The 55,561-nt window shown below is 67.6% G+C and carries 57 protein-coding genes and 1 pseudogene (2 of these 58 only partly in view); 24 read left to right on the top strand and 34 right to left on the bottom strand.

The annotated features are described in order from the left end of the window. Positions 1-1,380, bottom strand: partial view of a glycoside hydrolase family 13 protein gene (locus tag FHS28_RS08185; protein ID WP_088450227.1) — the 5' portion only. Its footprint begins 636 nt before the window's first position; 1,380 of the gene's 2,016 nt are visible here — the first part of the coding sequence; the start codon lies at positions 1,378-1,380; its stop codon lies off the left edge, out of view. 9 nt (positions 1,381-1,389) lie between these two features. Continuing rightward, complete coding sequence (locus tag FHS28_RS08180) at positions 1,390-3,243, bottom strand: alpha-amylase family glycosyl hydrolase (protein WP_184294389.1); 1,854 nt, start codon at positions 3,241-3,243, stop codon at positions 1,390-1,392. Between the two features lie 240 nt (positions 3,244-3,483). On the opposite strand from FHS28_RS08180, the gene FHS28_RS08175 reads away from it, so the two are divergent. After that, positions 3,484-6,396, top strand: a complete 2,913-nt coding sequence (locus tag FHS28_RS08175) for an alpha-1,6-glucosidase domain-containing protein (protein WP_088450223.1) — start codon at positions 3,484-3,486, stop codon at positions 6,394-6,396. 464 nt (positions 6,397-6,860) lie between these two features. Further along, positions 6,861-7,988 carry a tetratricopeptide repeat protein gene (locus FHS28_RS08170; protein WP_088450221.1) on the top strand — a complete coding sequence of 376 codons (1,128 nt, stop codon included), beginning with the start codon at positions 6,861-6,863 and terminating at the stop codon, positions 7,986-7,988. Between the two features lie 11 nt (positions 7,989-7,999). On the opposite strand, the gene FHS28_RS08165 is transcribed toward FHS28_RS08170, so the two are convergent. From FHS28_RS08165 to FHS28_RS08155, 3 genes are all read right to left on the bottom strand, one after another. Further along, the gene (locus FHS28_RS08165) at positions 8,000-8,344 is read right to left on the bottom strand and encodes a YkgJ family cysteine cluster protein (protein ID WP_088450219.1); all 345 of its coding nucleotides are present in this window, start codon (positions 8,342-8,344) and stop codon (positions 8,000-8,002) included. A 71-nt stretch (positions 8,345-8,415) separates the two neighbouring features. After that, positions 8,416-9,885, bottom strand: coding sequence for a serine/threonine protein kinase (locus FHS28_RS08160; protein WP_088450217.1), 1,470 nt, complete (start codon positions 9,883-9,885; stop codon positions 8,416-8,418). 47 nt (positions 9,886-9,932) lie between these two features. Beyond that, positions 9,933-10,691 (bottom strand): metallophosphoesterase family protein, encoded by a 759-nt coding sequence (locus tag FHS28_RS08155; protein ID WP_088450215.1) that lies wholly within the window; start codon positions 10,689-10,691, stop codon positions 9,933-9,935. A 200-nt stretch (positions 10,692-10,891) separates the two neighbouring features. Between FHS28_RS08155 and FHS28_RS08150 the strand changes: the two genes are divergently transcribed. Together FHS28_RS08150 and FHS28_RS08145 are read left to right on the top strand one after the other, a co-directional pair. Next, positions 10,892-11,791 (top strand): substrate-binding periplasmic protein, encoded by a 900-nt coding sequence (locus FHS28_RS08150; RefSeq protein WP_184294387.1) that lies wholly within the window; start codon positions 10,892-10,894, stop codon positions 11,789-11,791. Positions 11,792-11,983: 192 nt separating this feature from the next. Continuing rightward, on the top strand, positions 11,984-12,697 hold the full coding sequence (locus FHS28_RS08145; protein ID WP_088450211.1) for a class I SAM-dependent methyltransferase: 714 nt from the start codon (positions 11,984-11,986) through the stop codon (positions 12,695-12,697). A 4-nt stretch (positions 12,698-12,701) separates the two neighbouring features. Here the strand turns inward: FHS28_RS08145 and FHS28_RS08140 are convergent, their stop codons facing one another. From FHS28_RS08140 to FHS28_RS08030, 23 genes are all read right to left on the bottom strand, one after another. Beyond that, positions 12,702-13,436, bottom strand: a complete 735-nt coding sequence (locus FHS28_RS08140; RefSeq protein WP_088450209.1) for a 4'-phosphopantetheinyl transferase family protein — start codon at positions 13,434-13,436, stop codon at positions 12,702-12,704. Between the two features lie 32 nt (positions 13,437-13,468). Beyond that, positions 13,469-13,894, bottom strand: a complete 426-nt coding sequence (locus FHS28_RS08135; RefSeq protein WP_088450207.1) for a hypothetical protein — start codon at positions 13,892-13,894, stop codon at positions 13,469-13,471. A gap of 53 nt (positions 13,895-13,947) precedes the next feature. After that, complete coding sequence (locus FHS28_RS08130; RefSeq protein ID WP_088450205.1) at positions 13,948-14,400, bottom strand: excinuclease ATPase subunit; 453 nt, start codon at positions 14,398-14,400, stop codon at positions 13,948-13,950. Between the two features lie 57 nt (positions 14,401-14,457). Next, positions 14,458-15,696 (bottom strand): beta-ketoacyl-ACP synthase, encoded by a 1,239-nt coding sequence (locus FHS28_RS08125; RefSeq protein WP_088450202.1) that lies wholly within the window; start codon positions 15,694-15,696, stop codon positions 14,458-14,460. Beyond that, the gene (locus FHS28_RS08120) at positions 15,693-16,418 is read right to left on the bottom strand and encodes a 3-ketoacyl-ACP reductase FabG2 (protein ID WP_088450199.1); all 726 of its coding nucleotides are present in this window, start codon (positions 16,416-16,418) and stop codon (positions 15,693-15,695) included. Before FHS28_RS08120 ends, FHS28_RS08125 begins: the two co-directional genes overlap by 4 nt. Beyond that, positions 16,415-16,873: a hotdog family protein gene (locus FHS28_RS08115; protein ID WP_088450197.1), complete on the bottom strand. Its 459-nt coding sequence runs from the start codon at positions 16,871-16,873 to the stop codon at positions 16,415-16,417. Before FHS28_RS08115 ends, FHS28_RS08120 begins: the two co-directional genes overlap by 4 nt. Continuing rightward, positions 16,866-18,044 (bottom strand): beta-ketoacyl-ACP synthase, encoded by a 1,179-nt coding sequence (locus FHS28_RS08110; RefSeq protein ID WP_088450195.1) that lies wholly within the window; start codon positions 18,042-18,044, stop codon positions 16,866-16,868. Before FHS28_RS08110 ends, FHS28_RS08115 begins: the two co-directional genes overlap by 8 nt. Next, positions 18,041-18,646, bottom strand: coding sequence for a DUF3261 domain-containing protein (locus FHS28_RS08105; protein ID WP_088450193.1), 606 nt, complete (start codon positions 18,644-18,646; stop codon positions 18,041-18,043). The genes FHS28_RS08110 and FHS28_RS08105 overlap by 4 nt, the downstream gene beginning before the upstream one ends. After that, positions 18,643-19,719: an SAM-dependent methyltransferase gene (locus FHS28_RS08100; protein ID WP_088450191.1), complete on the bottom strand. Its 1,077-nt coding sequence runs from the start codon at positions 19,717-19,719 to the stop codon at positions 18,643-18,645. The genes FHS28_RS08105 and FHS28_RS08100 overlap by 4 nt, the downstream gene beginning before the upstream one ends. Then, the gene (locus FHS28_RS08095; protein ID WP_088450189.1) at positions 19,712-22,009 is read right to left on the bottom strand and encodes an MMPL family transporter; all 2,298 of its coding nucleotides are present in this window, start codon (positions 22,007-22,009) and stop codon (positions 19,712-19,714) included. The genes FHS28_RS08100 and FHS28_RS08095 overlap by 8 nt, the downstream gene beginning before the upstream one ends. Further along, entirely contained in the window at positions 22,006-22,614 is a 609-nt protein-coding gene (locus FHS28_RS08090; protein WP_088450187.1) for a LolA family protein, read from the bottom strand. Before FHS28_RS08090 ends, FHS28_RS08095 begins: the two co-directional genes overlap by 4 nt. Further along, positions 22,611-23,027, bottom strand: coding sequence for an acyl-CoA thioesterase (locus tag FHS28_RS08085; RefSeq protein ID WP_088450185.1), 417 nt, complete (start codon positions 23,025-23,027; stop codon positions 22,611-22,613). The genes FHS28_RS08090 and FHS28_RS08085 overlap by 4 nt, the downstream gene beginning before the upstream one ends. Next, entirely contained in the window at positions 23,020-24,579 is a 1,560-nt protein-coding gene (locus tag FHS28_RS08080; RefSeq protein ID WP_221193818.1) for an HAL/PAL/TAL family ammonia-lyase, read from the bottom strand. Before FHS28_RS08080 ends, FHS28_RS08085 begins: the two co-directional genes overlap by 8 nt. Beyond that, positions 24,527-25,456 carry a lysophospholipid acyltransferase family protein gene (locus tag FHS28_RS08075; protein WP_088450663.1) on the bottom strand — a complete coding sequence of 310 codons (930 nt, stop codon included), beginning with the start codon at positions 25,454-25,456 and terminating at the stop codon, positions 24,527-24,529. The genes FHS28_RS08080 and FHS28_RS08075 overlap by 53 nt, the downstream gene beginning before the upstream one ends. A gap of 20 nt (positions 25,457-25,476) precedes the next feature. Beyond that, positions 25,477-26,226 (bottom strand): glycosyltransferase family 2 protein, encoded by a 750-nt coding sequence (locus FHS28_RS08070; RefSeq protein WP_088450181.1) that lies wholly within the window; start codon positions 26,224-26,226, stop codon positions 25,477-25,479. Then, positions 26,223-27,920, bottom strand: coding sequence for an ApeI family dehydratase (locus tag FHS28_RS08065; RefSeq protein ID WP_184294385.1), 1,698 nt, complete (start codon positions 27,918-27,920; stop codon positions 26,223-26,225). The genes FHS28_RS08070 and FHS28_RS08065 overlap by 4 nt, the downstream gene beginning before the upstream one ends. Continuing rightward, on the bottom strand, positions 27,917-28,465 hold the full coding sequence (locus FHS28_RS08060; protein ID WP_088450176.1) for a COG4648 family protein: 549 nt from the start codon (positions 28,463-28,465) through the stop codon (positions 27,917-27,919). Before FHS28_RS08060 ends, FHS28_RS08065 begins: the two co-directional genes overlap by 4 nt. 12 nt (positions 28,466-28,477) lie before the next feature. Beyond that, positions 28,478-28,771, bottom strand: a complete 294-nt coding sequence (locus tag FHS28_RS08055) for an acyl carrier protein (RefSeq protein WP_088450174.1) — start codon at positions 28,769-28,771, stop codon at positions 28,478-28,480. Positions 28,772-28,802: 31 nt separating this feature from the next. Next, a complete protein-coding gene (locus FHS28_RS08050) occupies positions 28,803-29,069 on the bottom strand; it encodes a phosphopantetheine-binding protein (protein ID WP_088450172.1) in 267 nt (88 codons plus the stop codon). Next, entirely contained in the window at positions 28,999-29,829 is an 831-nt protein-coding gene (locus FHS28_RS08045) for a lysophospholipid acyltransferase family protein (RefSeq protein WP_310736760.1), read from the bottom strand. Before FHS28_RS08045 ends, FHS28_RS08050 begins: the two co-directional genes overlap by 71 nt. Before the next feature lie 31 nt (positions 29,830-29,860). Beyond that, positions 29,861-30,652: a beta-ketoacyl synthase chain length factor gene (locus tag FHS28_RS08040; protein ID WP_184294383.1), complete on the bottom strand. Its 792-nt coding sequence runs from the start codon at positions 30,650-30,652 to the stop codon at positions 29,861-29,863. 253 nt (positions 30,653-30,905) lie between these two features. After that, the gene (gene argF, locus FHS28_RS08035; RefSeq protein ID WP_088450166.1) at positions 30,906-31,871 is read right to left on the bottom strand and encodes an ornithine carbamoyltransferase; all 966 of its coding nucleotides are present in this window, start codon (positions 31,869-31,871) and stop codon (positions 30,906-30,908) included. Then, complete coding sequence (locus FHS28_RS08030; RefSeq protein ID WP_246409732.1) at positions 31,868-33,088, bottom strand: aspartate aminotransferase family protein; 1,221 nt, start codon at positions 33,086-33,088, stop codon at positions 31,868-31,870. The genes argF and FHS28_RS08030 overlap by 4 nt, the downstream gene beginning before the upstream one ends. 263 nt (positions 33,089-33,351) lie before the next feature. Between FHS28_RS08030 and FHS28_RS08025 the strand changes: the two genes are divergently transcribed. The 3 genes from FHS28_RS08025 (at position 33,352) to FHS28_RS08015 (ending at position 35,661) form a co-directional block, all read left to right on the top strand. After that, a complete protein-coding gene (locus FHS28_RS08025) occupies positions 33,352-33,699 on the top strand; it encodes a DUF3579 domain-containing protein (RefSeq protein ID WP_088450164.1) in 348 nt (115 codons plus the stop codon). A 103-nt stretch (positions 33,700-33,802) separates the two neighbouring features. Next, entirely contained in the window at positions 33,803-34,858 is a 1,056-nt protein-coding gene (locus tag FHS28_RS08020; RefSeq protein ID WP_088450162.1) for a M14 family zinc carboxypeptidase, read from the top strand. Further along, positions 34,855-35,661: an alpha/beta fold hydrolase gene (locus FHS28_RS08015; RefSeq protein ID WP_088450160.1), complete on the top strand. Its 807-nt coding sequence runs from the start codon at positions 34,855-34,857 to the stop codon at positions 35,659-35,661. Before FHS28_RS08020 ends, FHS28_RS08015 begins: the two co-directional genes overlap by 4 nt. Before the next feature lie 124 nt (positions 35,662-35,785). Here the strand turns inward: FHS28_RS08015 and rpsT are convergent, their stop codons facing one another. Then, positions 35,786-36,082 carry a 30S ribosomal protein S20 gene (gene rpsT, locus FHS28_RS08010; RefSeq protein WP_088450158.1) on the bottom strand — a complete coding sequence of 99 codons (297 nt, stop codon included), beginning with the start codon at positions 36,080-36,082 and terminating at the stop codon, positions 35,786-35,788. Positions 36,083-36,229: 147 nt separating this feature from the next. On the opposite strand from rpsT, the gene murJ reads away from it, so the two are divergent. The 8 genes from murJ to FHS28_RS07970 all read left to right on the top strand — a co-directional run bounded on the left by murJ (position 36,230) and on the right by FHS28_RS07970 (position 44,390). Next, positions 36,230-37,798: a murein biosynthesis integral membrane protein MurJ gene (gene murJ, locus FHS28_RS08005; RefSeq protein WP_088450156.1), complete on the top strand. Its 1,569-nt coding sequence runs from the start codon at positions 36,230-36,232 to the stop codon at positions 37,796-37,798. A gap of 52 nt (positions 37,799-37,850) precedes the next feature. Next, the gene (locus tag FHS28_RS08000; RefSeq protein ID WP_088450154.1) at positions 37,851-38,624 is read left to right on the top strand and encodes a SirB1 family protein; all 774 of its coding nucleotides are present in this window, start codon (positions 37,851-37,853) and stop codon (positions 38,622-38,624) included. A 104-nt stretch (positions 38,625-38,728) separates the two neighbouring features. Further along, complete coding sequence (gene hda, locus FHS28_RS07995; RefSeq protein WP_088450151.1) at positions 38,729-39,400, top strand: DnaA regulatory inactivator Hda; 672 nt, start codon at positions 38,729-38,731, stop codon at positions 39,398-39,400. A gap of 25 nt (positions 39,401-39,425) precedes the next feature. Next, on the top strand, positions 39,426-40,094 hold the full coding sequence (locus FHS28_RS07990; protein WP_088450149.1) for a histidinol-phosphatase: 669 nt from the start codon (positions 39,426-39,428) through the stop codon (positions 40,092-40,094). Next, positions 40,091-41,869: a polynucleotide adenylyltransferase PcnB gene (pcnB, locus tag FHS28_RS07985; protein WP_088450147.1), complete on the top strand. Its 1,779-nt coding sequence runs from the start codon at positions 40,091-40,093 to the stop codon at positions 41,867-41,869. The genes FHS28_RS07990 and pcnB overlap by 4 nt, the downstream gene beginning before the upstream one ends. 6 nt (positions 41,870-41,875) lie before the next feature. Next, on the top strand, positions 41,876-42,430 hold the full coding sequence (folK, locus tag FHS28_RS07980) for a 2-amino-4-hydroxy-6-hydroxymethyldihydropteridine diphosphokinase (protein WP_310736759.1): 555 nt from the start codon (positions 41,876-41,878) through the stop codon (positions 42,428-42,430). 288 nt (positions 42,431-42,718) lie between these two features. After that, positions 42,719-43,366 carry a DUF47 domain-containing protein gene (locus FHS28_RS07975; RefSeq protein ID WP_088450143.1) on the top strand — a complete coding sequence of 216 codons (648 nt, stop codon included), beginning with the start codon at positions 42,719-42,721 and terminating at the stop codon, positions 43,364-43,366. A gap of 13 nt (positions 43,367-43,379) precedes the next feature. Further along, complete coding sequence (locus tag FHS28_RS07970; RefSeq protein ID WP_088450141.1) at positions 43,380-44,390, top strand: inorganic phosphate transporter; 1,011 nt, start codon at positions 43,380-43,382, stop codon at positions 44,388-44,390. 201 nt (positions 44,391-44,591) lie between these two features. Here FHS28_RS07970 and FHS28_RS07965 read toward each other — a convergent pair whose 3' ends face one another. Together FHS28_RS07965 and FHS28_RS07960 are read right to left on the bottom strand one after the other, a co-directional pair. Further along, a complete protein-coding gene (locus tag FHS28_RS07965) occupies positions 44,592-45,062 on the bottom strand; it encodes a TM2 domain-containing protein (protein ID WP_088450139.1) in 471 nt (156 codons plus the stop codon). Positions 45,063-45,181: 119 nt separating this feature from the next. Beyond that, positions 45,182-45,724 (bottom strand): annotated as a pseudogene (locus FHS28_RS07960) (GNAT family N-acetyltransferase); the annotation flags it as partial. Positions 45,725-46,100: 376 nt separating this feature from the next. On the opposite strand from FHS28_RS07960, the gene rpsP reads away from it, so the two are divergent. From rpsP to FHS28_RS07930, 6 genes are all read left to right on the top strand, one after another. Then, positions 46,101-46,370, top strand: a complete 270-nt coding sequence (gene rpsP / locus FHS28_RS07955) for a 30S ribosomal protein S16 (RefSeq protein ID WP_088450135.1) — start codon at positions 46,101-46,103, stop codon at positions 46,368-46,370. Positions 46,371-46,384: 14 nt separating this feature from the next. Beyond that, positions 46,385-47,014 carry a ribosome maturation factor RimM gene (rimM, locus tag FHS28_RS07950; protein WP_088450133.1) on the top strand — a complete coding sequence of 210 codons (630 nt, stop codon included), beginning with the start codon at positions 46,385-46,387 and terminating at the stop codon, positions 47,012-47,014. 3 nt (positions 47,015-47,017) lie between these two features. Continuing rightward, on the top strand, positions 47,018-47,998 hold the full coding sequence (trmD, locus tag FHS28_RS07945; RefSeq protein WP_088450130.1) for a tRNA (guanosine(37)-N1)-methyltransferase TrmD: 981 nt from the start codon (positions 47,018-47,020) through the stop codon (positions 47,996-47,998). Positions 47,999-48,258: 260 nt separating this feature from the next. Beyond that, positions 48,259-48,612, top strand: coding sequence for a 50S ribosomal protein L19 (gene rplS, locus FHS28_RS07940; RefSeq protein WP_058936094.1), 354 nt, complete (start codon positions 48,259-48,261; stop codon positions 48,610-48,612). A 120-nt stretch (positions 48,613-48,732) separates the two neighbouring features. Continuing rightward, on the top strand, positions 48,733-49,539 hold the full coding sequence (locus FHS28_RS07935) for an NUDIX hydrolase (protein WP_088450128.1): 807 nt from the start codon (positions 48,733-48,735) through the stop codon (positions 49,537-49,539). A gap of 51 nt (positions 49,540-49,590) precedes the next feature. Further along, positions 49,591-50,580 (top strand): CobD/CbiB family protein, encoded by a 990-nt coding sequence (locus tag FHS28_RS07930; protein WP_088450126.1) that lies wholly within the window; start codon positions 49,591-49,593, stop codon positions 50,578-50,580. Between the two features lie 86 nt (positions 50,581-50,666). On the opposite strand, the gene FHS28_RS07925 is transcribed toward FHS28_RS07930, so the two are convergent. Continuing rightward, positions 50,667-51,488 carry an SDR family NAD(P)-dependent oxidoreductase gene (locus FHS28_RS07925; protein ID WP_088450124.1) on the bottom strand — a complete coding sequence of 274 codons (822 nt, stop codon included), beginning with the start codon at positions 51,486-51,488 and terminating at the stop codon, positions 50,667-50,669. 9 nt (positions 51,489-51,497) lie between these two features. Beyond that, positions 51,498-52,133: a pseudouridine synthase gene (locus FHS28_RS07920; protein WP_088450122.1), complete on the bottom strand. Its 636-nt coding sequence runs from the start codon at positions 52,131-52,133 to the stop codon at positions 51,498-51,500. Between the two features lie 155 nt (positions 52,134-52,288). Between FHS28_RS07920 and FHS28_RS07915 the strand changes: the two genes are divergently transcribed. Next, positions 52,289-53,656: a Gfo/Idh/MocA family protein gene (locus tag FHS28_RS07915; protein WP_088450120.1), complete on the top strand. Its 1,368-nt coding sequence runs from the start codon at positions 52,289-52,291 to the stop codon at positions 53,654-53,656. A gap of 22 nt (positions 53,657-53,678) precedes the next feature. Here the strand turns inward: FHS28_RS07915 and FHS28_RS07910 are convergent, their stop codons facing one another. After that, positions 53,679-54,155 carry a protein-tyrosine phosphatase family protein gene (locus tag FHS28_RS07910; protein WP_088450118.1) on the bottom strand — a complete coding sequence of 159 codons (477 nt, stop codon included), beginning with the start codon at positions 54,153-54,155 and terminating at the stop codon, positions 53,679-53,681. A 321-nt stretch (positions 54,156-54,476) separates the two neighbouring features. Between FHS28_RS07910 and FHS28_RS07905 the strand changes: the two genes are divergently transcribed. Both FHS28_RS07905 and FHS28_RS07900 read left to right on the top strand, forming a co-directional pair. Further along, on the top strand, positions 54,477-55,439 hold the full coding sequence (locus FHS28_RS07905) for a questin oxidase family protein (protein WP_184294379.1): 963 nt from the start codon (positions 54,477-54,479) through the stop codon (positions 55,437-55,439). Positions 55,440-55,444: 5 nt separating this feature from the next. Further along, positions 55,445-55,561 carry the 5' end (the start) of an MFS transporter gene (locus tag FHS28_RS07900; protein WP_221193815.1) on the top strand. 1,176 nt of this gene lie beyond the right edge of the window, so the window shows 117 of its 1,293 coding nt (coding positions 1-117); the start codon lies at positions 55,445-55,447; the stop codon falls past the right edge of the window.

The raw sequence follows: 55,561 nt of genomic DNA, 5'->3' as shown, positions 1-55,561 counted from the left end.
GCCGCCGTCGTGCGTGTCAGCATCGGTCAGACCGGCCAGCAGCGCGCCGTACAGCGGGAAGTCCATCAGGCTGGGCAGCGAGGAGACATACCCGTCATGGTTGTGCTTGCCCGCCTGCCAGTAGGCCACCACTGCCGGATGCGGGCTCCATTCCTCGCCGACGATGTTCAGCGCTGGATATTCCTCCCGCAGCCGCGCGGACCAGGCGGTGAGGAAGGCCGGGTCGGAGTAGCTGTAGGTGTCCGTCCGGATGCCGGCGAGATCGGCGTCCTCGATCCACCAGAGAGTCATCTGCGTCAGGTAGGTCGCCACCAGCGGCTGACGCTGATTGAGGTCGGGCATGGTGCGGGTGAACCAGCCGTCGGAGAAGCGCTGACGGTCGCTGGGTGCGGCGTAGGGGTCCTGCAGCGAGATCCGCGCATGGTGGGTCTCGGTGTAGGTCGACCACTGATTGACCCAGTCCTGGGTGGGCAGGTCCTTCATCCACCAGTGCTCACTGCCGATGTGGTTGAGCACGATGTCCTGGATCCAGCCCACTCCCAGGTCGGCGGCTTCCTTCACCACGGTGAGAAAGTCCTGGTGGCTGCCAAAGCGCGGGTCGATGCGATAGAAGTCGGTCGCCGCATAGCCGTGGTAGCTGTAGCGCGGACTGTTGTTCTCCACCAGCGGCGTGGGCCAGATCATGGTGAAGCCCATCTCCGCGATGTAGCGCAGGTGGCGACGAAGGCCGGCGAGGTCGCCGCCGTGGCGTGCGTCCGGATGGCCGCGGTCGACGCCTTCCTTCATGCCCGGCACCTGGTCGTTTCCAGGGTCGCCGTTGGCGAAGCGGTCCGGCACGACGAGGTAAATGGCATCGGCGGGGCCGAAGCTCTTGCGGTTGCGCGAGCCGGGGCGGCGCGCCTTCAGCGGATAGCGGTGCTTCAGCACGAGCTCGTTGCCGCGCCGGAGCTCCAGGGTCAGGTCGGTGGCTGCGGCCTGAGGGCTGATCTCCAGGTCGAGGAAGAGATAGTTGGAGCTGTCGCCGCGGTGGACGCGGCGCAACGCGACTCCCGGAGTGGGCGCCAGTGTGGCCTCCAGGGCGGCAATGCCGCTGCCGTGCAGCAGCACCTGCAGGTCCGGCTGGGCCATGCCCACCCACCAGTGCGGCGGCTCCACGCGGTCCAGATGGAAGCCGGCCGCGGCTGTGGCGCCCGGCACACTTGTCTCGCCGGTAGCACTCGTTGCGGATGCGGCGCCGTCGCCGGGCACGATGGGCGACGCGCTGGCAGCGTCGCCGCTGACGGAGGCGCCGCTGGAAGAGGAGGTGTTCGTCATGGCAGGGGAGGCCAGGGCGGCCGAAAATCCGGAGAGGGCGGTGAGCAGGAAGGGGCGGCGTTGCATGGCGCCGCTTCAACGCAGGCGATAGACCTGCACGGACAGCGGGGGCAGCATGAGGTCGAGCTGAGCGTTGTTGACGCTGTTGGAAGCGCGGGCGGAGCGCGCGCTTGTTGCTGCGTCTGCCTGAACGGAGGAAGGCATGGACGACGAAGCGGACGCAGACTCGGTGGCGGCCGCTGGTGCGACGACGGCGGTGGCCGACATCACCGATGCGGCGCCCGACATCCCGCCCGTCATACCCTCCGTCCTACCGCCCACGGCCGACGCTGCCGGATAGAGCTGCCGCAGCACCATCTCCGACGACACCGGCAAGGCCAGCCGGGCCGCCGTCTCACCGTAATTGATCGCCACCAGCGTGCGCTCGCCTTGCCACTCGCGCTGGAAGGCCAGGACCTGACCCTGCGCGACTGGCGCCTCGTAGCTGCCACGCGCCAGCGACGGCTGCCCATTGCGCAAGGCCAGCATCGCCCGATAAAAGTGCAGCAGGGACGCTGGATCCGCTTCCTGCGCCTGCGCATTGTGGGAAGCGCGGTTGGGCGACAGCGGTCGGAACGGCTGGCCCCGAGTGAAGCCGCCCTCCGCCGTCCAGCTCATCGGCGCCCGCAGCGGCTGATCCCCCGGCAGCTCGGTGAGTCCGGCCTGCCCGATCTCTTCGCCGTAGTAGATGAACGGCGTCCCCGGCAACAGCAGATAGGTGGCTGCGGCCAGCCGATAGCGCCGCTCATCGCCGCCGAACTGATCCCAGGCCCGCTGGCCGGCGAAGATATCGTGGTTGCTGAGCATCGTGGCCATCGACAGCGGCGCCTGGGTGAACCAACTCGCGACCTTGGCGACCGCCGCTTCCGATGCCTCGTGATCGCCTTTCGCCGCGGTGATGATGGCGCGTTCCAGGCCGAAGGCGAAGGCGCTGCCGCAGATCTCCGGCTGTGCGTACACCGTCGGCTCGGCGGTGGCCTCGCACACCACATGGCGGCGGGGGTAGGACTTGATCAGCCGGGTGAAGGCGCCGGTCAGCACGCGGCTTTCCGGCTGGTCGTTCCAGTCCCTGGCATTGTTCTCGATCAGGTGCGGTACGGCGTCGAGCCGGTAGCCGTCCAACCCGCGGTTGAGCCAGAAACGCAGGCTGTCTTCGTGATAGCGCACTACGGCCGGATTGCGCATGTTGAAGTCGGGCATGTCCTGGCCAAAGGTGGCGAAGTAGCGTGAGCGTGTCCGGGCGCCTTCGGGCAGGTGCCACGGCGTCTGATCAAAGATGGTCCAGGCCTGCAGGTCCTTCAAGGGCGCATCCGACCAGACAAACCAGTCGCGCCACGGGCTGTCGGGCTTGGACTGCGCCGCCGTGAACAACGGATGCTGCCGCGCGCTGTGATTGAGGATGTAGTCCATCACCACGCCGATGCCGCGGCGATGCGCTTCGCGGATCAGCGTGTCGAAGTCTTCCAGCGTGCCGTACTGCGGCTCGATGCGGCGGTAGTCAACGGTCGCATAACCATGGTCATGATCGGCACTGGCCTGGATCGGCATCAGCCACAGACCCTTCACACCCAGCGCCTGCAGATAGTCCAGCCGGCGGATGAGTCCGCGCAGGTCGCCGATGCCGTCGCCGTCGCTGTCCTGGTAGCCGCGGACGAAGATCTCCATGAAGGCGCCGTGCTCCCAGCCGTCCGGCAGGGGGCTGGGCTGCATCCGGGCGGGCACGGGGCTGAGATCCACCGGTGGCGTCGGGGGTGTCGGCGGCTTGGCAGCCCAGGCGCCACTGGTGAGGGCCAGCAGGACTGCCGCGGCGGCCTTCGGCAGCGCAGCGCGCGCAGGGGCGGTCAGGGGGGCGAGCCAGTGGCGCGCAAAGGCCTTCGAGGCAGTGATCACAGTCCAGTCTCCATCCAGTCTTGTAGCAAAAGTACGGGAATTCGAGGGCGGTGCGCTCGGCGCTGTTCCCCCACCGTTCGTCGTCCTTGCCGGTTTCTCCCAGCAGCATAGGGTGAATGACGTCGCCTGAAAACCCGGTCGGTCCCGGCGATGTAGTTTTGCTACCATCGCCCGGGCGTTTGGCGTTCCGGAATCTCTGCCACCGATGATGCAGAGGCCGATGCTTCGATTGGAGACTTCATGCGAGTGTGTGTTCCGCGGCCCGTTCAGGGTAGCCCGCGTCTGTGGACGCTTGTTGCCGGTTGCCTGGCGATCGCCGGCGCGACTCTGGCGACGGCTTCCGTCGCTGCCGACGCCCAGGCGACGCAGCGCCTCCGCTCCCTTGCCCCCGCAGGCATCGAAGCCTGCGAGGGTCCGCTCGCGACTGTCCTCAGCACCGAAACGCCGGGTGTCACTGCGCTCCATGCGGCGGGCGCGCCCGCCCGAGCGGTGTGGCTGGATGAGGGCCGGTTGCGCTGGCCGGGTCTGAATCTCGAGCCGGGTCAGCGACTGCGGCTGCATCACGCCCCTGCGGGGACGCTGTCGCTCGATCCGAAGACCGGACGGCTATCGGGAGCAGACACCGTGATGGCGCTTGCGCCCACTCGGGCGCCGCTGACCGCAGACGTGCTCACGGCAACCGCCTATCTTGGCCCGGGTGCCGAAGGGGCGCTGCCTGGCGACGTTTCGCGCGCGCGGCGTCAGACGCTGCTGCAGGGCCAGTTGTTGTTGGCGCTTGAAGATGCTGACGGGCGTGTGCTGCAAGCCACCGCCGTCCAGCCCGCCCGCGCACTGGATGCGCTGTATGCGGCGGCGGCGGTTGAACCCGGGCTCGGCGTCACGGTGCGCCACCGTGCGTCCGTTGGTTCGATCGCCGGTGCAGCCTCCGCTTCGGGCGCCAGAGCTTCGGCGACCCAGGCACCCGCCGGCTTCAAACTCTGGGCTCCCACCGCCCGACAGGTCTCCGTCTGTCTCTACCCGGGACCCCAGGCCGCTGCAGTGAAGCATCAGCCGATGCGCCGTGATCCTCGCACAGGCGTCTGGTCCGCCCGCATGCCGCAGTTGCATGCCGGCCAGTATTACCAATACCTCGTGGACGTCTTCGTGCCTGGCACCGGCTGGGTCCGCAACCGCGTCACCGACCCTTATTCCGTCAGCCTGTCGGCCGACTCTCGCCGCAGCTATGTGGCCGACCTGTCAGACCCTTCGTTGTCCCCCGCCGGCTGGCGCCATCATCCGGCCCCAGCGCCAGCCCAGTCGTCCACCGACATGGTGCTGTACGAGCTGCATGTCCGGGACTTCTCCCGCGATGACCCCTCCGTGCCCCCCAACCTCCGTGGCAAGTACCTGGCCTTTACCCAGGACGAGTCCCTGGGCATGCGCCATCTGCGCGCACTGGCTGCGGCCGGCCTGACCGACATCCACCTGCTGCCCATCTTTGACCTGGCCACCGTGCCGGAGCAGCGCTGCACCGTACCCGAGGTGCCCACCGCCGCGCCGGACAGCGATCAGCAGCAGGCGGCCGTGTCCGCCGTGGCGGGCAGCGACTGTTTCAACTGGGGCTATGACCCCTTCCACTACAACGCACCGGAAGGCAGCTTCGCCACCGATGCCGACGACGGTGCCGTGCGCATCCGCGAAGTCCGCGCGATGGTGATGGCCCTGAACCGCGCAGGACTGCGGGTGGGCATGGATGTGGTCTACAACCACACCTCGTCCGCCGGTCAGCATCCGCAGTCGGTGCTGGACCGCATCGTGCCGATGTACTACCACCGGCTCGACCGCCAGGGCCGCGTGGAGCGCTCCACCTGCTGCGACAACACCGCCACCGAGCACCGCATGATGGGCCGGCTGCTGGTGGACTCGGTGGTCCTGTGGGCGCAGGCTTACGGGATGCACTCCTTCCGCTTCGACCTGATGGGGCACCAGCCGCGAGCGGTGATGGAGCGGCTGCAGGCGCGCCTGCGACAGACCCTGGGCCACGATGTGCCGCTGATTGGCGAAGGCTGGAATTTTGGTGAAGTGGCCAACGGCGCGCGATTTGTGCAGGCGTCGCAGCTGTCGCTCAACGGCACCGGCATCGGCACCTTCAGCGACCGCGGGCGGGACGCCGTGCGGGGCGGCGCGGCCGGTGACGATGCCGCGGCCTCGCGCGCGCACCCGGGTTTCATTGTGGCCGCACCGGTGGGCGATGCGCCGCGCCAGGCCGAATGGCTGCGCCAGGCGGACCTGCTGCGCCTGGCGCTGGCCGGCACGCTGCGCAGCTATCGGTTCGAGAACCTCGATGGCCAGCAGCGCAGCGGTGCGCAGATGCCCTATGGCGACCAGCCGGCGGGATACGCGTCGATGCCGGGAGAGACCGTCAACTATGTGGAGAACCACGACAACCAGACGCTGTTCGATGCACTGGTGCTCAAGCTGCCGACCACCACCCGCCCCGAGGACCGGGCCCGGGTGCAGATCCTGGCGCTGGGCATCAACGCGCTGAGCCAGGGGGTCGCCTATTTCCATGCGGGGGGCGAACTGCTGCGGTCCAAGTCGATGGACCGCAACAGCTATGACTCCGGCGACTGGTTCAATTCGCTGGACTGGCGCGGTCAGGACAACGGCTTTGGTCGTGGCCTGCCGCCCAAGGCCGACAACGGCGGCGACTATCCGCTGCTCCGGCCGCTGCTGGCCGATGCCACCCTCCGACCATCCCCGGCCGTCATTGACTGGACGAATCGGGCGTTTCTGGATCTGCTGCGCATCCGTGCCAGCACCCCGCTGCTGCGGCTGAGCCGTGCGGAGGAGGTGCAGCAGCGGCTGCAGTTCTACAACACCGGTCCCGGTCAGCTGGCCGGGTTGGTGGTGGGACGGCTGGATGGGACCGGCCGGGCGGATGCGGGCTTTGATCGGATCCTCTACCTGATCAATGCACGCGAAGACGCGGTGAGCCTCGCCCTGCCTTCGGAGGCGGGACACGACTGGCGCCTGCATCCGGTGCAGGCGGCGACGTCCGCAGCCGACCGGGTGGTGGCGACGCAGGCGGCCGCAGACACCGCGACGGGGCGGTTCACCGTACCGGCGCGCAGTGTGGCGGTCTTCGTGGTGGCACGGCAGGCCGCGCGCTGAAGGGGATGCGAGCGCATGCCGCTTCACGTCGGCGCCTGAGGCGTCTGCGCCTGATGCCGCATCTGCCGCTGGGCCGCCAAGCGGCGCCTGTCGACCTCCAGCAGCGCCTTGCCAGGCCGCGTCCTCATGTCGCAGCGCAGCATGGCCGCGACGTCCCCGTCCGTCGCATCCCGCGTGCAAGGGCGCGCGCGCGGGTCTAGTATCTGCGTCAGCAGCCCACAACAGAGGCTGCGTCGGAGATCGCGATGTCTACGCTGCTGGATGTTCGATGGGATGACGCGTTGAGACCCTCACCGGAGCGCTGGGTCGGGCCTTGGGCCGCGGCCCAGGCTCGGGGAGCCATGGCGAATGCGGCGATGTGTGCGGCGATGTGTGCGGCTAGGTATGCGGCTGCACCAGCAGCAATCCATGCGCTTCTGCGCCGACCCGGTCGCCTGCTGGCCTCTGCGGGTCTGGCCCTTCTGATGGCCATGCTCTCCGCCTGCGCGGTGGCGCCATTGCGCGACGACGTGCCGCCGACGGCCCTGGTCCACGACAAGCTCTTTCCACCCCAGCAGGAGGTCATCGACGCCGACCGCATCCTGGCCCCGAGTGCCGGCATGCGGACCTTCATCGCACAGCGACTGACCCACGGCCTACGGGGCCGCGAACCGCGCGACGTGCTGGTGGAAGCCCTGGGCGCCCCGGGTCAGCTGCGGCTGGAATACGACGCCGAGATGACCCGTACCGCGGGCGAGGCCTTTGATGCCCGCATGGGCAACTGCCTGTCGCTGACGCTGATGACGGCGTCCTTCGCCCGCGAGCTCGGTATCCCGGTGACCTTCCGTCAGATCTACCAGGAGGAGCAGGTCAGCCGCGTGGCCGACCTGCAGGTCGTCTCCGGCCATGTGAACATCGGCCTGGGCCGTCGTCCCACCGACTTCCGTGTGCTGGGCGATCAGGAGACCATCACCGTGATCGACTTTCTGCCCGGTGTCCAGATCCGGCGGCAGCGGGCGATGGAGCTGGACGAGTCCACGGTGGTGGCGATGTACATGAACAATCGCGCCGCCGAATGGATGGCGCAGGGCATGCTGGACCGCGCCTACTGGTGGGCGCGGGCGGCGTGGCTGCAGTCGTCGCATCTGACCTCTGCGCTGAACACGCTGGGCGTGGTGTATCGACGGCACGGGGATGTGCAGCCAGCGGAGCAGGCGTTCCGGGAAGTGCTGCGACGGGAGCCGGGCAATCTTCAGGCGATGTCCAACCTGGCGCAGCTGCTGCGGGCCGCCGACCGTGTCGCCGAGGCCAAGGTGCTGGAGGACCAGCTCGCGAAGCTCGAGCCTTTTCCGCCCTTCAAGTTCTTTGATCTGGGCGTGGCCGCGATGCGCGACGGCGATGCTATGAAGGCGCGGCGCTATTTCCTCAAGGAAATCGACCGCTCTGCCTACTACCACGAGTTTCATTTCTGGCTGGCGCTGGCCAATGCCCAGCTCGGCCGCTGGGACGAGGTGCGGTCGTCGTTGGCACAGGCGGAGGCATTGAGCACCAGCGTGCGCCAGCGGCAGTTGTACGCGGCCAAGCTCGAAAGCCTGCGCGCCAGGATGCACTAGGACGTCGGCGCTCAGCCGTTCAACGGCGGCAGCCCGTGGCGGGCGCGTGCGCGGTTGCAGGGATCGTCGCCCAGTCCCAGGGGCGCGCGCATCCCAAACTCGCGGCATGGCGACGGCCGCCATTCGTAGATGCCGCAACTGGCCTTCTGACCCACCTGGCCTTGCAATGCGGCGCAGCGAGGTGCCGCATGGTCGGTGCCACGCATGCGGCACAGATGGTCCGTGAGCGACACGGCCAGTCCATCGGGCACGCTGCCGCCTTCACTCATCAGCTCCATGCGGGAGAAATCGACGCGGAAGCTCGCACAGCAGGCACCGCAGTGGGTGCAGGGGTTGTCGGAGACGGTGAAGGACATCCCGGCAGTGTAGTGGGACCCCCGTGCCGTTCCTTGCCTTGCCTCGTCTTGCCGGACGCCAGCCCCTGCGCTCAGCGCGCTGCTGGCGTGACGGCGGGTTCCGGGAGCGGCGGCTCGCGCACCACCGTCACGGTGCAGGTGCACTGCGTCACCACCTGCGTGGACACGCTGCCCAGATACCGCCGCAGCGCAGAGCTGCCCCGCGCGCCCATCACCACATGGTCCACGCCGGTGCGTGCCGCGAATTCGATCAGGGCATCAGCCGCATCGGGTGCTTCCAGCACATGAAAGGTCAGGCGGCCGTCCTCCAGGGCCAGGCCATGGGTCATCGGATGCGCCCAGTTCTTCAGTGCGATCAGCTGCTGCACATGATGGCTGCGTCCCTGGGCGTCGGTGAGTTCATCCATGCCGATGCGCGCGGTTTTCATCACGCCCACGCAGGCCAGTCGCGCCCCAGGCTCGGTCGCCAGCAGCCGCTGCACCACATCGCGCAGCGCTTCAAGCAATCCCTCGCTCGCGCCCTGCACATCCACCGCCGCCATGATCACCGGGCTGCGTGCCACCTGCGCACCGACCGACACCGGCGCCTGCGGCTCGGCCCCCATGGCCAGGAACCACCGCTTGAAGCGCCTCACAAGGCCGCTGCGCTCCACGCGATGGGCGCGCGCGGTGAGCGGCACGGCATCGGGGCGTTGCAGGTCCAGGGCCAATTGCGTGGCGCTCTGATAACGGCGCTCCGCCCGCACTTCCAGGCAATGCAGCACCACCTCCTGGAACCAGGGCGGCAGCTCGGGCCGGATGGCACGCGGCGGAATCGGCTCCACATACAGCCGCCGACGCAGCTGCCGCACCGAGGTCGGCTGCCCGAACGGACGCTCACCGGTAGCAAGGTGATACAGCATCACCCCCAGCGCGAAGAGGTCGCTGCGCGGATCGTTGCGCACGAACTGCACCTGCTCGGGCGACATGTACGGGCCCGTGCCCATCGGCAGTGAAAACTCTTCTTCGAGCAGGTCGGGCAGGAAGTCGTGGCGGGAGAGGCCAAAGTCCACCAGCACCACCGAGCCATCGGCCCGGCGCAGAATATTGCTGGGCTTGATGTCCAGATGCACCAGATGCTGATGATGCAGATCGGTCAGCGCATGCGCCACCTGGATGCCGATCTCCACCACCTCCACCAATGGCAAGGGCGCGCGGTCCAGCAGCGGACGCAGGCTGTCCGCCTGGATGTGCTCCATCACGATGTAGGCCTGACGCCGCCAGTCCCCGCGCGCCACGAACCGCGGCACATGCGGACCCTTGAGCGCAGGCAGGATCATCTGCTCCACCTCGAAGCCGACGATGCTGGCCGGGTCCTCGCCGCCCTTGATGCGGGGCACCTTCATGATCAGCGGGAACGCTTCGTTCGGCAGCGGTGTTTCGCGTCGCACCTTCCAGAGGTTGGCCATGCCGCCCTGATGCAGCCGCTCTTCCAGCACAAAACCGTCCAGCACCTGTCCGGGCTGCAAAGGGTAGGGGATGGGGCTGGGCGCTTCGGTCATCGAGGGCGGGGCATCCTGCTGTGAAACGCTGGGAGCTTACTCGGTGGTCAACGTCCGAGCACCAGCCGCTGCGCCAATCGTTCCGCCAGCGCCGGGGGCAAACCCTTGGCCGCGCGGATGGCGGCGACGGCCGCTTCCACGTCGTACGGCACACGCTGGTAGGCGAGGTCGCCGCTGTCGTGGTCAAACACCGCATAACAGGCGGCCGGGTTGCCGTCCCGCGGCTGGCCGCAGGCGCCCGGAATCACCAGCCACTGCCGGTTGGGCAGCAGCGGAATCGGAATGCCGGGCTGCGGACGGAAGTCGCCGGCCTTGCCCGTGCCGGAGAGGTGGTAGAGCATCGGCTCATGCATGTGACCGCAGAAGGTGTAGCGGCAGTCGGTCGCATGCAGGCTGCGCATCGCCTCCAGCCGGCCCTGCACATAGGCGAAGCCGGCCGGGTCGAAGGCGTTCGCGTGGACGAAGAGACAGTCGTCCCACACCTCATGCAGCGGCAGGTCGCCCAGAAAGCGCAGCTGGTCCGGCGTGAGCTGGTTGCGGGTCCATTCGATGGCGGTGCGCGCGTCCTCATGCATCGTCGGATTCGGCCCGCGCGCCACCGCCAGGTCGTGATTGCCGGCCACCGCCACCGCGCCCTGGGCGCGCAAGGTCAGCACCTGGTCCACCACCCAGCCGGGGTCGCTGCCGTAGCCCACATAGTCGCCCAGCAAGGCAAAGCGCTCCACGCCTTGCGCGCGGGCGTGGGCCAGCACCGCGCTGAAGGCTTCGCGGTTGGCATGCAGGTCGGAAATCAAGGCAATCTTCATGGAGTCTCAAGCATGCCACGGCTGGCTGACGATGGGCTGATCCCAGGCAAGCGACGTACCGGCATCCGCGCAACGCGACCGAGGTCGCACCCCGGGCTTGGAGGTGCCCGGCGTGCGCCCGCTTTGTTACGCTTGCGGCCATGATCGGGGATCACACCCGAAGCGACAGGGATGCAGTGCCGCAGCAGGATAACGACAACATGCAAGCAGTGGAGTTCGGGGCCGGGGGCCGGCGTCGCGGCAATGCGGCCGGTGTCTGGTGGCGCAGTGGGGCCGGCCTGTGCATGGCGGCGCTGCTGTTGTGGGGTGAGTCGGCCGCAGCGGCCTGCTCCCGCGTCATGCGGGTGCCGGTGGCCACCATCGGGCTGAGCGTCACTGCGTCTGGCGGTGCGGTCGCTGGGGTTTACCCCGACGTGTTGCGCCGCATTGAAGCCGACAGCGGCTGCCGGTTTGAATTCTCGGTGGTGCCGCGAGCCCGGCTTGAGGCGATGTTCATCAGCGGGCAGGCAGACCTGCTGCTGCCGGCCACCCGGACCCCGGCGCGGGATGCCCGGGGCCACTTTGTGCCCATGGGCAAGGCGCGGGCGGTGATGATTTCGCTCGCTTCGGATCGTCCGGGCGTGAGCAGCCTGCAGGAACTGCTGGACCGTCGTGATCTTCGAGTGGCACTGGTGCGGGGCTTCGACTATGGCGAGGCCTACCAGCAGATCATTCCGCAGTTGAAGGACCAGCAGCGGCTGGTGATGGAAGCGGACCCGGTGGCGGTGGTCCGGGCGCTCGAGCGCGGCCTGGCGGACGTCACCGTGATGGCCCCCTCCATCCTCGCCGGCACGCTGCTGCAGGACAGCCGCAGCCGCCCCATGCTGGACCGCCTTCGTTATGAGCCGCTGGCCGAGTTGAATTGGGGCGACAACGGCGTCTACCTCTCGCCGCAACTCAGTGCGGCGGACCGGGAGCAGTTGACCGAGCTGCTGGACAAAGCCGCGCGCAGTGGCGTGTTCTGGAAGGCGGTGCAGCGCCACTATCCGCCGGGCAGTTATGAAGAGGGCTTGCGGGCGCTCAGTCCGGCCCCGCTGGCGCCGCCGGCCCAGACCAAGTGACGGTACCGCGCTGACTCGGTCCTTCGGGGCCGTTCCCGCTGCGCCTGCGCGTACGGGCCGAATTCCCGCTGCAAGCCTTGACGAAAGGCCTACTTTCGCACGGTGCGCAGGTGGGCAGGTCCGATAAACTTTCCGGCCTGCACCACTGACAAAAAGCGCGACGGCCTACGGCCCGACGCGCCCACCCTCTCCATGACTTCGCCCTCCCTGGCCAGCCGGAAGCTGGCCTTCGTTCCCGAAACGCGTTTTGGGATCTGGTTCCTGTCGACCGCCACCTGGCGTGTGCATGTGCTGGCCCGGGCGCTGAATGATCTGCAGCGCATGGCGCCGGACCTGCCGCAGGGCGGTGTGGTGCTGGACATCGGTACCGGCCAGGGCCATTCGCTCCATGAGCTGGCCCAGCGCTTCAAGCCCACCCACATCCATGCGCTGGATCCGGAACCGGACTTCCCCGCGCACTGTGCGCCGATGCACAAGACCTGCCCGGTGCCGGTCACCCTGCATGAGGCCCATGCCGAGCGCATTCCGCTGCCGGATGCATCGGTCGACATGGTGCTGTGTCACCAGTCGCTGCATCACATCGTGGACCAGCCGACCGCGCTCGCCGAAATCTTCCGCGTACTGAAGCCGGGCGGCCACTTCCTGCTGGCGGAGAGCACCCGCGCCTACATCCACAGCTGGATCATCCGGTTGCTGTTCCGTCATCCGATGCAGGTGCAGCGCAGCGCGCCGGAGTTCCTGGACATGCTGCGTCAGGCCGGCTTCGAAGTGCGGGAGGACCGCATCAGCACGCCGTATCTCTGGTGGAGTCGGGTGGACCTGGGCGCCCGCGAATGGCTGGGCTTCGGCGTGCCGACGGAGCGGGAAGAGACGCTGCTCAACACCGTCGTCCGCAAGCCGGTCTGAACGCTCAGGCGGGATCGGTGCTGCGCCGCGATCGGCAGCGGCGCCAGATCCAGCCGGGCGGGCTGTCGATCACGTCCGGCAATGCGGGCACGGCGGCGAGTGCAACGAACAGGTCGCCGTGGCGGGTGAAGGCGGTGTCGGCGGTGTCGGCGGTGTCGGCGGTGCCGTCATCGAAATGCAGGCTGCGCATCAGCGCGAAGTCCAGGCCTTGCTGGCGTGCCTTCAGCCACGCCTCCTTGAGCGTCCACGCCTGCAGGAACGACGCGTCGCGCTGCTGCGGCAGCATCTGCGCCAGCGCGGCCTGATGCGCGTCGCCATGCACCATGCCCGCCAGGGCCACGACATCCCGTCGCTTGCGCGGACCTTCGATGTCCACCCCCACTGGCACGGCGGCCACTGCGCAGGCCACTTGCGTGCCATGGTGGCTGATTGAAACAAATACCGAGGCGGACGCCGCCACCTCGCAGGCGCCGCTGGCGGCCACCGTCAGCGTCGGCCAGTGATCGGTGCCCGGCGCACCCGCACCGCCCAGCCATTGCGCCACCGTCTGGCGTGCGAGCCATCGCCCCGCCAGGAACGTCTGTCGGCGAACGTCGGTGCTGAACGCCTCCCATCGGGCCCGCTCGCTGTCGCTGAGCCAGGCTAGGGACGCGGGCAGGCGCGCGATCAGCGCGGGCTGATCGGCGAGCCTGAACCGCAGCCGGGTGCTGCGTTCATCCGCGGCGGACAAGGTCTTCACACCCGGTGGCTGGGCACTGCGGACTCGGCGTCTTACTTGGCCGCTGCGAGCGTGGCCGCTTCAGTGGAGATCGAGCGGCTCAGGTTGCTCACCCAGGTGTTGTAGAACGGGTGGATCATGGCAGTGCCATTCGCCTGTTCGTACTTCATGTTGGTGCTGCCAACGTAGCGGATCTGAAAGCCGGTGGTGTCATAGCTGACATCCACGACGACCTCATGCTTGTTTTGCTTGATGTATTTCAGCTGCACCTTTCCGGCCTCCTCGCGGACCACGGTCCACTCGTGCTTCGCACCGCCGCGCACGATGGCCTGCTTGACCTGCTCGGCCGTCAGCGCATCGGCAGTGGCCGCCACGACCACGCGCTCCGGCTCGACCAGCGGCACGGTACTGCGGGCCTGCACGGCACCGAACACCAGGGCCAGTGCGAGACCGGCCATCATCTTCTTCATCATCGACATGGGAACTCCCTCTGAGTGTGGTTGGTTGAAATGAGTGGACCGAAGGCGCCGCCTTATTCGGCGATCTGGGCGTACGTGCCACGCAGGGCCACACCGATGATGATCGAGCCGGCATGGCATTCGAAATCGGTGGCGCTGCGGTATTCGGTTTTCTTGTAGTAGCTGACGATGTCCACCACGGCATTGCCGCCTTCGCGCTTGGCGCTGTTCTGCAGGCTGATCAGGGCCGACAGGGCGGCCCACTTGCAGCCGAATTCATCCGACTTGCCCACGCCATTGGTCTTGGGGTTGCTGACGTCGGTGGACAGGCGCTTGAGCACCCGGGGCGTCTGCGCGCCAGCCAGGAAGAACTTCATCGACGGATCCAGCTTGTCCTTGGCTTCCGGCATGGCCAGCACATCGGCCAGCGGAATGTGGAGCACCGTGTCGCGCGCCAGGACGGGGGCCGCATAGGTGGAAGCGGTGAGGGCGGCGGCCACGGCAGCGGCGAGGCAAAGAGGCTTCATGCAAGGTTCCTGTTCAAGGCAGTCAAGAAAACGGCTCCTCGGAGCCGGGGTCAGAACTCAGTCGAGCCGACGCAGGATCAACGAGGTGTTGATGCCGCCGAAGGCGAAATTGTTGGTCATGGCGAACTCGGTGTGCAGGGCACGGCCGCCCGCCTTGACATAGTCGAGGTCGCCGCAGCGCGGGTCTACCTGCTGCAGGTTCAGGGTGGGGGCAAACCAGCCGGTGCGCATCATCTCCAGCGTCATCCAGGCCTCCAGCGCGCCGCAGGCGCCCAGGGTGTGACCCATGTAGCTCTTGAGCGACGAGATCGCGACCTTCTCGCCGAACACCGAATGCGTGCCCTGGCTTTCGGCCACGTCGCCCTGGTCGGTGCTGGTGCCATGGGCGTTGACATAGGGGATGGCCGACGGCGGCAGGCCCGCATCCTCCAGCGCCAGTCGCATCGCCTGGGCCATGGTGGCGGACTGCGGCTGCGTCACGTGCGTGCCATCGCAGTTGGTGCCATAGCCGACGATCTCGCCCAGCATCCGCGCACCGCGGGCCTTGGCATGGTCGTAGTCTTCCAGCAGGAAGGTGCAGGCGCCTTCGCCCAGCACCAGACCGTCACGCTCGGCATCGAAGGGACGCGGCGTGGTGCGCGGCTGCTGGTTGTAGCGGGTGCTGGTGGCAAACAGGGTGTCGAAGACGGCGGCCTGCGTGGCATCGAGTTCTTCCGCACCGCCGGCCAGCATGGCGACCTGGCGGCCGCTCAGAATCGCTTCATAGGCGTAGCCCAACCCCTGGCTCCCCGAGGTGCAGGCGCTGCTGGTTGTGATGATGCGACCGGTGATGCCGAAAAACACGGCGATGTTGACCGTCGCCGTGTGCGACATCATCTTCACATAGGTGTTGGCATTGATGCCCTCGATGCTGCGTGAGGTGATCATCCGGCCGAAGTCGCCGACGGCGCCGGGCGTGCCGCTGGAGCTGCCAAAGCTCACACCAAGGCGGCCGCTGGTGACCAGCGGATCGCCGAGCAGGCCGGCCTGTTCCAGGGCCAGCTCCGCCGAGCGGGTGGCCATCTGGGCCACACGGCCCATGCTGCGCATGCTCTTGCGGTTGTAGCGGTCGGCCGGCAGTTCGAACGGCGCGCACGGCACGCCCACCTGGGTGTTCAGGCCTTCGTAGTCCGCCCAGGCCTGCATGCGCTGGACCTTGTTGGTCTCGGCGCGCAGGCTGTCCAGCATCGTGTCCACGTCATGCCCCAGCGGCGACAGCGCGCCGATGCCGGTGATGACGACTCTTTTCTTGCTCATCCGACCATCCCTCCGTTCACCGAAATCACCTGCCGCGTGATGTAGGCCGCATCGGCGCTCATCAGGAAGCTCACCGTAGCCGCCACTTCCTCCGGACGGCCAACCCGGCGCGCGGGGATGATCTTCAAGGCTTCTTCCGTGAGCGCCGCATCGATCATGTCGGTGTCGATCAGGCCGGGCGCCACGCAGTTCACGGTGATCTGGCGGCTGGCCAGCTCCACCGCCAACGCCTTGGTGGCGCCGATGATGCCGGCCTTGGCCGCGCTGTAGTTGACCTGACCGCGATTGCCCATCAGCCCGCTGACCGATGCCAGCGTCACGATGCGGCCGGGTGCCTTGCGACGCACCAGCGGCATGGTCAGCGGCTGCAGCACGTTGTAGAAGGCGTCGAGGTTGGTGTGGATGACATCGTCCCAGTCCTCGCCGCTCAGCGCGGGGAAGGCCCCGTCACGGGCGATGCCGGCGTTGCAGACCACGCCGTAGTAGCAGCCATGCGCTTCCACATCGGCCAGCAGCGCTTCGGCCGTGGCGGCGCGGTCGGCCACATCGAACTGCAGCACACGGGCTTCGCGGCCCATCGCCCGGATTTCCGCGGCGGCCGCTTCGGCCTGTCCGACTTCGCGGCGGCAGTGCAGCACCACGTCGTAACCGTCACGCGCCAGGCGCAGTGCAATGGCGCGGCCGATGCCGCGGCTCGATCCCGTCACCAGGACTGTACTCATGGGGTGTCTCCCTTCAGGAATTCGCTGGGGTCTTCCGGACCAAAAACAGTGATCGTGGCGCTGGCCAGCTCGGTCTCGCCGGCACGGATCTGGCAGTCGAACTGCCCCAGACCGTTGTCGGCCTGGTAGGTGCGGCGGACTTCCACCTGCAGCACTTGCCCGGCCGCATAACGGGCCACCGCCGTGCGGTAGCGGCGAGTGCCGAGCAGGAAGCCGATGCGCGGCGTCTGACCTTCGCGGCGGCCCCGCCATCCGGCCCAGGCAGCCACCGCCTGCGCCATGTATTCGATGCCCACCCAGGCATCGACGCCGCCGTCGCGGCTGAAGAGGCCGTCTTCCGGCACCCGCACCTCGGCCACCAGACGTTCGTCTTCGGCTTCCAGTACGCGGTCCAGCAGGCGCATGGCGCCGGCGTGCGGCACCAGCTCGGCCATGGGGGGCAGGGTGTCAGTCATGACTCAGGACCAGGCAGGCATTGTTGCCACCGAAAGCAAAGGAATTGCTCATCACGTGGCGAGGTGCACGCGGCAGGCGCTCGCCCGGCGACACCAGATGGATGGGGGGCAGGTCGGCATCCCGCTGCCCGTCGAAATGATGCACCGGCAGCTGGCCGTCGCCGGTCACCGTCAGCCAGGCGATGGCCGCTTCGATCGCGCCGGCGGCGCCAAGCGCATGCCCGGTCAGCGGCTTGGTCGAGGAAACGGGCAGGTCCAGGCCGAACAGCGCCGCCACGGCCTTGCTCTCCATGGCATCGTTCTGTGGCGTGGCCGTGCCATGCAGGTTCAGATAGCCGATGTCGCCGGGGCCCAGACCGGCGCGGGACAGCGCGGCGCGCATGGCGGCCAGTGCGCCGCGGCCGCCGGGTTCCGGTGCGGAGATGTGATGGGCGTCGGAGCTCTCACCGTATCCGGACAGGCGGACCGGCGAAGGATCGCGGCTCAGCACGAACAGCGCCGCACCTTCACCGATGTTGATGCCGGCGCGGGTGGCGCTCATCGGGCGGCACAGGGCCGGATCGACCGAGTCCAGCGCATGGAAGCCGGCGACGGTCATGCCGCACAGGGTGTCCACGCCGCCCACCAGCACCGCATCACACAGGCCGGCGCGGATCAGTCGCGCCCCGCTGGCCAGCGCCTTCGCACCGGATGAACAGGCGGTGGAGACGACATAGCTGGGGCCGCCCAGGCCGAGCAGTCGCGTCAACGTCAGCGCGGGTGAGCCCAGCTCCTGTTGCGCCACGTCGAAGGTCGGCGGGAGTGCGCCTTCACGGGCCAGCGCCGCCAGAGCGGCTTCGCTCTCGCTGACGCCGGAGGTGCTGGTGCCCAGCACCACCCCGATGCGGTGGGCGCCATGGGCCTGGATGGCCGCGTCCACCGAGGGCCGGATCTGCGCCAGTGCGGCCAGCAGCATCGCATTGTTGCGGCTGCGGGCGGGCAGGGGCAGTGCGTCCACGGAGGGCAAAGCGGTGCGCACCGCTCCCAGATGGACCGCATGGCCGGCCCAGACGCTCATGTTCTCGGCAACGCCCGAAGGCGTCGGCGCAAACACGGCAGTCCGCAACGCATCGAGGTCGGCGCCCGCGGCGCAGATCACCCCAGGCGTGTGGAGGTACAGCGGGTCGTTCATGAGCCCCCCAGCGGCTGAGAGTCGATCAGCAGGCGATACCCTTCCGCGGTGTTGAGGATCTCGACCTGATTCGGTGTCGGGCGGCGCACGGTCAGCTGAACGGCGGTGCCTTGCCGCAGGGTCTGGCCATCCGGCGTGGCGTCCCAGGTCCAGCCGGCGGGCAAGGCGCCGCGCACCGCGTCGGCCGGCCAGAAGACGAGGCACAGGTCGCGCAGCATGCGGTCGGTATCGACTTCCGCAGGCAGGCGCGGATGCCGCGTCACCTGCAGCTGCTGCCCATCCCACTGCATCAGGAGCACCCGCTGGCCCAGCGCAAAACCGGCCAGCAGCAGTCCCGACGCATTGAGCTGCAGCTGCACATCCACCTGCTGCGCACGCGCATCCGGGCGGTCCAGCCGCGTGACGCTGAGCCGCTGGCTGTAGGCCCAGCTGGCATCACCCAGCGCCGAGGGCGGCAGCCGCAGCAGCGGCAGTTCCACACGGGCGGCGGGGACCGAAGAGGCGGACGGTGCCGCGCAGCCGCCGAGCAGCGCGCCGGTGGACGCCATGCCCGCAGCAGTCAGCATGCGCGCGGCGAGGCGGAAGGTGTCGCGTCGCTTCATGCCTGCACCAATCGCATCAGGCTGTGGCAGTAGCCAATGCCGTCCCGCACCGTCTGCAGTCGCAGGCCGGCCGCTTCCGCCAGGCGGATGTAGTCCGCGCTCTCATAGACCTTGCTGTTGCCGCTGGCCATGGCGGTGAAGTAGGGGGAGGTGTTGATCAGGCAGTAGGCCGCGATGTCGTAGCGCTGGCGGTCCCAGAAGGTGTCCATCACCAGCACCTGACCGGTCGGGCTGAGGGCGGCGCGCACCCGGCGGAAGATGCTGGCGATCTGCTCCTCACCGAAGCAGCTGAGGAACTGGCTCATCCACACCAGGTCCATGTCGGCCGGCAGCGGCACGTCCGGGTCCAGCAGGTCGCGCGGATGGAAGTGGGCCCGGTCCCGCAGACCGGCCTGGGTCAGGTTGGCTTCGGCCAGGCCGAGCTGTGGCGGCAGGTCCACCAGATGAAGTTCCACCAGGGCATCGTGCGCCAGCGCCGCGCGGCTGAACTTGCCGGTGTTGGCGCCGATGTCCATCACCCGGCGCGGCACCGTGGCAAAGACGTCGGGCAGGATGTCCGGGAAGGACGTGTCCGAGTAGTGATGGTCAAAGGCGAACCAGCTCGACCGGGCCGGTTCCGGCAACTGGGACAGCGCCGGATAGATGCTGGTCCAGTCGCCCAGGTGGCTCAGACCCAGCGGCTTGCCGGCATCCAGGGAACGCTCCAGCTCGAACAGCCCCTGATAACAGACGTCATGCACGAAGTCGAAGTTGATGCGGGTGATGTCGTCGGAGATCAGGCAGAAGCCGGTCTTGTCCAGCTGCCAGCGACCGTCCTCGATCAGCACCACGCCGGCCGACAGGCAGGACTCCAGCACCAGCTTGAGCGCGTAGCGGCTCCAGCGGCCCATGGCTTCGAGCTCGTCCATCGTCGCCCCGCGGTCGCCGGTTTCGGCCAGCGCCTCCAGCATGCCGCGCTTCCAGGCGTAGCGCACGCAGTGGAAGACCACCGGGCCAAACGCGATCTTCTGGGCCTCGAAGCGGGCATCGAAAGCGCGCTGGCGAGGGGGCGAGAATTTCTTGGTCTCAAGCATGGGGCATGAACAACGGAGTGAGCAGCCAGGCCAGGAAGACGCCGAGCAGCAGCGTCAGCCCGAAGGCATGGAGGGCCGGTGTGCCGGACAGGGCCAGCAGACCGAAGGACAGCAGGGTGGACGCCGCGGCGAGCGTCACCGACAGAAACGGGCGGGTCTCTTCTCGGCCGGGTTGCTCCAGCAGGAAGATGCCGTAGTCCACCCCCAGCCCCAGCAGGATCAGCAGCGGCAGGATGTGAAAGAGCTGCAGCACCTGGCCGCACAGGGCCAGCAGTGCCACCGTCAGCAGGCTGGCCAGCGCCGTGGGCGCAAGGGCGCGCCACGCCGAAGCGCCAAAGCGCCAGGCCAGGGCCGCCCACGTGAGCAGGTAGGCGAGCACCAGCACGCCGGTCATCAGCTGGCGGTAGCGGCCCATCAGATGGCTCACTTCCTCGACCTTGTCGATCCAGGTGACGCCGTCGAGCTGCCACTGGGAGAGGGTGTGGCGGGTGTCCACGTTCAGAGTGCCGCGCAGCAGCACGGCGGTCGCCTGCTGGGTGCCGAGGCGGCCCAGCCACTGAGCACGCAGCGGCTCACTGGCGGGGCTGGCCAGCCAGGCCTGCGGTGTCAGCCCGCCGCTGGCGTTCGTCTCCGTGTTGGAAGCGGGCAAGACCGGCTGCTCGAGCCGCGCGGACAGCTCCGGCGCCAGGTCCTGCAGGCGACGCTGCAGCAGCGCACGGTCCTCCTGCTGGCGACGCAGCGAGGGCAGCCAGTCAGAGACGGCCTGCACCTGCACGCCCAGCGCGCGCAGCCGCGCGGTCAAGGCTTCTTCGCGTTCGAGCATCTGCTGCTCATCGTCGCCGCGCACCACAAAGAACTGTCCCACACCCGGGGCCTGGATCAGCCGCGCGAATTCACGCTGTTGATCCAGCAGGGTGGCGGGCGCGGACTGCAGCTGGCGGATGTCGTCGTCCGCCCGCAGTCGGCTCAGACCCGCCAGGCTCACCAGCAGGCAGCCCAGCGACAGCAGCAGCAGACCCCGGCGGCTGAGACTCGGCCAGCAGGCGCGGCGCGAGCCCAGCCAGTGGGCAAAGCGGGTGGGCGACTGAATGCCGGCCCCATCCAGCAGCGGCACCCACCACAGCACCGTCACGAACGCGGCCACGAGCCCGGTGCCGGAGAACACTGCCACCTGACGCAGCCCGGGGAAGGGCGGCAGCGCCAGCAGGGCATAGCCGATGACGGTGGTCAGCATGGCGAGGCTGACGATCGGAATCTGGCGCTGGAGCATCGCCCAGCGTTCCTCCGGTTGCAGCCCCTGTCGGGCGCTGAAGTAGTTGCTGCCGTAGTTTTCCGCCACGCCCAGCAGGCTGGCACCGAACACCAGGGTCACCAGATGCAGCTCGCCAAAGCACAGCAGGCTCACCGAGGTGGCGACCAGCAGGCCCACCGCCATCGACAGCATCACGAGCAGGCGCGGACGCACCGAGCGGAAGGCCAGCAGGGTCAGCGCCACGATGCCAAGGAAGGAGCCCAGGCCGATGGTGTGGATCTCCGATTGGGCCTGCTCGGACGCCGCGGCCGCGAACAGCGGCACGCCGGCCTGAAGCACCTGCGCCCCCGCGGCACGGGCGGCCTGCGCGGCCGTTTCGAGCCGAGGCAGCACCGCGCGCTGGGCGCCGATCGAGAAGCCCGAGCCCGGCAGTTCGACCAGGATCAGGGCGTAGTGGTGGTCCGGCTGCTGCGGGTCGGTCAGCATCAGCCGACCGTCCTGCACCCGCACCCGGCTGCCCTGCGCACGTTCCGCCAGCCACTGGCCGAAGAGGTTCAAGGGATCGTCCGACCAGGGACCAATGCGCGGTCCGCCAATCGGTTGATAAAGCCCGGCCAGGGCGGTATCGGCCAGCGCCGCGGTCGACGCCTGGCGCAGCTGTTCCCGCCATGCCGGCGTCAGCAGCCCGCTGCGCACCGGTCCGAACAGCGACAGCCAGGCCTGCTGCTCCCCATCGGCCACACGGTGGCGCGCCGGCAGGTCGCCGAGTGCCTGCAGGAAGGCATCGGCCGCCGCTTTGGCCATCGCCGCATCGCCGCCGCCCACCAGGATGCTGATGCGGCGTGCGCCGGCGTCGGCCAGGGCCTGGGTGGCGAGCGCTGCTTCAGGGCGTTGCTCGTCCCGCGGCAGCATCGCCAGCACATCGGTGACCGGCGCATGGCCCAACACGGCCCAATACCAGGCGTTGTGGGCCAGGCAGGCGAGCACGAGCACGAGCCACAGGCCCGCCAGGCGCCGGGTGATGCGTTCAAGGTTCACTGGAACAGGGACGGTTCAGGCGCGACGTCGGGTCGCAGGTTGTCCAGCTGGATCACGCTCTCGTCGCCATTCGCTTCGAACAGCTGGATGCGTCGGACGAAGCTGTTGCCCTCCAGCGCCACGCGCTGAAGCACCTGGCGCAGCGGACCGGGCTTGGGCAGCAGGGACAGCTGCCAACGCTCGTCCTGCGCCTCGCCACTGACGTCGAACAGGTCGCCCAGGCTGCTCACGTCGCCGTTGAGCAGCGAGAACATCAGCGTGTTGATCACCCGCACCGCCGGCTCGCGGGAGGCTTCCAGCTTCATCGCCGTCTGGCCGCCCTGCGTCGCGCGGATCTCATCGCGCGTCAGCCGAAGCTCACTGGCAAAGGGTTGGGTGGTGCGCCACAGCACACCGAGGCCGCGGGCCAGCACGAAGTCCCCGCGCGACACCAGTGGCTTCGCAAAGCCCGGCACCTTCTTGGTCTGGACGAACTCGCCGCGGAGCCATTCCGGCTGCTTCAGGCGGCGGCGCACCTTCTGCGCCACGTCGGTGGCGTCGGGCGCGGCAGCGGCGAGGCCACCCCAGCCCACAATGGCCAGCATCAGGAGGGAGCGGCGCTTCATTCGGGCCTCACGCCAAGACGGTCCCACAGCACCTGCGGGCAGACGAACAGCATCTCGCGCGAGGCGATGTCCACCGCCACCTGGATGGTGGTGGCCTTGTTGATCACCTTGCCGGTGTGGGCATCGCGGATGACGTATTCGATCTTGAGCCGGTTCTCCCATTCGACGATCTCGGCCCGCACAATGACCTGACGTCCGTAGGGCAGCATGTCCACGTACTTGAGCCGCATGTCCACGATGGGCCAGGCATACCCGGACTCGCGCATCTGCGGATAGTCGTAATCGAAGCGGCTCAGCAGGGCATTGCGGGCCAGCTCCAGATATTTGACGTAATGGCCGTGCCAGACGATGTCCATCGGATCCAGGTCATGGAAGGCCGGACTCAGCGAGATCTCATGGAAGAGCTCAGGCATACAGGCTCCAGCTGCGTGCACGGATGGCGCCCATCAGGGCCCGCAGTTCAGCATCCAGGGCACGGTCTTCCACCACCAGCGGCATCCGGTCCGAGAGGTCGTCCAGCATGGCGGCCAGGGCCGGCGTGAGCACCAGCGGCCCCAGACGTTCGCGCAGGCCCATGCCCTGGCGGGCGGCCATCAGTACACCGGCGGCCACCTGCTCGGTGAGGTCCAGCACCCGTAGCGCATCACGCGCGGCGATGGTGCCCATGCTGACCTTGTCCTGGTTGTGGCATTCGGTCGAGCGGCTGAACACCGAGGCTGGCATGGTCTGCTTGAGCGCTTCGGCCGTCCAGGCCGAGACGCTGATCTGCAGTGCCTTGAGGCCATGATTGATCGGCGCGCGCTCCCCGCTCGCGCCACTCAGATTCGCGGGCAGGCCGTGGTTGTAGCGCGCATCCACCATCAGGGCCAGTTGGCGGTCCAGCAGGTCGGCCAGGTTGGCGACGGCGGTCTTGAGCGTGTCCATCGCCATGGCGATATGGCCGCCGTAGAAATGACCGCCGTGCAGGACCCGTTCATTCACCGGGTCGATCAGCGGATTGTCATTGGCGCTGTTGAGCTCGTTCTCGATCAGCTGGCGCAGCCAGGGCAGGGCGTCTTCCAGCACGCCCACCACATGCGGGGCACAGCGCAGCGAATAGCGGTCCTGCAGGCGCTGGTCGTTGCGGGACGGGCGCTCGCTGGCGAGGTCGGCGCGCAGCCGCTCGGCGACCCGCTGCTGGCCGGCGTGCGGCTTGGCGGCGAACAGCGTTTCGTCGAAGTGATGGGCATTGCCGGCGCTGGCCACGACGTTCATCGCGGTGATGCGGGTGGCGAGCTGCGCCAGGTACTCGGCGCGTTCGTAGGCGAGGCAGGCCAGACCCGTCATCACGGCCGTGCCGTTCATGATGGCCAGGCCTTCCTTTGGCCGCAGCTTCAGCGGAGTGGCACCGACGGCACGCAGCGCCTCGGCGGCGGGCACCGTCTCGCCGTTCATCCGGACTTCGCGTTCACCGCACAGCACGGCGGCCAGGTAGGACAGCGGCGTCAGGTCGCCGCTGGCGCCGACCGAGCCTTCGCTCGGAATCAGTGGCAGCAGGTCGTGCTTCAGCAGCAACTCGATCTGGCGCAGCAGGTCCAGGCTGACGCCCGACATGCCCTGGCACAGCGAAGCCAGCCGCGCGCCGAGCACCGCGCGGGTCTGCGGCTCGGTCAGCATCGCACCGGCGCCGATGCCGTGGTAGGTGTAGAGGTGATGCGGCAGCTCCGGCACCAGGGCCGGCGGCACGGCGACGGTGCAGGAGTCGCCATAACCGGTGGTCACGCCATAGATCACGCCGTCTTCCGCCAGCAGTCGGGCAACGAAGTCGGCGCCGGCCTGGATGCGGCGCTGGAATTCGGGCGACGGCCCGAGCTGGGCCGTGGCCTCGCGGCGTGACAGGGCGCAGATGTCTTCGATCCGCAGGGGCTGGCCGTCAAACGGGATGGGCTGCATGGGCGTCGTTCCGGGGGCGGTCCCAGAAGGCATAGAAGTTGAACCAGTCATAGGGAGAGCGTTGCAGCCGGAGCGTCAGCGCGTCGGCGAAGCGTTGGGCGTAGACGGCCAGTGCCGCTTCGCGGGAGCGACGCGGCAGCTCGACGGTGTCGGCCAGCGTCTCGAATTCCAGGGCGTAGCCGCGGCCTTCATGGAGGCTCAGCATCAGGTAGAGCGGGCATTGCAGCAGGCCCGCAATCAGATAGGGGCCGACCGGGAAGTCCGCCATGCCGCCGAGAAAGGGCACGGGCACCGTCTTGCTGCCGCGCACCGGCACCCGGTCGCCAGCGATGGCGATGAACTCACCCGCCTCGACCTTGGCGGCGAGCTTGAGGGTCAGCGCCATGTCCAGATCCGTCACCTCGATCAGCGCGACCTCGGTCTGCGGACGCAGACGCCGCAGGATGCGGTTGAAGGCCTCGGCATGGCGGGTGTGCACCAGCACATTGACCTTGAAGTCCGGCCGGCGCTCGGCCAGCGCCTGGCACAGCTCCAGGCAGCCCATGTGGGCGGTGACCAGCACGCCGCCTCGGCCGGAGCGGGCCTGGGCGTGGATCAGGTCGGCGCCGCGTTCCTGCACCCGCTCCATCGGATAACGGCCGGCCATGGCGAGCAGCTTGTCGAGCATGGTTTCGGCGAAGAGGCGCACATGGGCCACGCCCTGGCGCCAGCCGGCATCCGGCCGCAGGCGTCGCAGGTAGCCCAGGCTGTGAGCGCGCAGCTCGGGGCGGGTCATCCAGTAGGTGAGCACCACCGGCCACAGCAGTGCGCGGAACACGGTGCGGCCGAGCAGGCGATGCACGATGAACAGCACCCAGATGCCGGCCACGAAGGTGCTTTCGCCCATCGCCGCCCAATGGCGTGAGGACATGCGCGAAGGCAAGCGTGACGTCATGCGGCCCACCGGCGCCACAGCAGGCGGGGGGCCCGCCACAGCATGCCGAAGAAGAGGCGGGTGTGCATCGCGGAGATCAGCACGTTGTCCCGCAGCACGCGGAAGTGCGAGACCCCGTCTTCGGGATACCGCACACGGGTCGGCTGGTTGATCACCGGCACACCGGCCCAGACCAGACGCACCGCGATCTCCACGTCGAAGTCCATGCGCCGGCCGACGCGGGTGCGCCGCAGCAGATCGACCACCTCCGCCAGTGGATAGATGCGGAAGCCACACATGGAGTCGCGCACCGCGAAGGAAAGGGTGTTGATCCAGACCCAGATGTGGGTGGCATAGCGGCCATAAAGCCGGCCTTTGGGCACGCTGGCGTCGTAGATCGGGCAGCCGCAGATGAAGTGGTCCGGATGCTGTTGCGCTTGCGCGAGGAAGGCCGGCACGTCGGTGGTGTCGTGCTGGCCGTCGGCGTCAATCTGCAGCGCATGGGTCCAGCCCAGGCCCAGCGCGTGGGTGAGGCCGGCCATGACTGCACCGCCCTTGCCCTGGTTCTGCGGCAGGCGCAGCAGCTCGATGCCGTCTTCAAGGGCCAGGCGGTCCAGCGCGGCGGCGCAAACCGGCTCGCTGCCGTCGTCCACCAGCAGTACCGGCAGTCCATGGGCACGAAGCGCCTGAGCCACCCGCACCACCGGCACGGCATGGTTGTAGACAGGGATCACCGCGCCGACAGTCAGGGAGGCAGACGCCGTCATGTCGAGGCCCCGGTGAAGAGGACCCGTCCGCTCGCATGCGGCCCGAGCGCGGACTGGAACTGGAAGTTGAGGCGATGCGCGCCTGGTGACTCCAGGGTGAGCATCAGCTGCGTGCCCGGCTCCACGATGCGCTGAAACTTGACGGCCTCCAGGCCGTCGAAGGTGTCGCCCAGCGGGAAATGCTCCCGGCCAAACAGGACGGCCCAGTCCAGCTGCGCCACGCCCGGCAGCACCGGATGCGCAGCGAAGTGGCCGTCGAATTGCGGCAGTGCCGGGTCCACCAGCAAGGTCAGCGTCACCGTGTTGCCGTCGCGGCGGATGTCCCGCACGGCCGGACGGCCTGGATCGAATTCATTCATCAGTTGTGCCTGGGTCGATTTGCCCTGCGCATTGCGCGGCAGCTCGGGCAGGAAACGCCAGCGGCGCGGCAGCACCACCCGTTCCACCACCCCGAGCAGCTGCTCGCGCAGCGTCTGCGCCAGGGCGCGGCGGCCCTGGGCATCGTGTCGGGCCCAGCCCGCCTCGGTGGGCACGGCCACCACGGCCAGCTGTTCGCGCGGCTCGTTCATCACCACCAGCCGCACGGCGGAGACCAGGCCCCCCTGCTGCAACCGGTCTTCCACCGCCTGCAGCGACACCCGCTTCTCCGCGATCTTGACGATGCGGTCGGCGCGTCCCTGCAGGAGAAAGCCGCCGTCCACCGCTTTGGCGCGGTCGGCCCCGGCGGTCCAGTCCAGGGTGGGCAGATGCGGAGAGCGGATCTCCAGTCGGTCCTCGTCCAGGCGCCAGGACACGCCGGGCAGGGCCTGCCAGAAGGCAGGGGCCTGGGGGTTGCGCTGTCGCCAGGCCACACCGCCGGTTTCGGTGCTGCCGAACACTTCGATCGGCGCGTGGCGAAAGACGCGCAGGGTGTCCGGCAGGGCGGCGTCGGGCAGCGGCGCTCCGGAGCTGAAGACCTGCAGCAGGCGGGAGGCGGACAGCGGCGGCTCGACCGGCAATCGGCCCAGATGGGTCGGACTGGCGATGAGGGCGGCGCCCCCGGCTTCCTCCGCGGGCAGCAGGTGAGGCAGGTCTTCCAGATAGACCAGCGTGCGTGCCTGCTGGGCCCGGCCTGTCGCCAGCGGCCACAGCACGCGGAACAGCAGGCCGTAGACATGCTGGGGCGACACGCTGGCCACCACGGTGCGCACCTGCGGTCGGCCGAAGGCCGTTTCCAGCGCGTTGATCTCGTCGAAGAGCTGGCGCAGGCGTTTGGCACAGGCCCCCGGGGCGCCGGTCGAGCCGGAGGTGAACACCACCAGGCCTTCGGCGTCGGCATCGAGCGGTCGGGTCGGGACAGGAGCCGGCACATCGGCGGGCTGCAGCCGGGAGACGCCTTCGACACCCGCCCCATCACCGGCCCAGCCGCCCACCTGCGGACGCAGGGCTGCCTGGGTCGCGGGGGTCAGGTCGCCGGGCAGCCACGCCTGCTTGCCGGCCTGCCAGCAGCCAAAAAGCGCCGCGGAGAAGGTGAGGCTGTCCGCAAAGAACAGCACGAAGCGCTGGGCCTCCTGCCGGGCGAAGGTGGCCTGCCAGCGGCGCGCCAGCAGGCGGAAGTCCTGCCAGGACACCGGCTCGCTGCCGCGCCAGCCGACGACGCCTGAAGCATCCGCCTCGGACATCAGCAGGGCACAAAGACGTTGGCTGGGGCTCATGAGGCGGCCATCCTGGCGCGCACGCGCCGGCGGACCAGCCACTCCCCGCCCATCAGCAGGCCCATCAGCCCATACGAGATGAGGCCGTTGTACAGGGCCCAGGTACGTTCACTGGTCCACAGCGCGGTCACCAGGGCCACGCCGCCGTTGAGCAGGAAAAAGCCGCACCAGATCTGCGTCACCCGTCGGGTGTAGGCAATGGCTTCAGGCGGAAGATGCGGGTCGGTGAGACGTGCCAGCCGTTCGACGATGCTGGGCCCGCGCATCAGGCTCACCGCGAAAACGGCCAGCATGGCGAGATTGACGAGGACCGGATACAGCTTGAGCGGCAGGCTGCGGTTGAGCAGCGCCGTGAGCACGGCGAGCAGCAACGCGCCCGCCACGATCCAGCGGGCCTGCACCTTGCCGCCGCTACCGCTGGCCATGCGTAGCAGGCCGAGCACCAGCAACAGCAGCGCCATGGTGCGGGGCTCGACGTGACCGAGGCTCGCGAAGACCAGCAGGGGATAAGCGGCCGTCAGGGCCAGCACGAGGGCCCAGCGCATGATGGACCCGGATCAGGACGCGGTCGCGCCCTCGAGCTTGTCGCTGGCCGCGGCGCCGGCCTCCGGCTGCATCAGGCCCTGCAGGGCGTTGATGACGTCCTGCAGCGTGCGCACCGCCTTGAAGGCTTCCGGCTGCAGGCGCTTGCCCACCAGCGGCTTGAGTCGAACGATGAGGTCCACCGCATCGATGCTGTCGATGTCCAGGTCCTCATACAGGCGCGCCTGCGGCGTGATGCGCTCGGCGTCGATGTCGAAGGTCTCGATCAGGATGGCGCGCAGGCGCTCGAAGATGTCTTGGTCGGTCATGGCCGGATCTCGTTGGGACGGCGGGCGTCGCTCAGGCAGCGACTTTTCGGTGGGCGGCGACGAACTCGGCCAGCGCATGGATGCTGGCGAAGTGACGACGGGTCTCGGCCGAGTCGGCGGCCATGCTCACGCCATACCGCTTCTGCAGGGCCAGGCCCAGTTCCAGCGCGTCAATCGAATCCAGACCGAGACCTTCCACGAACAGCGGCTGCTGTGCGTCGATGTCATCAGGACCGATGTCTTCCAGCTGGAGTGCCGAGATCAGCAGCTCCTTGATTTCCTTCTGCAGCGCTTGCATGGCTCCCCGAGATTGAGTTTTGATGTTTTGGGATGGGTGAAAAGTACCGGACCAGATGTTCCGTCAGGCGGCGTGCTGCCAGGGAGGCTTCACCGCCGGCCGCTTCCAGGAAGGCGGCGGTCGCCATGTCCGGCGCGACCTCCAGCCTGAAATGCAGGGGCTTCTCTGCCACACGCCACCAGGGCTGGCCCTTGTAGAGACCCAGGGGTTCGCAGTGGATGTGAACCGGGGTGATGTCGAGCCCGCCCCGCAACGCCAGTTGCGCGGCACCCCGTTGCATCGTGAGGGCTTGCCCGGGGCGCGAGCGCGTCCCTTCGGGAAAAATGATCAGGTTTCCGCCTGCCTTTACCGCTTCAATACAGCTGCGCAACAGGTCAGAGCCCGAATTGTTGCAGATATAACCGGTGGCCCGCACCGGTCCGCGGGTGCACGGATGGGTCGCAAGTGTTGACTTCACCACGCAGTTGGCATTTGGAACCAGTGCGATGAGGAAGACGGTGTCGATCAGCGTCGGATGGTTGGCCAGCACCAGCATGCCCTGGCGCTGCAGCCGCTCCAGGCCGTGCAGTTCATAGGTGATCAGGCCCAGCAGGCGCATCCAGCCGATGAACAGGCGGAAGAGGGTGCAGATGTAGCCGCGGGCCAGGTGGCCGCGGCGCTGCGGGGAGCGCACCAGCAGATTGAGCAGCGGAAAGACGATCAGACCCAGCAGCAGGCCCACCCCACCGAAAGTGGTGAAGGCGATGGCGGTGGCCAGCACGCGCCACAGCCGTCCGGGCCACGCCAGCAGCTCAGTCATGACGGGTCCAGTGCCAACCGGCTTGACGCAGGGATGGCAGGGCGCCGGTCAGCATGCGCAGGGCAGCGAGGTCGGGCGGCAGGGCGGCGTCGGGGCGCGCAAGCGGCGGCTCAGGCGGCTGCAGCTGGGCCGGCAGCTGCGTCTGATCCTGGTCCTGGTCGTGATTGTGATCGTGGCCGTTTTCGTGCAGCGACGTGGCTTCCAGACGCAGCGGACCGCCGGCTTCGATCAGCGCTGCCCATGCGCGCAAGGGCAGCGGGGCGGCCTCAAATGCCTGATACGGATCCGGCAGCGGGGCTTCCACGCTCACCACCAACACCTGCTGTGCTCCTTCGGCGAGCAGGCCCAGGGCTTCACAGACACCGGCCGCGGCGCTGCAGGGGCCCGCGGACAGGGCGGTGTAGTTCTCGGTGTCCCCGCGGGCGATGGAATACACGGCGCCCTGGGCGTTGTGCACCGAGAGGCTGAAGGCGGTGGGGGACAGGGGTTGCCCCTGCGTCAATTCACGCAGCAGCGAGACCGAGCGCGCAATCTCGCCCCAGCGGGAGGTGAACACCACAGGGCCGGTGCTGTGCGGACCTTGCGCCTGAAAAGCGGCTTGCAGCGCGGCGCGACCGACCGGGTCGATGCGGCGCCGCGTCATCGGCGGCAACTCCTGCAGCGGTGGCTGCGCGTCGCCGCACAGCGCGGCAAGGTCGGGGCGTTCACACCATGCCTGCCACTGCTCCTGGGTGGGCAGCCCCGGTGACCAGGCGGCCCAACGAGAAACACGGAAATGCGGCATGAGGAAGGAAACGAAATCAGCAGGCGGCAGTGTGCCGATTGCTGACGGCAAAGACCACTTGGGAAAGCACTTCCTGCGGGATTTGTGCCACATCCGTCGCACTAATAGGGACCGTTCCCTAGGCACGCCCCCCCAACGGGGGTGCATGAATACGTGGGGCGACTGACAAAAAACAAGGGGTCCGGTTGAACACCGGACCCCTGTGGGCGGACTGCATGTCTGGCCCGCAGGCCTCAGTCGCCGTGAAGCGACTTCACCCGCCGATCCGGCCGAGCAAGAGGTACTCCATCAGCGCCTTCTGGACATGCATGCGGTTCTCCGCTTCATCCCAGACCACCGACTGCGGCCCGTCGATCACCTCTGCCGCCACCTCTTCGCCGCGGTGGGCCGGCAGGCAGTGCATGAACAGCGCATCGGGCTTGGCCCGCGCCATCATGTCCGCATCAACGCACCAGTCGGCAAAGGCGGTGCGGCGGGTTTCGTTCTCCGCCTCGTAGCCCATGCTGGTCCAGACGTCGGTGGTCACCAGGTCCGCCCCCGCGCATGCCTGCCGCGGGTCCTTGAAGACCTTGTAGCAGTCGCGGTTCTGGATGCCGGCCACCGCCGGATCGATCTCATAACCGCTGGGGGTGCTCACGTGGACGGTGAAGCCCAGGATCTCCGCCGCCTGCAGCCAGGTGTTGGCCATGTTGTTGCCGTCACCCACCCACGCCACGACACGGCCCTTGAGGCAGTCCATGTCGATGGCGCCGCGTCGGTCCATGCCGCGCTGCTCGATAAAGGTGAACAGGTCGGCGAGGATCTGGCAGGGGTGGTACTCGTTGGTCAGGCCGTTGATGACCGGCACCCGCGAGTGCGCCGCAAAGCGCTCGATCTTGGTCTGCTCGAAGGTGCGGATCATCACCAGGTCGACCATGCGGCTGATGACGCGGGCGCTGTCCTCGATCGGCTCGGCACGGCCCAGCTGGCTGTCGCCGGTGGTGAGGTGCACCACCGAGCCACCCATCTGGTACATGCCGGCCTCGAAGCTCACCCGCGTGCGGGTGCTGGCCTTCTCGAAGATCATCGCCAGCGTGCGGTCGGTCAGCGGCTGGTACTTCTCGTAGTTCTTGAAGCGGCGCTTGATGATGGCCGCCCGGTCGAACAGATAGGCGTACTCTTCCGCGCGCAGATCCTTGAACTGCAGGTAGTGGCGCATCAGTCTGTCTCCCGGCTTCATGATGCGGGGGCTGCGAGGAAGCGCTTGATCAGCGGCACCAGACGGGCTGCGATCTCGGCCACTTCCTCGCGGGTGACGATCAGCGCCGGCAGCAGGCGCACCACCGAGTCAGCGGTGACGCTGATCAGCAGCTGCGCTTCTTCGGCTGCCTGGGCCAGCAGGGCGCCGCAGGGGCGGTCCAGCTGCACGCCGATCATCAGGCCGTACCCGCGCACTTCCACAAAGCCCGGCACGCCGGCCAGCCCCGCTTCAAGTGCCGCCTTGAGTTCCGCACCGCGCTGCGTGGCGTTCTCCAGCAGGCCGTCGGCTTCCATGATGGCCAGGGTTTCAGAGCCGGCACGCATCGCCAGCGGGTTGCCGCCGAAGGTGGTGCCGTGGTTGCCCGGGCCCAGCACCTTGGCCGCACGCGGACCGCAGACCACCGAGCCGATCGGAACACCCGAACCCAGGCCCTTGGCCAGCGGCATCACGTCCGGCTGAATGCCGGCCCACTGATGCGCGAACCACTTGCCGGTACGGCCGATGCCGCACTGCACTTCGTCCAGCATCAGCAGCAGATCGTGCTGGTCGCACAGGCGTCGCAGGTCCTTCAGGAACTGCATGTGCGCCGGGTTGATGCCGCCTTCGCCCTGGATGGTCTCCAGGAAGATGGCCGTGACATTCGGGTTCTGGGCAATGGCCGCTTCCAGCGCGGGCAGGTCGTTCAGCGGCACCCGCACGAAGCCGGGCACCAGCGGACCGAAACCGGCCTGCACCTTGGGATTGCCGGTGGCCGACAGCGTGGCCAGCGAGCGGCCGTGGAAGGCCTTCTCGAACACGATGATGGCCGGATTGGTGTTGCCCCGGTCGTGGCCGAACTTGCGCGCGATCTTGATCGCGGCCTCATTGGCTTCGAGCCCGGAGTTGCAGAAGAAGGCGTTGGTGAGGCCGGAGAGCTCGCAGAGCTTGGCCGCCAGTTGCTCCTGCAGCGGGACGTGGTAGTAGTTGCTGGTGTGAATCAGCTTGCCGACTTGGTCCCGAAGGGCCGCCACCAGCCGGGGGTGGTTGTGCCCCAGCGTGTTGACGGCGATGCCTGACAACGCGTCCAGGTATCGTCGGCCGGCCGTATCCCACACCTGGCAGCCTTCGCCGTGCGACAGGGCGATGGGCAGGCGGCCGTAGGTTTGCATGACGTGGGGTTCGGACGGGGCGGCGAACGTGGACTCCTGGGCGTTCATCAAGTCTCCAAAACAGGGTGGCAAAACGTTGGTTGGCATTGCGCGGAACCGGCATCGGGCCGGGAATCGCAATGAAAAAAGCTCCTCGGAAGGAGCGATTGATTCTACGGGCCGTGCTTTAAAAAAGTCCCGCCTGCGTCGTATCCCGCACGGCTCAGACGGGCGCAGAGAGCCCCTCATGTGCTGCGACGCAACACATCCGAGGCACAATACCGCTTTTGCCCGGCGCCCTGCGGCGCGGCATAGGAATCAACGAGTGACGCATGACTGAGCAGCCCAAGCCGCGAGAAGTGTTCATCCAGGGAATCACGACGGATGGCCGCACCTTTCGACCGAGCGACTGGGCTGAGCGTCTGGCCGGAGCCATGTCCTGCTTTCGCCCCGGTGGGGTGCGGACTGGGCGGGATGCGCACATTGGCTACTCCCCGTATTGCGTGCCGCGGGTCATCAATGGCGTGAAGTGCGTGATCGTCAGCGAAGCGCTGAAGTCGGTGGAGCCGATGGCCTGGGACTTCGTCATGAACTTCGCCCGTGACAACAAGCTGCAGGTGGTGGATGCCTGCCTGCTGCCGGACCCGCCGATGCCAGCACCCGGGGTGGCCCGCGGCTGATCGGCCACTGCCAAAGCGCCCCCCACGCCCCTCCATGGTCCGTCCGGGCCATCGCCTTTCCTGCTGTTTCCCCCTACCGTGCCGGGTTTCCTCCGAAATCCCCATGGCCGTGGTCCCCGCCGACGCGGCGGTCCGCACCGCCCCCGTACTCCCTGAACTGCATGAACTGCTCCGGCTCGTCGAACGAGGCGGCACGCTGCTGCATTGCCGTGAGCTGGCGCAGGTGTCGGCGGGCGGCGCACAGCTGCCGGTGCTGGCCATCACGCTGGGCAACCCCGATCCATCGGTGCCGGCGATGGCGGTCATCGGGGGAGTGCACGGACTGGAGCGGATCGGCGCGCAGGTGGCGCTGGCCTATCTCGGCAGCCTGGTGCGCCGCCTGCGCTGGGATGTGAGCCTGCACCAGCAGCTGGAATCGGTCCGTCTGGTCTTCCTGCCGCTGGTGAATCCCGGCGGCATCCTGCTGGGGCGACGGTCCAATCCGGCCGGCGTCGATCTGATGCGCAACGGCCCTCAGGACGCCGACCGCGCGGTGCCCTGGCTGGTGGGGGGACACCGGTTCGGCGCCTGGATGCCCTGGTACCGCGGGCCAGCGGGAGGGCCGCTTCAGCCGGAAAGCGAGGCCCTGTGCCGCCTGATGCGGGAAGAACTGCTGGGCCGCCCCTTTTCGCTCAGCATCGACTGCCACTCCGGCTTTGGCCTGCATGACCGCATCTGGTTCCCTTATGCGCGCAGCCGCCGTCCGATGAAACATCTGGCCGAGGTGCATGCGCTGTGCGAGGTGCTGGACCAGGGACTCTCGCCGCACCCCTATGTCCTGGAGCCGCAGAGCCGCCACTACCTGGCTCATGGCGATCTCTGGGACCATCTCTATGACGAATCCATCACCCTGGATCGGGGGATCTTCCTCCCTATGACGCTCGAAATGGGGTCATGGCTGTGGGTGAAGAAAAATCCGAGGCAGCTACTCTCCCGGCACGGAATGTTCAATCCGCTGATCGAACACAGACAGCAGCGGGTACTCCGGAGACATATGGCCTGGATGGACTTCATGATGCGCGCCACGCAGAGCGCGTCCCGGTGGCTGCCGGGCCCGGAAACGCGCTGGGACCATGGAGAGCAGGCCCTGATTCGATGGTATCGACGGAACCGGGCATGAGTGAAACGACCTGGATATTGCTGAGAGGATTGACGCGCGAAAGTGGCCACTGGGGCGACTTTCCTTCGCGTCTGCTGCGGGCCTTGCGCGCCCAGCAGCCGGAGGTGCGTCTGGAACTGCTGGACCTGCCGGGCAACGGCCGGCTCTGTGAGCAGGACAGTCCGACGCAGGTGTCCGACATGGTGGAGGCTTGCCGCCGCGAACTGCAGCGCCGCGGCGTGCAGATGCCGTGTCATGTGCTGGCGATGTCGCTCGGTGCGATGGTGGCGAGCGACTGGGCTTCGCGTTATCCGAAGGAGCTGGCGTCGGTGGTGCTGATCAACACCAGCCTGCGGCCCTTCAGTGCATTTTTTCGGCGTTTGCGGCCGGGCAATTACTGGTCGCTGCTGACGCTCAGCCTGTTCCGGTTGAGTCTGCGCCAGCGGGAGGCGAGGGTGCTGGCCATGACCACGCGGCTGCAGCGGCAGCCGGATCAGGTGCTGGACCATTGGGTGCAACTGCAGCGCAAGCATCCGGTGCGACGCCGCAATGCGCTGCGCCAATTGCTGGCCGCCGTACGCTACCGGGCGAGCTGGAACCGGCCGCATCCGCCGATGCTGCTGCTCTGCAGTCAGGGAGATGAGCTGGTGGACTGGCGCTGTTCACAGGCCATCAGTCGGGCCTGGGGCGCACCGCTGCGCCTGCATGCCCGTGCCGGGCATGATCTGCCACTGGATGATGGCGAATGGGTGGCGCGCAATGTGGTGGACTGGCTGCACGCACGCGAGGTGGTGGGCAGTGCACCGATGCCGCTGAGGGCTTGAGCCTTGAAGGCCTGAAGGCCTAGGAGGCCAACAACCTACGGGCCTACGGACGGGAAGATGCCAGCCGCCAATGAAAAAGCCCGCCGGAGCGGGCTTTTATTTGCACCAGAGCTGGAAATCTCTATCAGGCGGCCAGCGCCTTGATCTTGGCGGACAGGCGGCTCTTATGACGAGCTGCCTTGTTCTTGTGGAAGATGCCCTTGTCAGCCACGGAGTCGATCACGGGCTGGGCAATCTTGAAGAGGTCGGCGGCCTTGGCCTTGTCGCCAGTGACGATCGCCTTTTGCACGTTCTTGATGACCGTGCGGAACTTCGAACGCAGCGCCGTGTTGGCGGCGTTCAGCTTGACGTCTTGACGTGCGCGCTTACGGCCAGAGGCCAGACGCACGGTTTTCTTCTTGGCTTTGGAAGAGCTTGCCATTGTCTTGGGTGTCCAGATGGTGCAAAGACAGCGAGTATAGCAGTGCGCCAGTGAAAATCAAAGCGGGGCGCGCAAACGCCGCCTGATAATGCGCCGTCCCCAATTTTGACGCAGTGGCTGCCGGCCCCTGCGGCCCTCTGACCGCTCATGAATCTGCTGCGTACCGCTTCGGTGGTTTCGGTGTTCACCTTGATGTCGCGCATCACCGGGCTGGTCCGCGAACAGATGATTGCGGCGCTGTTCGGCGCCAATGCCCTGACCGACGCCTATCAGGTGGCGTTCCGCATTCCCAACATGTTCCGCCGGCTGTTTGCCGAAGGCGCATTCTCCCAGGCCTTCGTGCCGGCGCTCGCCGCCGCCCGGGCGCGGGATGGGGACGAAGCCACGCATGGCCTGATCGATGCGGTGTCCACCGTGCTGGTGTGGGTGCAGATCGTCACCTGCATTGTCGGCGTGGCGGCCGCGCCGCTGCTGGTGCTGGCGCTGGGGGCCAGCCTCAACGACTCGGCCCATGAAGCCGCCGTCACCATGACCCGCTGGATGTTCCCCTACATCGGCTGCATGTCGCTGGTGGCCTTGTCGGCCGGCATCCTCAACACCTGGAAGCGCTTCGTCGTGCCGGCCGTCACGCCGGTGCTGTTCAATCTGTCGTCGATTGCCGCCGGCTATGGCCTGTCGCCGCTGCTGGCGAGCTGGGGTTATCGGCCCATCTATTCATTGGCCATTGGCGTGGTGCTGGGCGGTGTGCTGCAGCTGGTGGTGCAGATCCCCGCACTGCGCCGGGTGCACCTGATGCCGCGCATCTCCTGGGGATGGTCGGGCCTGCGCAGTGCGCTGGTCCACCCGGGGGTGCGGCAGGTGGGGCGTCAGATGGCGCCAGCGCTGGTGGGTGTGGCGGTGGCGCAGGTGTCGCTGGTGATCAATACCCAGATCGCCATTTCGGTGGGCGAGGGCGCGGCGTCCTGGCTGACCTATGCCGACCGGTTGATGGAATTCCCGATCGCGCTGCTCGGCGTGGCCCTGGGCGTGGTGCTGACGCCGCAGCTCTCGGCCGCGCAGGCCAAGGGCGACAGCCAGCAATATTCCGACCTGCTGGACTGGGGCCTGCGCCTCGTGCTGCTGCTGGCCTTGCCCTGCGCGGTGGCCCTGCTGGTCTTTGCCGAGCCGCTGGTGGCCGTGCTGTATCAGCGTGGCGCGTTCCAGGCCGCGGATGTGCACCACACCGCACAGGCGGTGATGGGGTATGGGGTGGGGCTGATGGGCCTGGTGGCGGTGAAGATCCTCGCGCCCGGTTATTACGCCCGGCTGGATACGCGCACCCCGGTGCGGGTGGCGATGCTGGTGCTGGTGCTGACCCAGGTCATGAACGGCATCTTCGTCTTCTGGCTGGGCATCGGCGTGGCGGGGCTGTCCCTGTCCATCGGCCTGGGTGCGGTGGTGAACGCCGGACTGCTGCTGGTGGGGCTGCGCAAGCTCGGCAGCTACCGGCCGGCCCCCGGCTGGTTCTGGTTTGCCCTGCGGGTGATGCTGGCCAGTGCAGCGATGGGCGGACTGCAATGGTGGCTGGCCCACCACTTCGACTGGGTGGCCCTGGGCCAGCACGAACTGGTGCGCGCCGGCTGGATGGCGGTGAGTCTGGGCGGCTCGGCGCTGCTGTACTTCACCCTGCTGCTGATCTCCGGCATTCAGGTGAAGCATTTCATCAAGCGGGCGTAAGCCCGATCGCAGTGCGCCGTGCGATCCTCGCGCAGGGCGTAGACTCCAGCTTATGAATTTGCCGTTGGATTGGGCAGTGCCGTCGGCACTCGACTACTTCGCCACCCTGGTGGCCGATGACGAGGGCCTCAACCTGGCCGAAGCGGCGACCGCCATCGCCCTGGTGGACGTCCCTCAGCTGGATGTGCAGCAGGTCATGGCCGAGCTGGACCGGCTGGGGGAGCGCCTGCGCCGACGCCTGCCGTCGGACGCGGGCCCCAGCCACCGGCTGCGCATGCTCAATCAGTACTTCCATGGCGAGCTCGGCTTTGCGGGCAACGTCAATGACTACTACGCCGTCGGCAACAGCTATCTGCATCAGGTGCTGCAGACCCGGCGCGGCATCCCCATCACGCTGGCCATCATTTATATGGAGCTGGCGGCGCATGTGGGTCTGCGGGTCAAGGGTGTCAGCTTTCCGGGCCACTTCCTGATGAAGCTGCGACTGCCGCAGGGCGAGGTGGTGCTGGACCCGTTCAGCGGCCGGTCACTGGGCCGCAGCGAGCTGGACGAATTCCTCAGTCCCTGGCGGGACCGGGCCGGCCTGCCGCCGGGCGAGCAGATGTCCCTGGACGCTTTCCTCGGGACGGCTTCTGCGCGGCAGATCCTGGCGCGCATGCTGCGCAATCTGAAGCAGATCCATCTGGAGCAGGGCGACCTGCCGCGGCTGCTGGCCATCCAGCAGCGCCTGGTGGCCCTGCTGCCGGACGACCAGGCCGAAAAGGCGGAGCTGGCCCAGTGCCTGCAACAGATCCGCGACCGGGACGGTCCGGCCACCCTGCACTGAACCTTTAGAATCCGCGTTGCTGTCCGTGGGCGCCACCGGGCCCGGTCCGGACGGACGGGGCCGGCCGTGACCGCCGGGCCGAACCCCTCCTAGGCTTGAGTCTTTTGAAGCAAATTCCGCTGTCGCTGGGTCCCGAGCCCGACTACACCTTTGACAATCTGCTGCCCGGCGACAACGTGGCGGCCCTGACGCACGTGCTCACCCTGGGCACCGGGGCGCCGCCGGTTTTCCTCTGGGGCCCGCCGGGCTGCGGCAAGACCCATGTGCTGCGGGCGCTGGCCCGGCGCTGGCAGGCGGCCGGGGCGCAGGTCGGCTGGTATGACGCCGACACTCCGCTGCCCTGGGAACTGCCCGCCCATCCCAGCCTGCTGCTGATGGACGACTGCCAGCGCTTTGACGCCGGCCAGCAGCATGCTGCCTTTGCCCTGTTCGTCGAGGCTGCGACCATGGGCCTGGCGGTCGTGGCCACCGGCACCGAGCCGCCGGTGGATCTGGCGCTGCGGGAAGACCTGCGCACCCGGCTGGCCTGGGGCCCGACCTTCGCCCTGCAGCCGCTGTCCGAATCCGACGTCCGCGCCGTGCTGCGCCGGGACGCCGACCGCCGCGGCCTGGTGCTCAGCGACGAGGTGATGGACTATTTGCTCACCCGCTTCGCCCGCGACCTGAAACACCTCATGACCCTGCTGGACGGCCTGGACGAATTCGCCATGGCCACCAAACGCGCGGTCACCGTGCCCCTGCTGCGCCAGATGCTGGCGGATCAGGGCGCTCATTGAATCACCTTCCCAAGGAACCCGTATCGTGGACCTGACCCTGTTCGACCTGGACGGCACCCTGATTCCCCAGGACTCGGACCACGCCTTTGGCGCCTACATGGTGGAGATCGGCTGGGCGGACGGCCAGGCCTGGTCGGCCCGCAACGACCAGTTCTACCAGCACTACCAGAACGGCACGCTCAACCTGGACGACTACATCGAGTTCGCCACCTCCGTCTGGCGGGCCAAACCCCTGCCGGAAGCCCTGGCGGCCCGGGCGGCTTTCATGGACCGGGTCATCCGCCCGATGTTGCGCGACAATGCGCGCGCACTGGTGCAGCGGCACCTGGACGCTGGCGACCTGGTGGTGGTGGTCACGGCCACGAATGAATTCGTGACCGAGCTGATCCCCCAGGCCTTTGGCATCGATCACCTGATTGCGGTGAAGCTGGAGCGGGATGAGACCGGCCGCTACACCGGCCGCGTTGACGGTGTGCCGTCCTTCCAGGGCGGCAAGGTGGTGCGGGTGCGCCAGTGGCTGGAGCAGCAGGGCCGGCGCTGGGAGGACTTCGAGCGTGTGCATTTCTACAGCGACTCGATGAATGACCTGCCGCTGCTGGAGCAGGTCAGCCACCCGGTGGCCACCAATCCCAGCACGGCGCTGGACACGCTGGCGCGCGAGCGCGGCTGGCCAATACTGAAGTTGTTCGAATGATTAAAAAACTGATCAACAAGTTGCTGGGCAAGCCTGAGGGCAGCGGCTCGAAGGCGACGCCGCTGGGCCGCCGCGTCGAAATCGGCGCGGACGAGCACCGCATCAATCCCGAATTGCTGGATGAACGCGGCGTCAAGGTCGTCAAGGGTCTGACCGATGCGGGTTTCGAGGCCTACATCGTGGGCGGCGCGGTGCGCGACCTGCTGCTGGGGCGCCGCCCCAAGGACTTCGACGTCGCCACCGACGCCACGCCGGAAGAGGTGAAGAACCAGTTCCGCCGGGCCTTCATCATCGGCCGGCGCTTTCGCATCGTCCACGTGGTGTTCGGTCGTGGGCGCGAGCATGAAGTGATCGAGGTCTCCACCTTCCGCGCCCTGCTGACGCAGGATGATGCGGAGCAGGTGCAGGGCAACGAGAAGACGTCCAAAGAGGCACTGGCCGGCAAGTCCCACGTGGTGGACGCCAGCGGCCGGGTGCTGCGGGACAACGTCTGGGGCCCGCAGGTGGAAGATGCGGCGCGCCGCGACTTCACCGTCAACGCCCTGTATTACGACCCCCAGCGCGAACTGGTGGTGGACTACCACGGGGGCCTGGCCGACAGCCGCAAGAAGATCCTGCGCATGATCGGCGACCCGGAAACCCGTTACCGCGAAGACCCGGTCCGCATCCTGCGCGCCGTGCGTTTTGCCGCCAAGCTGGGCTTCACCATCGAACCCAAGACGCGTGCGCCGATCCCGGCCATGTCCGCGCTGCTGGCCAACGTGCCGCTCTCGCGCATGTTCGATGAAATGATCAAGCTGCTGCAGACCGGCCACGCCCTGGCCAGTCTGGAGGAACTGCGCAAGCAGGGCCTGGCGCGCGGCATCTTCCCGATCCTGGACGCGGTGCTGGATGAGAACGGCGCCCTGCCGGACAACGTGCATGGCCGTTTTGTCCGTCTGGCGCTGGAAGACACCGACAAGCGGGTGGAAGAGGGCCGTTCGGTGGCGCCGAGCTTCATGCTGGCCTGCATGCTGTGGGGCGATGTGCAGCAGCGCTGGACCCGTCTGATCGCTGACGGCGAAGGCCCGGTGCCCGCCTTGCAGCAGGCCATCGATCTTGTCTTCGACGCCCGTGTCGGCGACATCTCCGGCCGCGGCAAGCTGGCGGCGGACATGCGCGAAATCTGGATGATGCAGCCGCGCTTTGAGCGGCGCACCGGCAGCGGTCCACATCGCCTGATCGAGCAGCCGCGTTATCGGGCCGGCTTCGATTTCCTGGCGCTGCGCGCCGAGGCCGGCGAGATCGACGCCACCCTGGCCGACTGGTGGGAAGACTTTGCGCTGGGCAATGAGGACGAGCGTCGTGCGCTGCTGGATCTGGCGCGGGAATCGCAGCGTCAGTCGTCGCCCAAGAGCCGGGGCAAGCAGGGCGGTGGACGGGTGCATCAGGTGCCGCGTGGCGCGGTGAGCGAGACCGCCGGTGAGCCGGTGGGGCGCGGCAAGGGGCGTGGTGCGGGTCCGGCCACGCGCACGTCCGCGGCTCAGGGCGACGCGGGTGCGGATCTCGAGGCGCACCGGGATGACGACCAGGAGGCGGACGCTGATTCGGATGCCGACGTCGATGACCGCGATCCCGCCGCCGACTTCGGTGACGGCGGTGCCAACCGGGCGAATCCGGCGCGCAAGCGTCGTCGTCGTCGCAAGCCGAAGGCGGCAGGCGGTGCCGGCGGTGGCGATCTCGGCGGCTCTGGCGCCGGTTCTGGCGGTGCTGGCGGCGCTGGCGGAGAAGGCTGAAGACACGTGACGGGTGACGCTGCGGTCAAGCGGAGCCAACCCGCCGCGCCTTTGAGGCCGGTGACGGCCTACATCGCTCTGGGAGCCAACCTCGGTCAGCTCCGCGCGACCCTGCAAGCCGCCCTGGTCGCCCTGCACGACTGGCCCGGCATCCGCGTCACGGCAGTGTCGAGCGCCTGGCACAGCGCGCCGGTCGGGTGTGAAGGCCCTGACTATCTGAATGCAGTCGCGGCCATCGAGACCTCGCTGGCCCCGCTGGTCCTGCTCGATGCCCTCCAGGCGATCGAGCATCGCCATGGCCGTGAGCGGCCGTATGTGAATGCGCCCCGCACGCTCGATCTGGACCTGCTGCTGTATGGCGACCAACGCATCGCCACCGACCGCCTGACCGTGCCGCATCCCCGTCTGCACGAACGGGCCTTTGTGGTGCTGCCGCTGCGAGAGCTGGCGCCGGATCTGGTGTTGCCCGGCGGGGTGCCGCTCAAGGATTACGAGGCGGCGGTCGGCCACCAGGCCATCACCCGCATCCCCGAACCGTTGGCTCCTGCCCACAGCGGCTGATCGATCGCCGGGACACGGCGCCCGTCCGGACCGCCGTTTCATTGTCCTCTGGCGTCTGGGGGCCCACCCCCACCCAACCCCCCGCCCCAAAGGGCCGCCCTGGCGTCAGACCGGCCGTGCGCTGTCCGGAAAGCCCCTCAACCGCGCCAGGACATCGCGCAAAAGCGCCGCTGACGGCGGTCGCGCCCGCGCGCTAGGCAACGCACTCAATCACCCATTCCGGTGGGCGCAGCTACACTTGCGGGCTTGCCGTATGACACGGCGGTGAACTTTTTGTGACGAGAACCCATGTTTTTCGGCAAGCTTCTGCCCCGTGAGGGCAATTTTTTCGAGCTCTTCAATCAGCACGGTGCACAGATCGTGGAAGGCGCGCGCGCCTTCATGCTGATGATCCAGAACTACAACGACGTCACGCTGCGCGAGAAATACGCCGCCGAGGTGGACAAGGCCGAGCACCATGCCGACCGTATCACCGCCGAAGTGAACCGTCTGCTGCATCGCACCTTCATCACGCCGATCGACCGTGAGCAGATTCACGGCCTGATCAATGCGATGGACGACATCCTGGACCTGCTGCAGGACTCGTCCGAGACGATGCAGCTCTACGATGTGCGCTCCATTCCGGAAGAAGTGCTGCGACTCGGCGACCTGTCCGCCAAGTGCTGTGAGCGGGTCCAGCATGCGGTGTCGCTGCTGCCCAAGCTCAGCGAGCCGGCGACGGCCGAGGCCGCCATCAAGACCTGCGAAGAGATCGACAAGCTGGAATCGGATGCGGACCGCGTCATGCGCGCGGCCATGTCCAAGCTGTTCCGCGAACAGCCGGACGTGCGCGAGCTGATCAAGCTGAAGGCGATCTACGAGCAGCTCGAATCCATCTCCGACCGTTGTGAAGACGTGGCCAACCTGATCGAGGGCATCGTCCTCGAGAATTCCTGATCCGGGGCGGGTGATGGGAACGATGCAGGTGGCCTTCTGGGTCGTGGCCATGCTCGTGGTGCTGGCCGTGCTGTTCGACTTCATGAACGGCTTTCACGACGCGGCGAATTCGATCGCCACGGTCGTGTCCACCGGGGTGCTCAAGCCCCAGCAGGCGGTGCTGTTCGCTGCCTTCTTCAACGTGGTGGCGGTGGCCTTCTTCGAGCTGAAGGTGGCGGCCACCATCGGCAAGGGCAGCATTGATCCGGGCATCGTGGATCACCATGTGATCTTCGGGGCGCTGATCGGCGCGATCTCCTGGAACGTGATCACCTGGTTCTATGGCATTCCGTCGAGCTCGTCGCATGCGCTGATCGGCGGTCTGGTCGGGGCGGCCATCGCCAAGGCCGGCACCAAGGGTCTGATCATGAGCGGCATCGGCAAGACCGTGCTGTTCATCTTCGTCTCGCCGCTGCTCGGTTTTGTGCTGGGCTCGCTGTTGATGGTCATCGTGGCCTGGCTCTTCCGTCGCAGCTCGCCGCTGCGGGTGGACAACTGGTTCCGTCGGCTTCAGCTGCTGTCGGCCGGTCTGTACAGCCTGGGCCACGGCGGCAATGATGCGCAAAAGACGATCGGCCTGATCTGGATGCTGCTGATCGCCTCCGGCTATGCGTCCAGCACCGAGCATTCGCCGCCCACCTGGGTGATCGGCGCCTGCTACCTCGCCATTGGCATGGGCACCATGTTCGGCGGCTGGCGGATCGTGCGGACCATGGGTCAGAAGATCACCAAACTCAAGCCGGTCGGCGGCTTCTGTGCGGAAACCGGCGGCGCCATCACGCTGTTCCTGGCCACCGCGCTGGGGATTCCGGTCTCCACCACCCACACCATCACCGGCGCCATCGTCGGTGTGGGCTCCACGCAGCGGGCCTCGTCGGTGCGCTGGGGCGTGGCTGGCAATATCGTGTGGGCCTGGATCTTCACCATCCCCGCGTCGGCCTTCATCGGTGGTGTCTTCTACTGGCTGAGCTTCACGCTGTTCTGAAGCCGGAAGTGGTGGCGAGGCGCTGAACTTCGATTCGCGCTCTGCTCACCGCGGTCCCATCACAAAGGCCCTGATGCCAGACGCTGCTTGCGGCGTCGGCTCAGGGCCTTTGTCGTTGGCGACTTGCGGCGTAGTGCAGTGCAGTGGAGCTTGCACAATCCCAGCTGTCGTCGCGGTCGCAGCTGCGCGCAGTCCCAAGCGCTATTGGCTAAGTTCCTGAGCCGCTTCCACCTGGGATTCGAAATATCGCTGGGCGGAGAACGCCAGCGTCGCCATCAGGCAGGCGCCGCCCACCATCAGGCAGGCAATCACGCCCAGCACCGGCCCCCAGCCGGTGCGCTGCGGCGGCAGACCCGGGTTGTGGCGCTCGTTCCAGCGGTCATCCGGCGTCAGGCCGTGCAGGATGCCCGCCAGCATGCTCTGGGCGATCATCAGCCCCAGCAGCGGAATCAGCAGCCAGGCGATGTGGTCATCCTGCCCAAGGACATCCATGCGGTGCACCCCATACAGGCCCAGCAGGGTCGGCAAGGGGTGCAGCCAGGCCCAGCGGTCCTGCAGCCCGTAGAGATAAAGGCGGTGCACGCCCAGGCTGCCCAGCGCGAAGCTCAGCCAGGTGGCGATGGTTTTGGAGCGATATGACCGCTCCTGCGCAGGACCGGCCACGGTGCTCATGCGGTGGGGGCGGGGTCCGCAGCAGGGGTGGCGGGCGTCGCCGGTGTTGCCGACGTTGCAGAAGCAGTCGGTGTGGAAGCGGTCGCGGTCTGCGCAGGCGCGGCGGCCGGCGAGGCCGTCGGGCTGGTGGTGTCGCCCTGACCCAGCTGACGCTGCATCATCACCACATCCAGCCATCGGCCAAACTTCCAGCCGGCGGACTTCAGCACGCCGTTCTGTTCAAAACCCAGGGTCTTGTGCACGCCGATGGAGCCCTGATTCTGCGAATCGCCGATCACCGCGATCATCTGGCGGGCGCCCGCGGCCTCGCAGCGGGCGATCAGCTCGGCCAGCAGCAACCGGCCGATGCCCTGGCCCTGGGCCTGCGGAGACAGATAGATCGAATCCTCGACGAAGTAGCGGTAAGCCAGCCGGGGGCGGAAATAGTTGGCATAGGCGTAGCCCAGCACCTGACCGTCCCGCTCGGCCACCAGGTAGGGCAGGCTGCGGCTGAGCACCTCGGTGCGCCGGCGCGCCATCTCGGCACGGTCCGGCACGTCGGTCTCGAAAGTGCCGGTGCCGTGGAGCACCGCATGCTCGTAAATCTGCTGGATGGCGGGAATATCGCCTTCCATGCTGGGACGAATGACGAGGGGAGCGGTACTGCTTGGGGATGTGGTCATTGGAGAAGGAGGACAAAGCGTCAAACCCGAGTTTATAATGCCCGGTTTTGGCGCTGGCTGACAGGTGTCGCCTCAAAGCACATTCAATGAACCCCAGAACGGGTGATCCCAAGAACGGGTGATCCCAAGAACGGGGGACCTCAAGAACGGGTGACCTCTGGTTGGGGTGATCCCAGGATGGGGTGAGTCCTCGAAGGAGGACGCCGGATGTGGTTTTGGGTGGCTGACAGCGTATCTACAGCGCCATCTTAGAGTCTTTGCGTGGAATTGAAGTGCCCGACACGCGCACCACGCCCTGAACTTTTGTTCCTGATCTGCTTGCCCCTGTGTGTCTCCCTGGTGCGGTGGAACGCTAGAAAACACTGAAGGATTGATCATGGTCGTGATTCGACTCTCCCGCGGCGGCTCCAAGAAGCGTCCGTTCTACAACCTGGTGGTGACCGACAGCCGCAACCGCCGTGACGGCCGTTTCATCGAACGCGTGGGCTTTTACAACCCCGTGGCTTCCGGTGCTGCGGAATCGCTGCGCGTGGCGCAAGACCGCGTGGCTTACTGGGTCGGCGTGGGCGCTCAGCTGTCGCCTTCCGTCGCCCGCCTGGTGGACGTGGCCAAGAAGGCTGCCGTCGCTCCGGCCGCTGCTGCCTAAGTAGACACACGTCAATGAAAACCGCGCCCGATCTGATCGATGACCAGCCGACGGCCCTGCCCGAGGATGCCATCGAAGTCGGGCGTGTGCTGGACGCCTGGGGCATCAAGGGCTGGATCAAGATCCTGTCCCATTCCGCCGATGCCGACGCCCTGTTCAATGCCCGCCGCTGGTTTCTCAAACCCAGCGAACGGGTGAACGGCGCGCCGCCCCGCCCAGGTGCTTCAGCGGCTTCCACAGCCGGGACCCCCGTCCCGCCGCTGCTCAAGATTCTTTCGGTGCGTGACCATGGGGACGGCATCGTCGCCCAGGCCGAAGGCGTGTCGGACCGCAGTGCGGCCGAAGCGCTCAAGGGGGCACGCATCTTCGTTTCGCGCTCCACCTTCCCCGAGACCGATCCGGACGAGTTCTACTGGATCGACCTGATCGGCCTGACCGTGGTGAACCACGAAGGCCAGACCCTCGGCGAAGTCACGGACCTGATCGACACCGGCCCGCACAGCGTCCTGCGCATCGTGCCGCCCGGTCTGACCCCGCCGGTCAAGCCCGAGCAGGAAATCCTGATCCCCTTTGTCTCCGCCTATGTGGGCGATGTGGACATGGCCGCCCGTCGCATCACGGTGGAGTGGGGTCTGGACTACTGATCGATGCGCTTTGACGTCATCACCCTGTTCCCGGAGCTCTTCGAGCCCTTTTTGCGTGTCGGGGTGACGCGCCGAGCGTATGAGAGCCGCCAGGTGGACGTCCGCCTGTGGCCGCTGCGCGACTACGCCGAAGACAACTATCGCCGGGTGGATGACCGCCCCTACGGCGGCGGGCCAGGCATGGTGATGCTGGTCGAGCCGCTGGAGCGGGCGATCACCGCTGTGCGGGCGGACCGCGCCGCTGCGGCAATGACAGCGGCAATGACAGCGGCAATGACAGCTGCTGAAGCGGCCGTTGAAGCAACACCCGCGACGCCAGAGGCGGCCCTCCCGCCCGTGACTGGCACGCCGGTGGTCATCCACTTCAGCCCGACCGGGCGGCACATGGACCAGGCGCTGGTGCGTGAACTGGCCGCCGGCCCTGGGGCGATCCTGCTCTGCGGCCGTTATGAAGGCATCGACCAGCGCTTTCTGGATCGTCACGTGACGATGGAAGTCAGCCTGGGCGACTTCGTGCTCTCCGGCGGGGAACTGCCGGCGCTGGCGCTGCTGGACGCGGTGACCCGTTTGCAGGAGGGCGTGCTGAACGACGCGGCGTCCCACCAGCAGGACAGTTTTTCTGACGGGCTGCTGGACTGCCCGCATTACAGCCGCCCCGAGGTGCTGGACACGCCCGCCGGCCCGCAGTCCGTCCCGCCGGTGCTCCTGTCTGGCCATCATGCGGACATTGCGCGGTGGCGTCGGGAGCGCTCGCTGGCGCTGACGCTGCAGCGTCGTCCGGAGCTGATTGAAGCCGCCCGCCGGGACGGCAAGCTCAGCCGCAAGGACGAGACCTTCCTGGCCGGCCTGGCAGGCGAGACCGGTTCTGGGCGGGCGAGCAGTCAGGCAGGCGTCAAAGACGCCGCCCGAGGTGCGCCGGTTGGCAAGTCCAACACCGGCCACAGCGGCGGCAGCGTGGCCCGGACAGCCCCGAAAAAGCGCTGAATCCCCGGAATTTCGGGGCTTTGCGCTATCCTGGCGGCCTGATCCCTGTCTATAATCGCGGGCTTTCCCGATCCTCTGTCCGGCCTGACCTCGAATTCCTCGGGGTCTACCACGGCGGTGCTCCGGCTTGAATCAAGCCTTTGAATCAAATCCAGGAGCCCCCCAGAGCGCCTCAAGGGCGGATGCCAGCAATGCTGACATCCCGCTGCAAGGTGACTCTGACAACGCATTTGCGCGGGCACGATCACAAGGAGTTATTTGTGAACCTGATCCAGATCCTCGAGCAAGAAGAAATTGCTCGCCTGAACAAGACCATCCCTGCTTTCGGCCCCGGTGACACCGTCATCGTGAACGTGAACGTGGTGGAAGGTACCCGCAAGCGGGTGCAGGCCTACGAAGGCGTCGTGATTGCCAAGCGCAACCGCGGCCTGAACTCCAACTTCATCGTTCGCAAGATCTCGAGCGGCGAAGGCGTGGAGCGTACGTTCCAGACCTACAGCCCGCTGATCGCTTCGATCGAAGTCAAGCGTCGTGGTGACGTCCGTCGTGCCAAGCTGTACTACCTGCGTCAGCGTTCGGGCAAGTCGGCACGTATCAAGGAAAAGCTGGCCTAAGTTCTGGCTGCTGCTCCTGGATTCCGGCTTTGGCCGGTGCCCAAGCAAACCGCTCCAAGGCCTGGCCTCGGAGCGGTTTTTTCTTTCCCGGCATACTCAGGCGCGCTCTCCATCCTTTTCATGCCCACGCTGCCGAACCGTCACGCCCCCGACTCGCCTGGCACGCTCGACCTGCCAGCTTCGCCTGCCCCCCGCGCTCCCGCTGCCGCCTCGCCGGTGCGGCCCGCACTGAAGGAGCCCTGGCTGGTGCCTGTCACCGGGACCGACGCCCATCTGCCGGCCGTGCCGGCGGAGCGTCTGACGGCCGAGGCCCTGCGAGAGCGCTTTATGCGTCCGCCGCCGTTTGATCCGGAGATTCCCGGCGACGGCGCGTGGCTGTCCGACCGCCCGCCGACCCAGGCGTCGGTGCTGGTGCCGCTGGTGCAACGGGCGCAGGGCCTGTCGGTGTTGCTCACCCAGCGCACCGCGCATCTGCGCGACCATGCCGGTCAGATCAGCTTCCCCGGGGGCCGAGCCGAGCCGGAAGACGGCTCGCCGGAACGCACCGCCCTGCGGGAAGCGCACGAGGAAATCGGCCTGCCGGAGACGCTGGTGGACATCCTCGGCCAACTGCCGTTGTATCGGACCGTGACCGCCTATGAGGTGACGCCGGTGGTCGCCCTGGTGCAGCCGTCCTTCGATCTGCGGCTGGACACCGGCGAGGTGGCCGAAGCCTTCGAAGTGCCGCTGGCCTTCCTGATGAACCCGGCCCATCACCGCCGCCACCGTGTCGAGTGGGACGGTGGTCACCGTCAGTTCCTCTCCATGCCTTGGACGGGGGCAGGTCTTGCAAGTGCGGGTCACCCCGCGTCCGCCGCGCGCGAATTCTTCATCTGGGGTGCGACGGCCGCCATGCTACGCAATCTGTATCGCTTCCTGCAGGTCTGAATCCGCTCGATTGCGGCTCGGTCCGCCGGTGTCCCGCTATCATCCCGGGCCATGAACCTCATCGCGGTCTTGCTCGCACTGATTTGCGAGCAGCTCAAGCCTCTGCCGCACGGCAATCCTGTCCATCAAGGCATGATTGCCTGGGTGCGCTGGACGGGGCGTAATTTCGACGCCGGCCGCTCGCATCATGCGGCGGTGGTCTGGTCCATCACGGTGGTCGGTCCGGCACTGCTGGTCGGCCTGTTGGCCATGGTGCTGCACCGCTACAGCCTGGTGCTGTCCCTGCTGCTGGATGTGCTGGTGCTCTACCTGACCCTGGGCTTCCGGCAGTTCAGCCATTACTTCACCGACATTCGGGACGCGCTGGAGCGCGGCGACGAACTGGAAGCCCGCCGGCTGCTGGCGGAATGGCGTCACCTGGACGCCAGCGAACTGCCGCGGACCGAACTGCTGCGCCATGTGCTGGAGCATTCGCTGCTGGCGGCGCACCGGCATGTGTTCGGTGTGTTCTTCTGGTTCGTGCTGCTGTCCGCGCTGGGCCTGGGCCCGGCTGGCGCGGTGCTGTACCGGATGGCCGAATTCGCGGGCCGCTACTGGGCCTTCAAGAGCCGCACGCTGGATGCACCGACCAATGAACGCCTGATGCATCTGTCGCGTCGTCTGTTTGGTTTGATCGATCATGTACCGGCCCGTCTGACCGCCACCGGCTTTGCCATCGTCGGCAATTTCGAGGAAGCGGTGAACGGCTGGCGCCGGGATGCGGCCCTGTGGGCGCACAGCAACGAAGGCATCATCCTCGCCGCTGCGGCGGGGGCGGTGGGCGTCCAGTTGGGCGGCAGCGCGGCGCCTGGAGTGACGCCGGACCGCAGCAAGACCTTCGAAGCAGGCGGCGACATGGATGCCACCCGCGCTGAAGGCTCCACGGGCGGACAACCGCCGCAACTGGGTCACCTGCAAAGCGTGGTGGGTCTGGTGTGGCGCTCGGTCGTGCTGTGGATGCTGCTGATGGGCCTTCTGCGCGCCGCCAACATGCTGGGCTGACGACGCACGCAGTCGCAAGCCGCGAACCGCTTCCAGCGGTCTGCACGAGCCTCGATCACCCCCGAAGGAGCGACGTCAGACCCCCGTCACGCTTCCCGCACATCGGCCAGCACCTGCTGGCCGAAGTCGTTTCTGGACAGCCACTTCAGCACCTTGCGCGCGGTGTCGGTGGCGCTGGCCAGCTGACCTTCGGTCTTGAAGGCGACGAAGCGGTCCCGGTCCGGGAAGCCGTCCGACGCGCCGCCGCGGATGGTGGCCTGCATGTCGGTATCGATGATGCCCGGCGCCAGCGACACCACGCGGGCGAACGGACGTCCCTGCGTCGCCTTGACCTCCTCATCCAGCGCCATGGCCCGGCTCAGGTTGTCCATGCCAGCCTTCGCCGCGCAATAGGCAGCGGAACCGGCCATCGCCCGGCGCCCCAGTCCGGACGAGATGTTGAGGATGCGGCGGTCGCCCGGCCATGCCCCGGTGGCTTCCAGGAACACCGCGCTGATGAGCAGCGTCGCCTCCAGACCCACCCGAAGCGCACCCGACAGCGCCTCCAGCGTGCTGGCCTCCACCGGCCCGGGGGTGGGGATCACTCCCGCGTTGTTGATCAGGTTCACCGCGGCCCAGTCCTGCGGCTGGGTGCGCAGCCAGTCGCCGAGATGCCGGGCGATGATCAATGGCTCGGCCAGGTCGGCCTGCCACTGCTGCAAGCTTGCGCCGCCCTGTTCGCGGGCGAACTGTTCCAGGGCGTCACTGCGGCCGCGGGCAATGCCGATCACCTGATGGCCGGCCAGCAGGCATTCGCGGGCCAGCGCCTCACCCAGGCCGCGCGAGCTGCCGGTGATCAGGGTCAGGGTGCGGCCTTGGGCGCTGGTGGCGTCCGCAGAGGCGGCCGGGGAAGCAACGGAATCAACCATGGGAACTCCTCAAAAATCGACGGGGCAATGAAGGGTGAGGGCGGCTTCGCCGAGCAGGGCGGGCAGCGACAGGTCGCGGGCATGGAGCAGCAAACGCGGCGCCTGCGCCTGCACCTCCTCCGCGGCATACAGCGTGTCCCCCAGGATGGGATGGCCGCAGGCCATCAGGTGCACCCGCAGCTGGTGGGAACGGCCGGTGACCGGCTCCAGCCACAGGCGCGAGGACTGCCCCTGCGGATCCCGCGCCACCACGGTGACCCGGGTCAGGCTCGGTTTGCCGATGTCGAAGTCCACCTTCTGCCGAGGGCGGTTGGGCCAGTCGGCGATCAGGGGCAGGTCGATGTCGAACTGGTCCCGGTCCACCCGACCACTGACCACGGCTTCGTAGCGTTTGTCCACCTGCCGCTGCGCAAAGGCGTCGCTGAGGGCGCGCTGCATCGCTTCGCCGCGCGCAAAGACCAGCAGGCCGGATGTCGCCTGATCCAGCCGATGCACCACCAGCGCGTCCGCAAACACGTCGCGCACGCGGTGCCAGGCGCAGTCCTGCTTGTCTTCGCCACGGCCGGGCACGGCCAGCAGACCGGCCGGTTTGTGGATGATGATGCGCTGTGCGTCCACATGCATCAGGGGAAGGTCGTTGGACATGGGGTGATTGTCGCGGCGCCCGTATCATCGCGCGGCACAAGACGCAGGAGATGCGCACGATGGAAGATCAAGACCGGCCCGACCCTCAGCACGCATATGGCTCTAACGCTTTTAGCGCCTCTAGCGCCTCTCCGGAACAACCGGACCGCCGCCGCATGCTGGGCAGCCTGCTCGGCACCGCTGCCGCCGCCGCGCTCGCGGGATGCGCCACCGGCAGCACGCTGGCGCCGCAGCCCGTGGCCAGCAAGCCGGTGATGGGCCTGAAGGCGGCGCCGCTGCCGGAGGTGCGTCTGGGCCTGATCGGGGTCGGGCAGCGCGGTGCGGAGCTGGCGCAGACGCTATGCCGCATCGAAGGCGCGCGCATCACCGCCATTGCGGACATCGATGCCGTCGCCATCGACAAGACCCTGGCGCTGATCAACCAGGCGCATGCCCCGCGGCCGGAGGTCATCACCGGGAGTTCGGGCGCCTGGGAGCGGCTGATCGGTCGCAGCGATGTGGACGCGGTCGTGATCGCCACCCCCTGGGAGCTGCACACGCCGATGGCGGTGGCGGCGATGCGATCCGGAAAACACGTCTTTGTTGAAACCCCGGCCGCCGTGACGCTCAATGAAGCCTGGCTGCTGGTGGACACCTCCGAAGCCACCCAGCGCCACTGCATGATGCTGGAGAGCTGCTGCTACGGCCGGCAGGAGATGATGCTGCTGAACATGATCCGCCAGGGGCTGTTCGGTGAGCTGGTGCATGCCGAGGGCGCCTACTTCCACGATCTGCGTCAGCAGCTCAAGGACGTCGAGCGCGGCCCCGGGTCCTGGCGCAGCCTGCGGTATGCGCAGCTCAACGGCAATCTCTATCCCACCCACGGCCTCGGGCCGGTGGCGCAGTACTTCAACATCCAGCGCGGCGACCGCTTCGAATATCTGAACTCGCAAAGCTCCAACGCCCGCGGCCTGGCGGCCTACGCCAGCCGGGAGCTGCCGCCCGGCCACCCGCATGCGCGCCTGCCCTACATCACCGGGGATGTGAACACCAGCGTGATCAAGTGCGCCTCCGGCCGGACCATCCTGCTGCAACATGACACCACCACGCCGCGGCCGTATTCGCGGCTCAACACGGTGGTCGGAACCAATGGGGTGTTCAGCGGATTCCCGGACCGCATCGCCATCGACATGATGGATGGCCGCAAGCTGATGACGCCCAGCGGCAACCGGGAAGCCTCGCGGGAATGGGACAGTGACATGAAGCCCTGGTTCGAGCGCTTTGACCATCCGCTGTGGAAGCAGCTCGGTGCCCAGGCGCAGCAGGGCGGCGCGGGCGGCATGGACTTCGTCATGATGTGGCGCGTCATCTACAACCTGCGCCAGGGCCTGCCGATGGATCAGGATGTCTACGACGCCGCGGCGTGGTCGGCGGTGCTGCCGCTGTCCTGCGAGTCGGTGGCGGACCGCGGCAACGCCAAGGACTTCCCCGACTTCACCCGCGGTCGCTGGAAAACGCCGCGCACGCTGGGCGTGATGGTCTGAGCCTCGGTCGTCCAGCGACCCATCAGAACACCTGGATCCACCCCGTTTGCACCGCGGACTGCGGGTTGGATCCCGCCTCCCGGACCGTCTGCACTGCGTCATCGGCCCCGCGTCCCAGCCGCTTGAGCACACAGGCGCCCATCGTGCCGGTGCGTCCCATGCCGGCGGCGCAATGCACCAGCGCCCGGTCGCCCAGCCTCAGACCGTGGGCCAACTGCTCCACCCCTTGACGGAACAGTGCCGCCTCGGACGCCAAGCCGAAATTCAGCATCGGGAGATGCATCCACCGGAACGGCAGGCGCCCCGCCTGGATCGCCTTGAAGTACTGCGGCGACAAGGCCTCCACTTCATCCAGCGGATTCAGACACACCACCAGGTTCAGCTGCTGATGCCGCGCCTGGTCCAGGAAGTCAGACCAGGATTCGCGGCGTCCAGGCATCGAGTGCAGCCACAGGCGGCCGGACACGTCGTCGGGAAGGGGCAGGGCACGAAAACTCATGCCGGCATTGTCGGGTCTCCCTGCTCGAATCGGTGTTAATAAACAAACAGTTTATTTAATCGCCAGGTTCGGAGAAGATGTCTTCATCGACTGTCGATGGCACTCATCGAGTCGCAGCCAGGGAGGCCAGCCATGATCACCAAGGACACGATCCAGCCCTTCAGCCGACATGCAGCGGACTTGACGTCGCAGCGACTGCCGCCGTCGGCGTCATCCTCCTTACCGTCATCCTCCTCCTCACCGGTGGCGTCATCCTCATCGTCGCCGTGCCCGTCCCCGTCCCAGTGGTCTTCGCCGTCACGGTCATCGTCTTCGGAGGCTTTGCACCAGGCACTGGACGAATCGCTCCAGTACGACACCTACTACCCCTCCGGGTCGCTGCAGCTGTTCAACCATCTGCCCATGGTGCTCGGCGCTTTAACGCGGCTGGGGGCGCCGCCGACCGCCTTGCGACGCCAGCTGGACCATTGGCGGGAGCTGTCGGTGCCTGCGCGGCCGTCGCAAAGGGCCGTGCCACCGCTGGAAGCGGTGCTGGCTGATCTCTTGCTGTCAGCGCATGTGGATGCGTTTCATGCGGCGATCCGTCTGGCCTATGCGTTGCAGTCCGGCCATACGGGGGAGGAGCGGGCGGCGCTGGCCGCGTGGCTGGCCAAAGCACCAGCCGCGTCATCGGACTCCCAGGTGGGCCCCGCAGGTCCATCGGGCGAATCCGGTCTGCATCCCCACAGCGCGGTGCCTCAGCCTCAAACGCTCCTGCGCGAGACACTGGCGGCCGTGCGAGCCGATCCTCGTCTGGGGATGGAACCGGCTGGCGGCACGCTGATCGTCACGCGCTTGCAGCGAGCGCAGGCCTTGCCGGCATTCCCTGATTACGCGCGCGTGCCGCAGCTGTCTCTGGATGACCTCGCGGAGGCGTCCCTGGCGGTCTACCTGGCCACGCATGATTTCACTGCGCTGCATCTGGTCACCGGCACCCATGCGGTGCGGGAGCTCATCAACGTCGCGCACGCTCGCGGCCTGGCGCTGGATCTTCCTCGCATCCTGGCCGCCTTCTGGCGTGCCTGGCTGGCCGCCTTCATCGCCATCCGCCGACCGGCGCCTGCCTGGGACCTGGTGCATGCGGGCAGCGCCAGTGAGGGCGACTGGGAGGCGGCAGTGCCGACGCTATCGGACAGCGTCAATGACCACCGCATCAAGCTGGCCGATGCCGCTCGCGAGGAATGGCGTCATCGGGGCTGGCCCGGCTATGCCTTATGTCTGCAGCCGCTCGGGGCCGCACAATGAGTGCCGTGCTGAATGCTTCCTCCTCGTCCGCCGATGCGACCGCGTCGGCCCCCGCACCGCTCCGTCATCCGCAGTTGCTGCTGTGGGCCGTCTGTGCCTTGTGCCTGATGAGCACGGCCGGC

Source organism: Roseateles terrae, assembly GCF_014192155.1.
In the GTDB taxonomy this organism is placed as follows: Bacteria; Pseudomonadota; Gammaproteobacteria; order Burkholderiales; family Burkholderiaceae_C; genus Roseateles; species Roseateles terrae.
The sequence above is the reverse complement of the archived record's forward strand: the minus strand, read 5'-3'. Positions and strand labels throughout refer to the sequence as shown.

Coding starts and splice junctions, on each gene's coding strand:
- FHS28_RS08175 (WP_088450223.1), top strand. CDS start 3,484: ATGCGAGTGTGTGTTCCGCGGCCCGTTCAGGGTAGCCCGCGTCTGTGG.
- FHS28_RS08170 (WP_088450221.1), top strand. CDS start 6,861: ATGGCCATGCTCTCCGCCTGCGCGGTGGCGCCATTGCGCGACGACGTG.
- FHS28_RS08165 (WP_088450219.1), bottom strand. CDS start 8,344: ATGTCCTTCACCGTCTCCGACAACCCCTGCACCCACTGCGGTGCCTGC.
- FHS28_RS08160 (WP_088450217.1), bottom strand. CDS start 9,885: ATGACCGAAGCGCCCAGCCCCATCCCCTACCCTTTGCAGCCCGGACAG.
- FHS28_RS08155 (WP_088450215.1), bottom strand. CDS start 10,691: ATGAAGATTGCCTTGATTTCCGACCTGCATGCCAACCGCGAAGCCTTC.
- FHS28_RS08150 (WP_184294387.1), top strand. CDS start 10,892: ATGCAAGCAGTGGAGTTCGGGGCCGGGGGCCGGCGTCGCGGCAATGCG.
- FHS28_RS08145 (WP_088450211.1), top strand. CDS start 11,984: ATGACTTCGCCCTCCCTGGCCAGCCGGAAGCTGGCCTTCGTTCCCGAA.
- FHS28_RS08135 (WP_088450207.1), bottom strand. CDS start 13,894: ATGTCGATGATGAAGAAGATGATGGCCGGTCTCGCACTGGCCCTGGTG.
- FHS28_RS08130 (WP_088450205.1), bottom strand. CDS start 14,400: ATGAAGCCTCTTTGCCTCGCCGCTGCCGTGGCCGCCGCCCTCACCGCT.
- FHS28_RS08125 (WP_088450202.1), bottom strand. CDS start 15,696: ATGAGCAAGAAAAGAGTCGTCATCACCGGCATCGGCGCGCTGTCGCCG.
- FHS28_RS08120 (WP_088450199.1), bottom strand. CDS start 16,418: ATGAGTACAGTCCTGGTGACGGGATCGAGCCGCGGCATCGGCCGCGCC.
- FHS28_RS08115 (WP_088450197.1), bottom strand. CDS start 16,873: ATGACTGACACCCTGCCCCCCATGGCCGAGCTGGTGCCGCACGCCGGC.
- FHS28_RS08110 (WP_088450195.1), bottom strand. CDS start 18,044: ATGAACGACCCGCTGTACCTCCACACGCCTGGGGTGATCTGCGCCGCG.
- FHS28_RS08105 (WP_088450193.1), bottom strand. CDS start 18,646: ATGAAGCGACGCGACACCTTCCGCCTCGCCGCGCGCATGCTGACTGCT.
- FHS28_RS08100 (WP_088450191.1), bottom strand. CDS start 19,719: ATGCTTGAGACCAAGAAATTCTCGCCCCCTCGCCAGCGCGCTTTCGAT.
- FHS28_RS08090 (WP_088450187.1), bottom strand. CDS start 22,614: ATGAAGCGCCGCTCCCTCCTGATGCTGGCCATTGTGGGCTGGGGTGGC.
- FHS28_RS08085 (WP_088450185.1), bottom strand. CDS start 23,027: ATGCCTGAGCTCTTCCATGAGATCTCGCTGAGTCCGGCCTTCCATGAC.
- FHS28_RS08080 (WP_221193818.1), bottom strand. CDS start 24,579: ATGCCTTCTGGGACCGCCCCCGGAACGACGCCCATGCAGCCCATCCCG.
- FHS28_RS08075 (WP_088450663.1), bottom strand. CDS start 25,456: ATGTCCTCACGCCATTGGGCGGCGATGGGCGAAAGCACCTTCGTGGCC.
- FHS28_RS08070 (WP_088450181.1), bottom strand. CDS start 26,226: ATGACGGCGTCTGCCTCCCTGACTGTCGGCGCGGTGATCCCTGTCTAC.
- FHS28_RS08065 (WP_184294385.1), bottom strand. CDS start 27,920: ATGAGCCCCAGCCAACGTCTTTGTGCCCTGCTGATGTCCGAGGCGGAT.
- FHS28_RS08060 (WP_088450176.1), bottom strand. CDS start 28,465: ATGCGCTGGGCCCTCGTGCTGGCCCTGACGGCCGCTTATCCCCTGCTG.
- FHS28_RS08055 (WP_088450174.1), bottom strand. CDS start 28,771: ATGACCGACCAAGACATCTTCGAGCGCCTGCGCGCCATCCTGATCGAG.
- FHS28_RS08050 (WP_088450172.1), bottom strand. CDS start 29,069: ATGCAAGCGCTGCAGAAGGAAATCAAGGAGCTGCTGATCTCGGCACTC.
- FHS28_RS08040 (WP_184294383.1), bottom strand. CDS start 30,652: ATGCCGCATTTCCGTGTTTCTCGTTGGGCCGCCTGGTCACCGGGGCTG.
- argF (WP_088450166.1), bottom strand. CDS start 31,871: ATGAAGCCGGGAGACAGACTGATGCGCCACTACCTGCAGTTCAAGGAT.
- FHS28_RS08030 (WP_246409732.1), bottom strand. CDS start 33,088: ATGAACGCCCAGGAGTCCACGTTCGCCGCCCCGTCCGAACCCCACGTC.
- FHS28_RS08025 (WP_088450164.1), top strand. CDS start 33,352: ATGACTGAGCAGCCCAAGCCGCGAGAAGTGTTCATCCAGGGAATCACG.
- FHS28_RS08020 (WP_088450162.1), top strand. CDS start 33,803: ATGGCCGTGGTCCCCGCCGACGCGGCGGTCCGCACCGCCCCCGTACTC.
- FHS28_RS08015 (WP_088450160.1), top strand. CDS start 34,855: ATGAGTGAAACGACCTGGATATTGCTGAGAGGATTGACGCGCGAAAGT.
- rpsT (WP_088450158.1), bottom strand. CDS start 36,082: ATGGCAAGCTCTTCCAAAGCCAAGAAGAAAACCGTGCGTCTGGCCTCT.
- murJ (WP_088450156.1), top strand. CDS start 36,230: ATGAATCTGCTGCGTACCGCTTCGGTGGTTTCGGTGTTCACCTTGATG.
- FHS28_RS08000 (WP_088450154.1), top strand. CDS start 37,851: ATGAATTTGCCGTTGGATTGGGCAGTGCCGTCGGCACTCGACTACTTC.
- pcnB (WP_088450147.1), top strand. CDS start 40,091: ATGATTAAAAAACTGATCAACAAGTTGCTGGGCAAGCCTGAGGGCAGC.
- FHS28_RS07975 (WP_088450143.1), top strand. CDS start 42,719: ATGTTTTTCGGCAAGCTTCTGCCCCGTGAGGGCAATTTTTTCGAGCTC.
- FHS28_RS07970 (WP_088450141.1), top strand. CDS start 43,380: ATGGGAACGATGCAGGTGGCCTTCTGGGTCGTGGCCATGCTCGTGGTG.
- FHS28_RS07965 (WP_088450139.1), bottom strand. CDS start 45,062: ATGAGCACCGTGGCCGGTCCTGCGCAGGAGCGGTCATATCGCTCCAAA.
- rpsP (WP_088450135.1), top strand. CDS start 46,101: ATGGTCGTGATTCGACTCTCCCGCGGCGGCTCCAAGAAGCGTCCGTTC.
- rimM (WP_088450133.1), top strand. CDS start 46,385: ATGAAAACCGCGCCCGATCTGATCGATGACCAGCCGACGGCCCTGCCC.
- trmD (WP_088450130.1), top strand. CDS start 47,018: ATGCGCTTTGACGTCATCACCCTGTTCCCGGAGCTCTTCGAGCCCTTT.
- FHS28_RS07935 (WP_088450128.1), top strand. CDS start 48,733: ATGCCCACGCTGCCGAACCGTCACGCCCCCGACTCGCCTGGCACGCTC.
- FHS28_RS07930 (WP_088450126.1), top strand. CDS start 49,591: ATGAACCTCATCGCGGTCTTGCTCGCACTGATTTGCGAGCAGCTCAAG.
- FHS28_RS07925 (WP_088450124.1), bottom strand. CDS start 51,488: ATGGTTGATTCCGTTGCTTCCCCGGCCGCCTCTGCGGACGCCACCAGC.
- FHS28_RS07920 (WP_088450122.1), bottom strand. CDS start 52,133: ATGTCCAACGACCTTCCCCTGATGCATGTGGACGCACAGCGCATCATC.
- FHS28_RS07915 (WP_088450120.1), top strand. CDS start 52,289: ATGCTGGGCAGCCTGCTCGGCACCGCTGCCGCCGCCGCGCTCGCGGGA.
- FHS28_RS07910 (WP_088450118.1), bottom strand. CDS start 54,155: ATGAGTTTTCGTGCCCTGCCCCTTCCCGACGACGTGTCCGGCCGCCTG.